The following is a 57,671-nucleotide window of genomic DNA, read 5'->3' on the forward strand; positions in this document are numbered from 1 at the left end:
TGGAAGCCACCGGGCGCACGATCACCCACGCCCGTGACGACATGCACGCCCGCCCCGCCGACGCCCGAGAGGCCAGCGCCCTGGGGCTGCCGATCGGCTCCCCGATCCTGGCCGGCGCCCACCGATGGTCGGACGCGGAGGGGGTCATCGAGTACGGGGAGTGGTGCCTGCCGCCCCGGTTCACCATCGGCTACGAGTACCAGCCCTGACCGATCCACGCGAAGCGTCCCCGAATGCCAGCCTGCGGCCTTCGGGGATGCTGTCGTTCACGTGTCCGCCTCAGTCCGCGTCGCGGCCTTCGAGGCGTTCGACACGCTCCTCCAGCTCCTCGATCCGCTCCAGGGCTCGTTCCAGCTTGTAGGCCAGATCCGCCACTCCGGCAGCCGGGAACGCCTTCTGCGGGGCAGCCGACGCTTCGTCCGACTCGGCCACCGGCTGCACCGCGACCGGCACCTCTGTGCCGAACTCGCCCCCCACGACGACGTACGCTATCGACCCGTTCCGCTGGTGGGCCTTCTTCATCCTGCCCTCCAGGGCGAGGAAGGTCAGGGCCTGGTCTGCGGATTCCGGGTCGCCGCCGATCGTATCGACCACCTCGTCCACGGTGACCGTGGCGCCCCTGGCCAGTGATCCGTCCCTGATCTTGCGGACCAGGCGGCCGTGGATGAGCTGGGTGGCGAAGCCGTGGTCGTCCCAGTCGCGTACGTAGACCTCGTCGCCGGGCAGCTCGCCGGGGTAGCGCAGGAGGAAGTTGCCCGCCAGCAGAGAGATGGCGTTGGTGACCACGTTGAGCGGCACCGCGTAGTGCTCCGCCAAGACCTCGCGGGCGGGCAGCCTGGCCCCGGGTGCCAGAGTGCCGGTATAGATCTGCTGCTGGAGGTCGCCGGCGACCTTCTCGAAGGCGTCCTCGAAGTCGGCTGAGCGCGTGACGAAAGTGCCGCGCCCCTGGCGGGCGATGACCCAGCCCTCGTTCCTGAGGAGCCGGATGGCCTTCTGCACGGTCAGGCTGGATGCCTTGTAGGTCTGCATGAGCTGGCTCTGCGTCGGCAGGAGCTGGCCTGGACGTAGTTCGCCGTCCCGGATCTGCTGCCGCAGGTCGTCCGCGATGCGTTCGAACGTCAAGCGCGCTTCGTCAGCAGCAGCCATGTCCATCCCCGGTCCGATTCCGATTCCATCCGCCGCGGGCCGCCCGCTGCCTGTCGTGTTTCACCAGCTCAGCGGCCTCACGGGGTCAGGGTAACCGCCGGATGGATGGACCATGGCGAGAACGGATGGAACTCAATAGGGATGGACTTCGGATGGAATGAATGTATGGTTGCGGCACGCGATCACCCACACGGGTGGCTCGCACCCCTCTACCTGGAGGTTTGCCGTGAAGACCATGCCCATCGACCAGTCCCAGGCCCTGGTGATCCTGGCCTCCGAGTCCCGGCCGCACTTCAAGGACCGCGAAGGCCAGCAGCCCGCGATCGACCGGGGCACCGGCGCGCACCTGCACCTGGTGGACGTGATGTTCGCCTTCAACGGCCGCGCCGAAGTGATCACCGTGAAGGTCCCGGAGCCGGGTCTCGGCAAGGGCCTGAAGGTCGGCCTGCCGGTCGTCTTCACCGGGCTTGTCGCGTCGGCCTGGGAGAACGAGATCCACGGGAAGGACCGGCACGGCATCTCCCTGCGCGCCGACGCCGTCACCGCCAAGGCGGGCGCCTGATGAGCGGCAACCCCCTCGGGCTCGCGCTCCTGGCCGTGGTTTGTCTCGGCGTGCTCGGACTGCTGGGCTGGGCCGGGTACTGCGTCGCCCGCTGGTACCGGGCCGACGCCGAGACCCGGATCAGCCTGCGGCAGGCGCGGCGGCTGCGGTGGGGCTGGAAGCGGCTCGCCCCGATGCTCGGCCTGGCAGTCAAGGACGCCACTCCCACCGTGCTCCAGCAGTTCGGGCCGCAGGAGCAACAGCCGAAGCCGCAGGTGCTGGTGCCGCGTTTGCGCACCCGTGCCGACGCCTTCGGCGTCACCGTCACCGCCGATGCCCTGCCGCAGGTCGGGCTGAGCGCCTGGCAGGACGCCAGCGAGGGCCTGTGCGACGCCTGGGGAATGCGCCGCATCCGGATCAGCCAGCCCAAGCCCGGAGTGATCGTCGCGCGTGGGTTCCGGCGTGAGCCGCTGGAGGCGGTGATCCGCTCACCGCTGCTCGGTCCTGATGGCTCCCCGGTGTGCCGACCGGGTCAGTTCGTCTCCACCGATGACGTGCTGCTCGGCTGGGACGAGGACGGCACCCCTATCGTGCTCAACCTCGCATACTCCGCGCACGCCCTGGTCGCCGGCCCCACCCGCTCCGGCAAGTCGATCACCGTCAACACCCTGCTCGCCTACGCCTCGCTCATGCGGGATGTGCGTCTGATCGTGATCGACCCCAACCTCGGAGCTGTCGCGCCCTGGTGGCGTACTGCCTACAAGGTTTCCGATGCCGTCCACCCCGAGGTGCCGACCGAGATCCTGCGCTGGGTGCGCGAGGAGATGCAGCGCCGTGAGCGGCTGTTCTGGTCCGGTCGCACTGACCGCATCACCGAGTTCAGCCCGGAGCTGCCGCTGCTGCTCGTGGTGATCGACGAGGTGGCGAACTACACCCGGCACCCGGACCGCAAGGCCCGCGAACGCTTCGAGGCCGAGCTGCTCGCCATCGCCAGCCAGGGCGCCAAGTTCGGCATCCGGCTGTGGCTCCTCACCCAGAAACCCTCCGCCGACGTGCTCACCACCGCCGTCCGCACCAACCTGTCCGCCCGGATCTGCCACCGCGTCGACACCGTCGAGGACTTCCTGCACCTCTTCCCCGACGGCCGGGAACTGGACATCACCGCCGCCGACCGCACCATGCCCCAGGGCGTCTCCATCGCCTCCGTCGGCGACATGCGCACCCCCGTCCGGCTGCGCTCGGTCTACCTGCCCACCGAAGCCTGCTGGCAGATCAACGACCTCATGTGCGCCGAAGGGCTCAAGGTCCGCGACCTGCCCAACCACATCGACCTGGACAAGGCCGCGTGACCGCCGCCTCCTGGTCCTGCTTCGCAGTGATCCCCGGCAAGGGCGTGTAGTCGCCAAACCCTCGCCCCTGCCGGGGCCTCCCTCCCCATCCATCCACGGCACACGCGTGTGCCGCAGCGCAGAGAGGTCCCGCCAGCATGCCACCGCACAACCCCACCACCACAATCCCCCGCCCCGAACCCGCCAAGGCCGCGCTACCTACATTCACCGGGTACCGGAACCTACTCGGCGTGGTACGGCAACTATCCTCGCTCGGTGGCTGCGCCCAGCCGATCCGGCTCGAAGGTCAGCGCACCGAGATCGACGCGTTCACGGGCGAGATACTGCGCGAACTGAAGTCCAAGGAGCTGCCCGCCGGGCACCTGCTGGTCCGCTGCGGCAACCGCCGCACCACCCGCTGCCCCTCCTGCGCCGAGCTCTACCGCCAGGACACCTACCACCTCATCGCCGCCGGCCTGCGCGGCGGCAAGAACATCCCCGACCAGGTCGCCACCCACCCCCGCGTCTTCGCCACCCTCACGGCGCCCTCGTACGGGCCGGTCCACGGGCGACGCACCAGCGGCTCCGCCCGCTGCCGCTGCGGACGCACCCACACCAAAGGCGACCCACTGCTCGGCACCCCGCTCGACCCCGAGCGGTACGACTACACCGGCGCCGTGCTCTGGAACGCCCACGCCCCCGCCCTGTGGGCCCGCTTCATGCTCCACCTGCGCCGCACCATCGCCGCCGCAGCCGGACTCCCGCAACGACTGCTCTCCAAGGTCGTCCGGGTGTCGTATGCCAAGGTCGCCGAGTACCAGCAGCGCGGAATGATCCACTTCCACGCCGTGATCCGCCTCGACGGCCCCACAGGCAGCCGCACCCCGCCACCCGCCTGGGCCACGCCCGTACTTCTGGCCGATGCCATCCGGCTCGCGGCCACCCGCGCCCGCATCGACGGATCAGAGGTCAACGGTCGCACCCGCTCCTTCGCCTTCGGCGAGCAGATCGACATCAGGATCATCCAGTCCTCCGCCTTCCAGGGCGGGACCACGATCACCGAGGGCAAGGTCGCCGGATACGTCGCCAAGTACGCCACCAAGGGCACCGAAGCCGCCACCGGCACCCTCGACCACCGGCTGAAGAAGATCACCGACCTCTGGTTCGAGTCCGTACCCGAGCACGCCGCCCGCATGATCCGCACCGCCTGGGCCCTCGGCGCCCACGACGACCTCAAGCACCTGAACCTGCGCAAGTGGGCCCACATGCTCGGCTTCCGCGGCCACTTCTCCACCAAGACCCGCGCCTACTCCACCACCCTCAGCGCCCTCCGAGCCGCACGCGCCGCCTGGCACCGCCGACACACCCCTCCGCCCTCACCAACCACCCTCGTCCTCGCCCACTGGGCCTACGACGGCACCGGCCTCACCCCCGACCTCGAACGCCTCGCCACCCTCATCGGCGGCGGCCCGACACGAGCAGAGGCGGTGACAGCCGATGCGTGACGACGAACTCCTCACCGTCCCCGAGGCCATGGCTCGCCTCAAGATCGGCCGCTCCGCCCTCTACGACCTCCTGCGCACCCGCCGCCTGGCCTCCCTGACCATCGGACGCGCCCGCCGCATCCCCACCCACGCCCTCGCTGACTACGTCCAGCGCCACCTGGAAGAGGCCGCCCGATGACCGCCCCCAAGCGCAAGAAGGCCCGCGCCAACGGCGAAGGCACCATCTACCAGCGCAAAGACGGCCGCTGGGAAGCCGCCGGCTACGTCCTCGCCGCCGACGCCACCCGCAAACGCGTCCGCGTCTACGGCGCCACGCGGAGGGAAGCCGCAGACAAACTCGCCGAGAAGATCGCTGACAGCAACCGCGGCCTCCCCGTCGCCACTGCCGACAGCACCGTCGGCGAGTACCTCACCTACTGGCTCGGCAGCGTCGCCATCCACCGACTCCGCGAGAACACCCACACCCGCTACGCCGCCTGCGTCCGCCTCCACCTCATCCCCAGCCTCGGCACCAAGAAGATCGCCCGCCTCACCGCCAAGGACGTACGCACCTTCCTCGACCGACTCCGCACCACCTGCCAGTGCTGCGCCCAGGGCCTGGACACCGAACGGAAGGAGTGCTGCGCCGTCAGCGAGTGCTGCCAGAAGCAGCTGTCCGCCTTGACCGTGACCTACGTGCACTCGGTGCTCAAGTCGGCACTGGAACACGCCGTCCGCGAAGACGAACTACCCCGCAACGTCGCCCGCAACGTCAAGGCCACCACGCACCAGCCCAGGCGCTTCCGTCCGCTCACCGCAGCGGAGGCCCGCCAGTTCCTCGACGCGGCCCGCGCCGACCGGCTCCACGCGCTGTACGAACTCGCCCTCCGCACCGGACTCCGCAGAGGCGAACTCCTCGGCCTCCATTGGGAAGACCTCGACCTCAACAGCGGGACCGCCAGCATCCGGCGCTCGCTCCAGCGCACCCGCACCGGCGGCCTCACCCACCTGCCCACCAAGACCCGAGCATCCGAACGCAGCATCGCCCTCCCGACCGAATGCATCCACTTCCTCAAGGAGCACAAGCAGCAACAGGACATGGACCGCAAGGCCGCAGACTCAGCCTGGCAAGACAGCGGCCTCGTCTTCACCACGCCCACCGGCCGACCTCTCGACCCAGCCAACCTCACACGCCGCTTCCGTAGCTTCCTCGACCGCGCCGGACTCAGACGCATCCGCTTCCACGACCTCCGCCACTCAACCGCCACCCTGCTTCTAGAACAAGGCGTCGACCTCGTCGTCATCAAGGAACTCCTCGGCCACGCCCACATAGGCGTCACCGCCGGCGTCTACGCCCACGTCCGCCTTCGCATCCAACGCCAAGCCATCGACGCCCTTGGCAACGCCTTCAGCCCGACGGACAACGACTCCGACGACCCACCCGCCGCGACCATCGTCCACTGACGTTGCCGTCACCGTTGCCGTCAAACACGGCAGAGGCCCCGCCGGAAATTCATTCCGGCGGGGCCTCTCAATGCACCTACGAATACAACTCCAGCCATCCCCAATCACCGGGACACGTGCTCAGCTCTCGAAGGCAGTACTTCAGGCAATTCTGAAGAGTGGGTGCGTCCGTACGGATCAATTCGCGCCCACCCAGTCCTGGACCTGACATCACCATCGTCCAGGGCTTGTGTCCTGTTTGCATGCGCTCATGGTCAACCTTGAGGAGGACGCTGACACCAGCCCTCCCCAGCTGATCCATTAGTAGCTCAATATCCACCATCACTACTCCCCTCAATACCCTCGCAACATCGAGGCAATCTCCCCAACATCCATGCTGTGGCCTGCCTTTTTGGGAGTGGCGACTCTGGATATAACACTCCACAGCTCATCCGAGGTTGGCCCGCTGGTGATGCCGTTGCGATCCATTAGCTGGGATACAACAGCATGAGCAGTTCGCTTATTTCCATTGTCGAACATGTGACTACCGGCAATGTCTCGAATCACCACGGCCGACTTCTCCCAGAAGCTACCATAGCGACTCGCGTTGATCATTACGTTCTCGGGAGTTCCACGCTCCGCGACCATCCCGCCGAATCCGCGGTTGAGCTCAGTTATCTCATCCGGCGAGACGGGGTTCTTGAAGCCGCCGCCACCGCAATTGTGGACGAGTACCGGCGTGGCCCCCGCCAGCACATAGTACGTGTGGAGGTCGGCGACCGTGAGGTTGTGCGTGGTGACCGCGTAGGGGTAGTTGCGGACCGCGGTGATGTTGAGGGTCGTGCCGTCGGGCTGGCGGAGCTTTTCGCCCGGCTTGAGTTCGCCCGCGTCGACCCACTGGTGGCGGGATTCGCTCCAGTAGGGGTGGTGGTGGGTGGAAGTGATCGTTGCCGGCGGGCCGCGGGGAGCGGCGTCGTCGGTCAGGGTGAGGTCGGTGAAGTCCTTGTCGTCGGGCGTGGTGATGGTCGTGACGACGGTCTTGGCAGCGCTTTCACCCGTCTGCGGGTCGGTCGCCATCACACGGTCGCCGTCATGGACATCGGCGATCGACTTCGTGGAGCCGTCCGCCATCAGGACCTGGACCTCGGCGGGGAAGCTGTTGTGCTTGAGACAGGCGTCCCCGGCCTCGGACTCGGCGGAGCCGCTGCTCCTGTTGGCCGATTCCGCCTCGCTCTTCGCGGCGTCGGCCTCGCCCTTGCCGGCTTTCGCCTCGGTGCCGGCGGCATCGCTCGCCGATTCCTTGGCTGCGGCTCCTTCGCCTGATTTGGCTGCCTTCGTCGCTGCGGCGGCCGCCTCCTCCTCCGCCTTCTTGGCCTTGGAGAATGCCTGCATGGCCTTCGCGGCCCTGCCCTCGGCGACGTGGATGGCGTCGTAGGCCTTGTTCATCTCCTTGTAGATCTTGTAGGCCTTGATGCCTATCTTGACCGCTTTGAAGATCTTTCCCCACGGAACCGAGTTGAGGGCCGTGTTGATGCAGGCCATCACATCGCCCTTGGTGAAGCAGTCCCGGGCGTCGTTGAAGCCGATCAGGTCCATGACGACGTCGATGATCGCGTGCTGCAGCTCATCGCGGCGCTTCTTGGCCTTCGCCACCTCGCCATTGGCGCTGTCAAGGGAATCTTGGGCGGCATGCGACCCCGACGATGTATGGCGGGGCGGCGTGGATCCTACGTGGACCTCCACCGGAGCCGGCGATGGGTCCATGTCGTAGGCGACCTGATCCTCATGCGTGCGCATGAGACCGCTGGGGTCCGAGCCGTTGACCGGGTCGTTGTTCGAGTACCCGTACGCGTTCCACTGCTGCGGGTCGCCCGCGTCGATGAGCGGGTCCGGGCTGATGAAGCGGGCCGTCGTCGGGTCGTACTCGCGGGCTCCCAGGAGGGTGAGGCCGGTGGCCTTCTCCTTCGTGCCGCCGACGAAGCCCTTGTCGCCCGCCCAGGCGCCCGGCGCCGGCTGCGTGCCGCGGTCGTTGCCGAACGGGTCGGTCGGGCGGCGGACCTGGGAGAGGTCCGAGGCGTTGAACTGCACGCCGTTGGTGCCGTGGTGGTCCGACGCCTGGTAGGCGAGGGTGGACGTGCCGCCCGTCGTGGTGCGGGTGACCGCCATGCCGCCCGGGGCGCCGTAGGTGCGGACGTCGGAGACCTTGCCCGTCGCCGTGTCCACGGTGATCTGGTCCGCGCCCAGGTTCAGCGTGGTGCTGGTCGGGTCGCGGCGGATGAGCTGGTTGCCGCCCGTGTCGTACACGTAGCTGGTGCCGGCGCTCTGGCCGGTGCCGGTGATCTTGTCGAGCTTGCCCTGGTCGTTCCACGTCAGGGTCTTGGTGCCCGCCGTATTGGTGATCGAGGCGGTGTTGCCGGTGGCGTCATAGGTGTACGAGGTCACCTTCGTGCCCGCCGTGCTGGTCTCCGTGGAGGCCATCAGCGCGTGCGGACCACCCGTGCCGCCGCCCGTCTTCGGGTCGGTGGAGGGAGTGTTGGGACCGGTGCCGAAGGTCTGGGTGACCGTCGTGTCCTTGGTCGCGTTACCGGTGATGTCCTTCTTGACCAGCTTGGTGCGGTTGCCGAGCTTGTCGTACTCGTACTGCTGCCAGTACGGCGCCGGACCGCCCACGCTCGGCTTGCCCGTACCGTCCACCGCAGGGCCGCCGCTGTTGGCGCAGCCACCGATCCCGCGCACGCTCGGCTGGGGAGCCGTGCCGGTGGCGCCGGTGTCGGTCCAGGCCTGCGTCATCCGGCCCAGGTAGTCGTACGTGAAGCACTGCAGGTCACGGGCCGTCCCGTCCTGCGTGTTCCCGACCGACGTGAGCTTGCCCGCCTGGTTGTAGGTGTAGTCGACGACATCGACGCTCGCCGTGGTCGCCGTCTGCTTGTCCAGCGTCGAGCGCACCGGGCGTCCGGTGGACAGGTCGTAGTCGAGCGTCGAGACGATCTGCTTGCCGCTCTTGCCGACCGTGCCGCGGATGGGCCGGCCGAAGGCGTCGTAGCGCACGTCGACGACGTACGGCGTGAGCGTGGTGCCGATCATGCCGTCCAGCGCCAGCAGGTTGCCGGCGTTGTCGACGTTGAAGGTGAGCGTCTCCGCCTTCAGACCGGCTTCGGGAACCGCCGGCAGGGTGGTCGTCTCCAGCTGACCGTAGGGGCTGTAGGTGTTGGTGGTCTCGTAGATGCCCTGGAGTTTGTTCTCGCTCGCAGGGACCGTGATCCTGCTGCCGAGCGGACGGTAGCCGCCGTCGTAGCCGGTGACCTCCGAGCGGTACGCGGCACCCGCGGCTCCTCCGACGTAGCGCGTGGTGCTGTCGGGCTTGCCGAGCACCTTGCTGTCGTAGGTGAAGGCGCCCACCTGCTTGGCCGGATCGACGGCCGTGCCCTCGTACGTGGCGATCGTGCGGCCGAGGAGGTCGCTGACCGTCGTGGCGCTCTTGCCGCGGGCGTCGGTGGCCGTGACGAGGCTCTTGGCGTCGTCGTAGACGGTCGTGCTGGTGCCCGCGTCGGGGTCGGTGGTCTTCACCGTGCGGCCGAGGAGGTCGTACGCGAAGGTCCACTCGTTGCCGGCGCCGTCCTTGCGCGACAGTTCCTGCCCCTGGGTGTTGCTCACGTACGTGGTCTCGTCGTACGCGCCCGTAGGGGTGTTGCTCTTGTACTGGCGCAGGACCGAGGTCAGGCCGTTGGTGATGGTCGCCGTCGCGAAGCCGCCGTTCGGCGGGGTCGAACGGACCTCGTCGGCGCCCGGGTACTCCGTCTTCGAGCGCCACTGCTCGACGCCGAAGGACTGGAACACCGAGGCGGTCTGGCGGCCGAGACCGTCCAGGACCGAGACCGTCTGCGCCGGGATCTTGCTGTCCGGGTTGACACCGCCGTTGGGCAGGAACAGCGCCCCCGACGGGTCCTTCTCGTCGTTGTAGTAGGGCGCGCTGGTCTTGACCTGGTGACCCTGCGAGTCGAACAGCGCGTCCGTGACCAGGCGGCCCGTGACGCCCGAGCCGGGGGTGGCCTGCGTCTGGCGGACGCGGCCCAGGCCGTCGTAGATGGTGTAGCTGGAGGTGTAGGTCTGGCCGTCCTTCATGAGCGCCTGGCTCAGCACGGTGGACGGCGCGTTCGTGCCGTTCATCGCGTAGGAGAACTTGCGGACCGGGAGGAAGGAGTTCGCCCGCTCCTGCCCCGGCTGCCAGATGGCCAGGACCCGGCCGAAGGCGTCGTAGTCGCGCTCGGCGACGTGCCCGTTCTCGTCCTTGGTGATCAACGGCAGCGAGCGGCCGATGTCCAGGGTGTTCGAGGACTTCCAGCCCAGCGGGTTGGTGTGCACGACCTCGGAGGGCAGTACGCCGGTGGCCGGCTTGTACTCCGTGGACGTGACCGCGCCACCGGGGTGGGCGGCATCCTTGCGCACCTTGTTGGTGTTGCTGGTGACACGGCCGTACGCGTCGTATGTGGACGTGGAGTTGAGGCGGTAGACCGGCTTCCCGGCCCCGTCGTACGTCTCCAGGACCTCGGTGCCGGTCTGGTCGGCGGTCGCGGCGGACTGCCCGAGGGGCAGGCCGTCGAAGTAGGCACGCGTGTCGCCGACCGTGTTGGCGGCCGTCGGCGCCTGACCGCAGGCGGCCGACAGGACGAGCGTCCGAGAGGCGATCTGCGTCAGGGCTCCGCCCGGACCGGTCGCGTACTCGAAGGTGGTGCAGAGGCGCTCGGTGGGACGGGAGACATCGCTCACGTCGTCGACCTGGAGCGGACGCGAGAACAGGGTGGTGTCGTACGTGGACGTCCGCTGGCTGGTGCGCCAGGTACCGTTCGCGAGCTTGGCCCGCGAGGTGACCTTGGCCGTGTTCATCGCCCGGGCCGTGATGGCGGGCATGCCGCCGGACTGCGCGCGCGTCGCGGTGACCGCACCGATCCACGGGTCGGAGACCTCGTCGCCGACGACCGTTCCGCCGTCACGGTCGTAGGTCTCGGTCTGACGGACGAAACCGGAGAGGACGTCCTCGTCCTTGATGGTGCCGCCCTGCGCGTCCCCGATCGTGACGCTGCGCTTGCTGCCGTTGGCGAGGACGTCGCCGTCCATGCCCCGCAGGTACGTCGTCACGCTCTTGCTGCGCGGGGCCTCGGCGCTGTTGCCGTTGCCCGTCCGGGTCGTGACCGTCGCGAAGCCGCGGAACTGGTCCCACGTACGGGTCTTCGGGTCGGCGGACTCGGAGTCGTTGCGGTGCCAGGCTATGCCGCCGCCGTACTCGTAGTCCGTCACCGAGGTGACCTGGCCGGCGACCATGTCCTGCTGGGTGACCGACTGGATGACGATCTTGTTGAACCAGTCGTTGACCGGGTCGGGGTAGGACTGACCCGGCAGGTACCACTTGACCGGCATGCAGGCCATGGTGTTGCCGTCCTCGGAGGACGGCATGGTGCCCTTGAGGCGCGAGCACTCGGGGGCCTTGTAGACCACGTTGATCCGGCCACCGGTCTCGGTGGTGATGGTCTGGATGCGCGGGCGGTTGTACGGCGGCGCCGATGCGTCCGTACCGTCCGGCCGCTTGACGACGCCGTCGACGCGGTTGGCCATCTGGAGCGGCTGGAAGGACACCGCGGGCAGCGTGATGGCCGTCTTGCCGTTGGAGCCGGTGCGCTGGATCGAGTCGAGCCACAGCGTGGGTGCGGTGCCGTCACCCGGGTCCTGGAACGACTGGTTGAAGGCGAAGGAATCGACCTTGCGCCAGGCGGTACCGGTCCACACCTCGGTGTACAGCTGGGTGAACTTCTTCGTCGTGAAGTACGTCGGGGAGAGGTTCAGGCACTGCCCGGTGGCGGGGCACTCCTGGTCGACCGGGGTGTCGGGCCAGGACTTGGCATTCGCTTTGGTGCGCTGGGCGGGGTCGGTGCAGGTGACCGTCCCGATGACGACGCAACGCTCGGCGTTCTTGATGACGACCTGGGCTGCCGGCTTGGCCGCGCCCTTCGCCGCGATCTGATCGGGCAGACGCTGGCCGTAGCCGATCCAGGTCGGGTAGGAGGCGCGCTGGTACTTGGTCGAGGTGCCGGTGCCGTTGTTCTGGCCGCCGCCGCGTCCGTAGTAGTTGTCCTCCTGCTCGTAGCGGTAGGAGATCAGGTTCTGGTGCGGGTCCACGACGTAGTCGAGGTTCCACTGCCAGCCCATCTGCACGAACGAGCCGTTGGCCGGGGTCTGGGCGCCCAGGCACTTGTCCTGGCCGCTGTTGAAGTACACCGGGACGGTGGAGACGGACTTGGCCTCCGGGTCGGTGCCGTCGCCGCCGGGGAGCCGGTTGGAGCCGAAGTAGTACTGGGTGCCGTCGGTGGTGGTGACCTTGAAGCCCTCACCCTTCCAAGCCGCGTTGCGCTGGCCCGTCAGGCGCTCGATCTTCGTGCCGTCCTCGCCCTGGAGGCGGTAGACACAGGTGGTGTCGTCACGCACGATCTGGCCGGCATGGCCCGCCAGCGACAGGGACAGGATGTCGCCGGCCCAGCACTCGTCACCCGAGTCCTTGATCCCGGCGTCCTTGCAGCTCTTGTAGGAGCGGGAGATGGAACCGGGGCTCCACTCCCATCCCTCGCCGAAGCCGCTCGCCTGCGCGTTGGTCGACGCAGTGCGGCCGTCGATCGAGGAGGAGTCGTAGCCCAGTGACACGTCGGGCGCCGCGCCGGCGATCGACGACGGCACCTCGACGGTGTACCCGTAGGTGAAGTTCGCGGCGTTGGAGCCGGCCTGCCAGGAGGCGGACGGCAGCAGCGGAGTCGCGGAGTAGTCACCGCTCGCACCGGCCGGACCCGGCTCCACGGCAAGGGCCACGCCCTGGGCGGCCAGCACCTGCGGGGCGGCTGCCGGAGCGGACTTCGCCCCGGGCTGCGTCTTCAGCAGAGCGGAATTCGCCGGGGCGGAGGCCGCCTCGGCGCTCTTGGGGGCCTCGACCTCCGCGACGAGTCGCCCGGAGGCGTCCCGGTGGGAGGCGACGGGTGTACGGGTCGTACAGCCGGCGGCACCAGGGGTGATCAGGGCACAGGTGGGCAACTGCACCAGCCGCGCGCGGTCGGCCCAGTTGGCGCCTGCCGTCTTGGCCCAGGCCCGCACGTCGAAGCCGACTTGCACCGTGCCGGACGCAGTGGCGCCCGACGGCTCGGTGAGGGCGACGAGGGCGCCGTTCACACCGGCGGCCCGTGCCTTGGTCTCGTCCTTGACCTCGACCTTGAGCGTTCCGCTCCCGCCGCCGGAAGCGTCGGGGGCGCCCTGCGGGGTACTCGCGGAGGGCTTCGCCGCCGCCTTTCCCGGCCCCAGCCAGACGGGCAATGCGCCTGCCTGTACCGAGGCAACTCCGGTTGCACCGGCGGCAGTTCCCGGACGGCTCAGTTCAACGACTGCCGCGCCGACGGGGTTTGTGGCCTTCGCATCCGGAACCCACGTGCGGCCGTGGTCGGTTCGCTTGCCCGATGGCTTCGCATCCGCACCCTTGACGGGTTTGGCGTTGGGCAAGGGAGTTTTCGGTGGCACCCACACCTTCGGCGGCTTGTCAGCCGCCTCGGCCAGGGGAAGCCCCAGGCCGGATACGAGCACCGCGAGCACCGAGACGACCGCGACACGCGACCGTCCCGCGCGCGAGCGCTCAAAAAAAGCACGCCGAGACAAGCGATTCCCCCCACAGGACCATAAAAGAGATGTTTCCCCGGGCCTGGTCAGCCCAGATCGAACGCACCCTATGGAATGCACGTTCGACACGCACAGGGATTCCTTAAAAGATGCCTACATGATCCATATCACCTGCCAGACAAGCCGGTATTTCCCGTAGCCAAGCGGACACCCGCACCGATTTTCGTTTTGACAGAATTGCAGACGTGAAGACAGGGTGCGGCTGACTTCTGTCCGTCTCACAGCTCAGGGGGGCCGTCTCACGTGAGGCAGTCATTCTTTCTTTCACGGACGCCGAGACCGGGGGGCCTCAGACGACGCGCTCCCCGCGGCTCGGCGCTTCCCGTTGCCGGAGCCGCGTTGCTGTCTCTCGGGGCGGGTCTGTTCGCAGGACCGCCCGCCCAGGCCGCCGTGCCCGGTGACACCACGCGTGCGCACGGTCCCGCCGACGCCAACTGGCCCTCGCCCAAGGGCAAGCCGGCACCGAGCGCCGAAGCGCAGGCCGTGGAGGACGCCCGGGCCCAGGCGAAGCGCACCGGCAAGGCGGTGTCCATCGGGCACCTCACCACCGGCAACTCGCAGACCTTCGCCAATGCCGACGGCACCCTGACCACCGACTCCACCCCGGTACCGGAACGGGTCAAGAGGCCCGATGGCACGTGGCAGCCGCTCGACGCCACTTTGCGCCGGAACCCGGACGGAACCGTCTCCCCCGTCGCCGTGGCGTCCAAGCTGTCCTTCTCCGGCGGCGGCAGCGGCCCCATGGCCACGATGACTTCGGCCGACGGCAAGAAGCTGTCCCTCAAGGCCCCCTTCCCCCTTCCCGAGCCGGTACTTGACGGAGCCGGCGCGCTCTATCGCGGCGTCCTGCCCGACGTCGACCTGGAACTGACCGCCACCCCGGTGGGCGGCTGGCGCCAGGTGCTGATCGTCCGTACCGCCGAAGCCGCGGCCGACCCCGCCGTGAAGAAGCTGCAACTCGCCGTCGAGTCCGACGGACTCACCGTGAGCGCGGACGGCGCCGGCAACCTCAAGGCCACCGACGGCCAGGGCCGGACCCGCTTCTCCGCTCCTTCCCCGCTGCTCTGGGACTCGGCCGCCGAGACGGCGAACAGCCCTGCCGGTGTCCAGGCGCCGGCCGCCAAGTCCGCTGTCAGCGGCCTTCGGGCGGCCCCGGTCGCCGGGCAGCCGGCCACCGGCCCGAGCGGAACCGAAGCACCGCCCCTTTCGAGCGCGAAGGGACCGGGCCGGGGCGCGGCGGTCGCCCCGATCGCCACGACGACCGACTCCAGGACCATCCAGCTCGTTCCGGACGCCACCGTCCTGGGCAAGGGAACCGGCCCCTGGTACATCGACCCGGGTTGGAACCCGGACGTCGACAACGGCACCCAGGCCTGGTCCCAGGTCCAGGAGGCCTACCCCGACACGAACGAGTACAACGCCACCGGTGACGGCAAGGACACACCCGCCACCGGCTACTGCGGCTACTCGACCTGCACGCGCAAGGGCCGGGAGCGCGCGTACTTCCAGGTCGGGATCAACCCGGTCCTCCAGGGCGCCGTCATCCTCGACGCCCGCCTGTACGCGAACGTGGTCTCCTCCTCCAGCCCCAGCACCCCCACTCCCATGGGGCTGTACCTGACCGGCTACATCTCCAACCCCACCATGTGGACCCACCAGCCCTGTGGCACCGGTTCGGTCATGCAGGGCTGCGCCAAGATCGGCTCCGTCACCATGTCGGGGTCCGGCGAGATCTCCTTCGACGTCAAGTCCCAGATGGTGACCGCCGCCCGGGACAAGTGGCCCACCTTCTCGTTCGGCCTCGCGCCCGACAACGAGAACAACATGTACTACCGGCAGCAGTTCGCCAACACCGCTCACGTCAAGGTCACGTACGACATCCAGCCCACCGTCTGGTGGCCGCGCAGCGCTCCGACCCCCGGCTTCGCGGACACCGCCTCCTACGCGGACTGCCGTACGCCGGGTACGGCCAACCCCTGGGACAACCCGGGCTGGATCGGCGCGAACAACAACATCACCCTGACCACCTCCACCTACTCGGCCACCGGCCGCCAGCTCCAGACGACGTTCCAGTACTGGGACGACGACAACGCCGGCAAGACCGCGTACGCGACGACGGGGTGGAACAGCAGCTACGGCGCCGTCACCGTCGACATCGGCCGGCTGACCGAAGGCCACCAGTACGGCTGGACCTCACGCACCACCGACGAGACGCTCACCAGCACCGATTCCGACTGGTGCTACTTCCGCGTCGACCGCACCGCGCCGACCGCGTCGGTCAGCTCCACGGACTTCCCCGAGTCCGGCACCATCGGCGCCCACCCCAAGCTCGCCGGCCAGGAGGGCACCTTCACCCTCACCGGTGACGACAAGGCCCCGGCCGCCGGCGGCCGTAGCTCCGGCCTCGCCTGCGCCCGCTGGACCACCGACCCGGTCAAGGCCGCTGCCACGGGCTGGAAGTGCACCGACACGGACCCCGGCGTCACCAAGCTGACCGGCGGCCAGGCCACCATCAAGGTCACCCCCTCCCGCTGGGGCACCAACTTCGTCTACCTCCAGACCCAGGACATCGCGGGGAACCTCTCGCAGCCCGTCGCGTACAGCTACTACGCGCCGTCCAACCCCAACAGTGCGGCCCCTCTCCTCGGGGACGTCGACGGTGACAAGAAGGCCGACATCCTGCTGCCCGACACGGCGGGCAACCTCCGCCAGATCGGCGGCGGCACCGACCCCGCCGCGGCGCCCAACGCCCGGATCCGTCCCGCTCCCGGCGGCAACGGCTGGAACACGATCCAGATCGCCCACCGCGGCAGCCTCGGCTTCAAGGACATCGACGACCTGATCGCCCACCAGCCGGGCAACGCCAGCCTGCACCTCTACACGAACAACGGCATCGGCGGACAGTTCGACACCCAGGCCCCGACCACCGTCGGCAAGCCCGCCGGCTGCACCAACCCGGCCGGTACGGCCATCGACTGCGCGGCGAACGGATACGGCGCCAACTGGGCCAACGTGACCCAGATCGCGGCCTTCGGTTCCCCGGCCGGCGACACCCTGGACGGGGACGGGGCGCTCCCGCGCACCTCCCTCCTCTTCGTCGAGAGCGGCCGCCTGTGGCTGGCCACCGCCGGCTCCACCAATCAGTTGGGGGCCAAGGCGGTCCTGCTCTCCGCCAACGACCAGCGCTGGGACGGCTACGAGCTGATCGCCCCGGGCCGGGCCCAGGGCACCGCGTTCCCGACCCTGTGGGCCCGCTCCAAGAGCGACGGGAGCCTGCACGCCTTCTCGGTCAAGGGCACAACGGACAACCCGGACCTGACCGGCTTCACCGACCCGGCGGCAGGTCCGCTGACCGGCAGGATCGACCCGGCGGCCTACCCCCGCGTGGGCTCGAACGGCGACCTCAACGGTGACGGGCTGCCGGACCTGTGGGCGGTCGACGCCAACCAGCAGCTCGTCGCGTTCAACGGCGCGGGCACGGCCGGCACCAACCCGACCGTCACGGGCGTCGACACGACACCCATCACCCTGGGCAACCTCAACATGCCCAAGGCCCAGTGGAAGCTGACCGGCCAGACCGGAACGACCACCCCCAGCTCGGTCGGCACGTTCCCGGCGACCACCTCCGGCGTCACCTTCCCCTCGGAGAAGGTCGGCGACCGCACCACGGCCTACGCGGCCTTCGGCGGCGCCGGTTCCGCGATCACGACCACCGGTCCGGTGGTCGACACCCGCAAGAGCTTCACCCTCAGCACCTGGGCCAAACCGGGCGCCCAGGGCGGCCTCATCGCCAGCCAGGACGGCACCAAGAACAGCGCCTTCGTCCTCTACGCGGACCCGGCCGAGGGCAACTGGCGTTTCGGACTCGCCACGGCCGATGACGGAAGCTGGCCGTACGACCGGTCCGACGCCCTCAACACGACGGCCCGGTACACCCCGGGTACCTGGCAGCGTCTGACGGCCGTCTACAACGCCGCGACCGGCCTGATGAGCCTGTACGTCAACGGCACCCTCGCGGCCTCCGGCAACCACCTGGCCGCGAGCAGCCCGGCGGCGACCGGCCCGCTGGCGATGGGCCGGTACCAGGTCGCCGGCAAGCCTGACTTCTTCGGTGGTTTCACCGGCGGTGTCAGCAACTTCGCCGTCTATCCCTACGCGGCGCCGCCCGTGACGCCGGGAGCGACGACGAAGGTCTCCTACACCCTCACCGGCACCAGCTGCGCGGACCTGGCGCAGGACGCCACGAAGATCCAGATCTGGGACTGCAACGAGATCAGCGGCGGCTTGGCCCAGAAGTTCGAGGTCCGGGCCGACGGAACCATCGGCATCCAGGGCAAGTGCCTGGACGCCAAGGACGCCGGCACCGCCCCCGGGACGCTGCTCCAGGCCATGACCTGCCACGGCCACCCGGCACAGCAGTTCCTGCCGCGAGCCGACGGCAGTCTCTACAACCCCGTCTCCGGTCGCTGCGTCGACCTGAACCAGGGCAACACGGCCAACGGGGGACAGCTCCAGCTCTGGGACTGCAACCAGAGCAACGCACAGCGCTGGACCCTGCCGGCGCTGGGCACCGCCCCGCTGCCGGTGCCCAGTACCGCGTAACGCGCCCGGGCAGCGCGTGCGGCAGCGCAGTGCGCGCACCGCTCAGAGGAGGCCGTCTTCCCGCTGTGGGAAGGCGGCCTCCGCGGCGTTCGGGGCCGCCATCCCACGTCCGGCGGTCCCGCGCCGGGGAACGGGGGATCCGTCACCTGATGCGGTGAACCGGGCCATGGGGTGGGGGCGGGCTGGGTAGGGCAGTGCTGATCTCGTGCGGGGGGCCGGGTCTGGAGGGCCCTCCGCCGCCCCGGACGGAAAGGCCCCACCCGCCGTGACACAGCCGTTTCAACTGCCGGACTTCTACGTGCCCTATCCGGCGCGACTGAGCCCGCACCTGGAGTCCGCCAGAACCCACGCCAGGCAGTGGGCCCGGGACTTCGGGATGCTGGAGGGGTCCGGTGTCTGGGAGGAGCGGGACCTCGACGCGCACGACTACGCGCTGCTGTGCTCGTACACCCATCCGGACTGCGACAGCGACGCGCTGAACCTGGTCACCGACTGGTACGTGTGGGTGTTCTTCTTCGACGACCACTTCCTGGAGACGTACAAGCGCTCCCAGGACCGTGCCGGCGCCAAGAAGTACCTCGACGGTCTGGCCGCCTTCATGCCCATGGACCTGGCCGACGGCTTCCCCGAGCCGGCCAACCCCGTCGAGGCGGGACTGCGGGAGCTGTGGCTGCGGACCGTGCCGGCCATGTCGATGGCCTGGCGGGAACGATTCTCCCGGTCGACGAAGAACCTCCTCGACGAGTCGATGTGGGAGCTCGCCAACATCGACATCGGCCGGGTGGCGAACCCCCTCGAATACATCGAGATGCGCCGCAAGGTCGGCGGCGCCCCCTGGTCGGCCGGACTGATCGAGTACGTCTGTGCCGAAGTCCCGGCACGGGTGGCGCACTCGCGTCCGCTCGGCGTGCTGCGGGACGCCTTCTCCGACGCCGTGCACATCAGGAACGACATCTTCTCCTACGAGCGCGAGGTCGGTGACGAGGGCGAACTGTCCAACGCGATCCTGGTGTGGGAGAAGTTCCTCGGCTGCAGCACCCAGGAGGCCGCCGAATCCGCGAACGACCTCCTCACCTCCCGCCTCCAGCAGTTCGAGCAGACCGCGCTCGCCGAACTCCCCCAGCTCTTCGCCGACCACGCCATGGACCCCGCCGAGATCGCGGCCGTACTGGCCTACACCAAGGGCCTCCAGGACTGGCAGTCCGGCGGACACGAATGGCACATGGTCTCCAGCCGCTACATGAACAAGGAGGCCCGACCCACCGCCCCGCTCTCCCTGCCGTTCCTCCCCAGCGGCCTCGGCACCACCGCACTCGACGTCCGCTCGATCCTGGAACCCCGCGCGATGGAGCAGCGCCGGCGCAGCTTCACCCACGTCCCGTACGAACGGACCGGGCCGTCCGTCATCCCGGACGTCTACATGCCGCACCGGCTCAGTCTCAGCCCCCACCTGCCGCACGCCCGCGAGGAGTCGGTGGCCTGGGCGCGACGCATGGGGATGCTGGACCCGCAGCCGGGCGATCCCGGCTCGGCGATCTGGACCGAGGAGAAGCTGCGCGGCTACGACTTCGCGCTCTGCTCGGCCGGCCTCGACCCCGACGCCACGCCCGGGGAACTGGCGCTGAACGCCTCGTGGCTGACCTGGGGCACTTACGGCGACGACTACTACCCGGTGGTGTTCGGGCTGGGCAGGAACCTGACCGCCGCCAAGGCGACGACCGCCCGCCTGATCTCCATGGTCCCCGTCGACCACGCCGAACTGCCCGCGCCGGTCACCGTGATGGAGCGCGGCCTCGCCGACCTGTGGGTGCGCACCACCGCCGGCATGTCGAGCGGGCAGCGCACCGAGTTCCGGGCCACGCTCGTGGACATGCTGGAGAGCTGGCTGTGGGAGGTGGACAACCAGGTCCACAACCGCGTCCCGGACCCGGTGGACTACGCCGAGATGCGCCGGCGCACCTTCGGCTCGCACCTCACCATGTACCTGTGCCGCCTCGGCCACGAGGGCCGGGGCATCCCGGAGGAGATCTACTCCTCGGGCACCATCAGGTCGCTGGAGAACGCCGTCGCCGACGCCGCGTGCCTGATCAACGACATCTTCTCGTACCAGAAGGAAGTGGAGTTCGAGGGCGAGTTCCACAACTATATTGTGATCACTCGCAACTTCTTCGGCATCGGCTATCCGGAGGCGCTGCACATCTGCCACCAGCTGATGACCCAGCGCACGGAGGAGTTCGAGCACATCGTCGCCCACCAACTGCCGCTGCTCTACGACGACTGGAAGCTGAGCCGTGAGGCCCGGACCGCCCTGGACGCCTACGTGGGTGAACTGCAGGACTGGCACGCCGGCGTCCTGCACTGGCACCGGGAGGTCCGCCGTTACCGCTCGCAGGACCTTCACCGGCTGCCGGACGGGCTGTCCACCGGGGTCTTGGACTCCGCCTTCGGCATGTCCGCGGCACGGCTCTCCCTGCCCGCCTGACCCCCGCGGCGCGGGGGCGGTCCGCTCGGCCGCCCCCGCTCCCCGGGCCCCTCAGGACTCCGCCCCTTCCACCGGGGCGGCGGCCCGCGCCCCGGCCGGTCGGCGCCCGGCCGGTCAGCGCGCCGCCGGCCCGCTCCAGTCGGCCGGGACGTGGCCGAGCCTGACCCGCTGCGGGTGGTCGCCGACGGGGACGGAGACGCGCTTGGTGCCGGTCGCGAAGTCAATGGCGGTGACCCGGTCGGCTCCGCTCTCGGAGATCACGCAGGCGCTTCCGTCGCCGTCCACGGTGGCCCAGTACGGCTTCACGGCGGGCACGGGCGGGGCTTCGGCGAGCGTGGCCCGGTCCACGATCGTCGCGTAGTCGTCCATGGTGCCGGCGACGCAGAGCTTCGCGCCGTCGGGGCTCATCGACAGGCCGTGGTGGCGCGAGTCGTTGACCCAGGTGGTGCGGTCGGTGCTGGTGGCGGGGTTGCCGGGCAGTTCCTTGATCCGGGTGATCCGGTCGGTGGCCACGTCGTACTCGACCACGCCGTTGAAGAAGGACACCTGGAAGTAGACCTTCGACTCGTCCGGGCTGAACGACATGGGCCGCACGGCGTCCGAGAGGTCCGGGCGGCCGAAGGCGTCCAGGCGTTCGCGCATGTCGATCACCCGGACGGTGCGGAAGGTCCGGGTGTCCACGACCGTGATCTTCCGGTCGCCCTTCGTCCAGTCCAGCCAGGGCGCGTCCAGGGCGGAGGTCACGTCGCCGATGGAGCTGTTCCACAGGTAACGGCCGCCCTGCGTGAAGACGTTCTCGTGCGGCTTGTCCCCGGTGGTGAAGGACCCGACCTGCCGCCCGGTGGCGATGTCGAGCACGTGCACGGTGTTGGCGGTCGAGGCGGAGACGGCGACCCGGGTGCCGTCCGGGGACAGCGCCATGTGGTCGGCACGGTAACCGGCCACGGGGAAGCGCCAGTTGATCCGCCCGGTGCGGACGTCGATGGAGACCACGTCGGCGAAGCTGGGGCGGGAGGCGACCACCGCGGAGCCGTCGGGGGTGGTGTACATGTCGTCCACGAACTGGTCGTGGCCTTCGCCCGCCGTGGCACGGATCCCGAGGAAGAAGCCGAGCTTCACCGGGTTGAGGTAGATCTCCCGCAAGCGCTCGTCCTTGTCGGGGATCACGTTGATCCGGCCGACCTTGGCGAGATCGCCGGTGGAGGCGAGCACGTCGGCGGTGCCTTCCCAGTTGTTCCCGACGAACAGCACCTCGCGTGGCGCGGAGGAGCCGGGCTGCGGTGCGGGCGCCGCGCCGAGCGTGGCCGCGGCCAGTACGCAGGCGGCGAGCAGGGTACGTGCGGGGAACCGGGACATTCGCTCAACTCCGTTACGGGGAGGCGCTGTTACCGGCCGGTAAAAATAGGTGCAACACCGGAAGGGCGCAACCCCCGCGCAGCGCCCGTCTCACACCCGCCGCGGCATGCTCCCGGCACCTGTCAGGCGACGGAGCCGATCCGACCGGCCACCGCCTGCGCCCCCTCGCGGTGGATCGGTATCCCCCCGCCCGTGAGGGACGCACCGGAGCCGCCGCGGCGGTTGGCGACGATCTCGGAGGCGATGGACAGCGCGGTCTCCTCCGGGGAGCGGGCGCCGAGGTCCAGGCCGATCGGGGAGCGGAGCCGCGCGAGCTCCAGTTCGGTGACGCCCACCTCGCGCAGGCGCGCGTTGCGGTCCTCGTGTGTGCGGCGCGAGCCCATGGCCCCGACGTACGCGACGGGCAGCCTCAGGGCCGTCTCCAGCAACGGGACGTCGAACTTGGCGTCGTGGGTCAGCACGCACAGGACGGTCCGGGAGTCGATGGTCCCGCTGTCGACCTGGGCCTCCAGGTAGCGGTGCGGCCAGTCGACCGCGATCTCGTCCGCGTCGGGGAAACGGTTCTTCGTGGTGAACACCGGCCGGGCGTCGCACAGGGTCACGTGGTAGCCGAGGAACTTCCCGATCCGCACCAGGGCGGACGCGAAGTCGATGGCCCCGAAGACGATCATCCGCGGGGGCGGGACGCTGGACTCGACGAGCACCTTGAGCGGCTCTCCGCAGAGCCGCCCGTCGGCGCCGATCTCCAGGACGCCGGTCCTCCCGGCGTCCAGCATGGCGCGGGTCTCCTCGGCGACGGTGCGGTCCAGCTCCGGGTGCGCGCCGAAGCCTCCTTCGTACGAGCCGTCGCCGCGGACGGCCACCACCCGGCCCATGAGCTGCGCCGGGCCTTCGGCGACGCGGGCGAGCGCCGCCGCCTCCCCACGGGCGGCGGCGGCCAGCGCGACCGCGAGCACCTTCCGAACGGGAGAGCCCACGGGGACCGGGGTGACGAGGATGTCGATGACTCCGCCGCAGGTCAGACCCACGGCGTAGGCGTCGTCGTCGCTGTAGCCGAAGCGCTCGGTGACGCTCTCGCCGTCCTCCAGGGACTGCCGGCACAGCTCGTACACCGCGCCCTCCACGCATCCACCGGACACCGAGCCGATCACCGTTCCCTCGCCGTCGACGGCGAGGGCGGCACCGGGCTGCCGGGGGGCGCTGCCGCCGACCGCCACGACCGTGGCGACGGCGAAAGCACGGCCCTGCTCGACCCACCGGTTGAGCTCTTCGGCGATGTCCAGCATGTTCGGCCTCCTCGGAGGGGTTCGGTTCCAGTATCGGATGCGTGGAGGTCAGGTGCCGATCAGGGTCACGGCTACTTCACGCCGAGCCACCCCTCGATCGGGTGGAGCGAGAAGAAGACGACGAAGATGACGGTCAGCGCCCACATGAAGGCACCGATCTCCCGCGCCTTGCCCTGCGCGACCTTGATGGCCACGTAGGAGATCACACCGGCGGCGACACCGGCCGTGATCGAGTAGGTGAACGGCATGAGCACCACGGTCAGGAAGACCGGGATGGCGGTCGAGCTGTCGGCCCAGTCCACGTGGCGGGCGTTCTGCATCATCATCGCGCCGATGACGACCAGGGCCGCGGAGGCGACCTCACCCGGGACGATCTGGGTGATCGGGGTGAAGAACAGGCAGGCGGCGAAGAAGAGGCCGGTCACGACGGAGGCGAGACCCGTACGGGCCCCCTCGCCGACACCGGTCGCCGACTCGACGAACACGGTCTGGCCGGAGCCGCCGGCGATGCCGCCGATGGCGCCACCGGCACCGTCGATGAACAGCGCCTTGGACAGGCCCGGCATGCGGCCCTGGTCGTCGGCGAGCTTCGCCTCGGTGCCGACGCCGATGATGGTGGCCATCGCGTCGAAGAAGCCCGCGAGGACGAGGGTGAAGACGATCATGCCGACCGTCATGACGCCGACGTCGCCCCAGCCGCCGAACTCGACCTTGCCGAAGAGCGAGAAGTCGGGCATGGAGATCGCCGAGCCGGAGAGCTCGGGCGCGCCGTTCTTCCAGGCCTTCGGGTCGACGTGGGCGACGGCGTTGATGATCGCCGCGACGACGGTTCCGCCGACGATGCCGATCAGGATGGCGCCGCGGATCTTGCGGGCCTGGAGCATGAAGATGGCCAGCAGGGTCAGGCAGAAGACGAAGACGGGCCAGCCGGAGAGCTGCCCGGCGGCGCCGAGGGTGACGGGAGGAGCGAACTCCGCACCGTTCCCGACGAAGCCCGCCTTGTAGAGGCCGATCAGGGCGACGAACAGGCCGATGCCCATCGTGATGCCGTGCTTGAGCGCGAGCGGGATCGCGTTCATGATCATCTCTCGGAGGCCGGTGACGACCAGGAGACAGATCACGACGCCGTACATCACGCACATGCCCATGGCCTGCGGCCAGGTCATCTGCGGAGCGACCTGCGAGGACAGCACGCCCGAGACGGACAGGCCGGCCGCGAGGGCGAGCGGCACCTTGCCGACGAAGCCCATGAGGAGCGTGGTCAGGGCGGCGGCGAAGGCCGTGGCCGTGATCAGGGCCTTCTGGCTCATGGTGTCTCCGGCAGCGTCCTTGCCGGAGAGGATGAGCGGGTTGAGCAGGAGGATGTACGCCATGGCCATGAAGGTCGTGACGCCGCCACGAATCTCATTGCCGATGTTGGACCCTCTGTGGGTTATGTGAAAGTACCGGTCGAGCCAAGAACGCCCGGCGGGGGTACGAGTGCCGTCGCCGGCCTCTTCCGCGGTGGTCTTGGGCTCCACAGACGACTGGGTCATGGTGCCTAACTCCCAAGGTTCATAGGGGCACCCGCATGGGGATTGAAGATCGCGGGATTTGGGATGGTGCGTTTGGCTGCACGACCCGGGGTGACGGCCCGAGGCGACGCGATGGTTACTGCGGTGATGCGGGTACTGCGGTGATGCGGGTACTGCGTGGGGGTGCCGGAGGGACGGGCCGCGAGCGGTGCGGTCGGTCCCGCGTGTTCCGGACTTCGTACTCCGGGCGGTGCGGCTGGAAGTGTGACGTCCCGGTGTCACACCGCCCGGAGGATCCGTGGGGGTCGGTCCGGGGCCTCGCGGCCCGGACCACGCCGTCCTAGAGGGTGCCGGTGAGGGCCTCCGGACGGATCGGCGTCTTGTTGAGCTCCAGACCCGTCGCCTGCCGGATCGCGGCGAGGACGGCGGGAGTGGACGACAGGGTGGGCGCCTCGCCCATACCGCGAAGGCCGTACGGCGCGTTCGGGTCGGCGAGCTCCAGGACGTCGACCGGGAGGGTCGGCGTGTCGAGGATGGTCGGGATCAGGTAGTCCGTGAAGGAGGGGTTGCGCACCTTCGCGGTCTTCGGGTCGACGATGATCTCTTCCATGATCGCCACGCCCAGTCCCTGGATGGTGCCACCCTGGATCTGGCCGACCACGGAGAGCATGTTCAGCGCCTTGCCGACGTCCTGGGCGGTGGCCAGCTCGACGACCTTGACGAGGCCGAGCTCGGTGTCCACCTCCACCACCGCGCGGTGCGCGGCGAAGCTGTACTGGACGTGGCCGTTGCCCTGACCGGTCTTGAGGTCGAAGGGCACGGTCGGCCGGTGCCGGAACTCCAGCTCCAGGTCGATCGCGTCCTCGCCCTCCAGGATCTCGGCGATGTCCGCGAGGACCTCGCCGCCGTCGGTGACGACCTTGCCGCCCTCCAGGAGCAGCTCGGCGGTCGCCCACGCCGGGTGGTAGGACCCGTTCTTGCGGCGGCCGATCTCCAGGACGGCCTCGCGCACGGCCTCGCAGGTGTTCTTCACCGCGCCGCCGGTCATGTACGTCTGCCGCGAGGCGGACGTCGAACCGGCGGAGCCGACCTGTGTGTCGGCCGGGTGGATGGTGACCTGCGTGACGCCCAGCTCGGTGCGGGCGATCTGCGCGTGGACGGTGACACCGCCCTGGCCGACCTCCGCCATGGCCGTGTGGACCATCGCGACGGGCTCGCCGTTGATGACCTCCAGCCGCACGCGGGCGGTGGAGTAGTCGTCGAAGCCCTCGGAGAAGCCGACGTTCTTGATCCCGACGGCGTAGCCGACGCCGCGTACGACGCCCTCGCCGTGGGTGGTGTTCGACAGGCCGCCGGGCAGCGCGCGGACGTCCGCGCCCTCGCCGGCGGTCTCCCACTGGCGCTCGGGCGGCAGCGGGCGGGCCTTGACCCGGCGCAGCAGCTCGGCGACGGGCGCCGGGGAGTCCACGACCTGCCCCGTGGGCATGACCGTGCCCATCTCCATGGCGTTGAGCTGGCGGAACTCGACCGGGTCCATGCCCAGCTTCGCCGCGAGCTTGTCCATCTGGGCCTCGTAGGCGAAGCAGGCCTGGACGGCGCCGAAGCCGCGCATCGCGCCGCAGGGCGGGTTGTTCGTGTAGAGGGCGATCGCCTCGATGTCCACGTCGTCGATGACGTACGGGCCGACCGACAGCGAGGAGGCGTTGCCCACGACCGCGGGGGAAGCGGACGCGTACGCGCCGCCGTCCAGGACGATCCTGCACTTCATGTGCGTGAGCTTGCCGTCCTTGGTGGCCCCGTGCTCGTAGTACAGCTTCGCCGGGTGGCGGTGCACGTGGCCGAAGAAGGACTCGAAGCGGTTGTAGACCATCTTGACCGGCTTGTTCGTGGCCAGGGCCAGCAGGCAGGCGTGGATCTGCATCGAGATGTCCTCGCGGCCGCCGAAGGCACCGCCGACGCCGGAGAGCGTCATGCGGACCTTCTCCTCGGGCAGGCCGAGGACCGGGGCGATCTGCCTCAGGTCCGAGTGCAGCCACTGGGTGGCGACGTAGAGGTCGACGCCGCCGTCCTCGGCGGGTACGGCGAGGCCGGACTCGGGGCCGAGGAACGCCTGGTCCTGCATGCCGAAGGTGTACTCGCCCTCGACGATGACGTCGGCGCGCTCGCGGGCCTCCGCCACGTTGCCGCGGACGATCGGCTGCCGGTGCACGATGTTGGGGTGCGGGACGTGTCCGGCGTGGTGGTCGTCGCGGCCCTCGTGGATCAGCGGCGCGCCCTCGGCGAGGGCGGAGGCCTCGTCCGTGACGAGCGGCAGCTCACGGTAGTCGATCTTGATCTTGGCGGCCGCGCGACGGGCGGCCTCCGGGTGGTCGGCGGCCACGAGTGCCACCGGCTCGCCGTGGTGACGCACCCGGCCGTCGGCGAGGACCGGGGTGTCCCGGATCTCCAGGCCGTAGTTCTTGATCGCGGCCGGCAGGTCGTCGTAGGTCAGCACCGAGTAGACGCCGGGCATGGCGAGCGCCTCGGAGATGTCGATCGAGGTGATCTCGGCGTGGGCGACGGTGCTGCGCAGGGTCTGGCCCCACAGCATGTCCTCGTGCCACATGTCCGAGGAGTACGCGAACTCGCCGGTGACCTTGAGGGTGCCGTCCGGACGCAGCGTGGACTCGCCGATGCCGCCCTGGTGGTGCTTCTGGGTGACGTTGGTCGGCGTACCCGCCGGAACCGTACGCGTCTTCTGCGCCATGGTCAGACCGCCTCTCCCTGACGGGCGGCCGCCAGGCGGACCGCGTCGAGGATCTTCTCGTAGCCGGTGCAGCGGCAGAGGTTGCCGGACAGGGCCTCACGGATGTCCTGGTCGGAGGGCGAGCTGTTCTGCTCCAGCAGCGCATCGGCCTGCACCAGCAGACCCGGGGTGCAGAAGCCGCACTGCACGGCGCCCGCGTCGAGGAACGCCTGCTGGACGGTGGAGAGCTCCACGCCCTCGCCGGTCTGGGAGTCGGCGCCCGTGGCGGACCACTGCTTGGCCTCGTCCAGGGTGACGCCGCCCTTGCCGCCGCACGCGCCGCCGGTGCCGCAGGCACCGCCGTGGCCGTGCGCCTCGCGCTGCTTGGCGAACTCCGCCAGGCCCTCGACGGTCACCACGTCGCGGCCCTCGACCTGGCCGGCGGCGACCAGACAGGCACAGACCGGCACGCCGTCGAGACGGACGGTGCAGGAACCGCACTCGCCCTGCTCACAGGCGTTCTTCGAACCCGGCAGGCCCAGGCGCTCGCGCAGGACGTACAGGAGGGACTCGCCCTCCCAGACGTCGTCCGCTTCCTGCTGCCGGCCGTTGACGGTGAAATTGACGCGCATGATCACGCAGCCCCTTCGAGCGAGCGGCCGTCGCCGGCCCCGCGGTACTGCTCCCAGGCCCAGACGAGCTGGCGGCGAGCCATGATGCCGACCGCGTGACGGCGGTACTTCGCCGTGCCGCGGACGTCGTCGATCGGGTTGGCCGCGCCGGAGGCGAGGTCACCGAACTGCTTGGCGATCGAGGGCGTGATGACCTTGCCCGAATCCCAGAAGCCGCCCTCTTCGAGCGCGGCGGTCAAGAACTCCTCGGCGGTCTTCGCGCGGATCGGGGTCGGCGCGGCCGACCCGATGCCGGTACGGACCGTGCGGGTCCCGGGGTGCAGGGCGAGGCCGAAGGCGCAGACGGCGATGACCATCGCGTTGCGGGAGCCGACCTTGGAGTACTGCTGGGGGCCGTCCGCCTTCTTGATGTGAACGCTCTTGATGAGCTCGTCGGCGGCCAGCGCGTTGCGCTTGACGCCCGTGTAGAACTCGTCGATCGGGATCATCCGCGAGCCGCGTACGGATTCCACCTCGACCTGCGCCCCGGCCGCGAGCAGCGCGGGGTGGGAGTCACCGGCGGGCGAGGCGCAGCCCAGGTTGCCGCCGACACCGCCGCGGTTGCGGATCTGCGGGGACGCGACCGTGTGCGAGGCGAGCGCGAGGCCGGGCAGCTCCGTGCGGAGGTTCTCCATGATCTGCGTGTACGTCACCGTCGCGCCCAGGCGCACCACGTCCTCGCCGACCTCCCACTCCTGGAGCGGGGCGATGCGGTTCAGGTCGAGGAGGTACTCCGGCCGGCGGTGGTCGAAGTTGATCTCGACCATCACGTCGGTACCACCGGCGATCGGCACGGCAGAGGGGAACTCGGCCTTGGCGGCGAGCGCCTCCTCCCAGCTCGCGGGGCGAAGGAAGTCCATGAGCGGCTCTCTTCCTCTTCGTCGTGTCGTTCACTTCAAGCCAGGCGGCTCGGAGCCCCTCGACCGGTCGTTCATGTGCTGTTAACGCGGTGTGGAGCCAGTACACAAGCCACGCGTCCCCCGGGTGCAGTCACCGAAACCATGAAGGAGTTGGCTGACGGCCTCCCTCGTCTTGTAGATTCGTATGAAAGGCAGGATGCGACGACCTGCCCGTTTTCCAACGGCAACATCGAGACAGATCGGCGGCGACATCATGCGGCTGCGCGCACTGCTGGAAACCGAGGCGCTGGGGCTGCGGCTGCTGGGCGGCGAGGAAGAACTCGACCGGACGGTCCGCGGGGTCATGACGACCGACCTGAGGGATCCCAGCCGATACCTCTCCGGAGGCGAACTTGTCCTGACCGGCCTGGCATGGCGAAAGAATCCGGCCGACTCCGAGCCATTCGTACGAATCCTCGCGAGCGCGGGGGTCGCCGGCCTCGCGGCGGGCGAGGCGGAGCTGGGGGACATCCCCGACGACCTGGTATCGGCCTGTCTGCGCAACCGGCTGCCGCTGTTCGCCGTGAACGAAGACGTCGCCTTCGCCACCATCACCGAGTACGTGGTGCGGCAGGTCTCCGGAGAGCGCGCGGGGGACCTGGCGGCCGTCGTGGACCGGCACCGCCGCTTGATGACATCGGGTCCCGCCGGTGGCGGCCCCGACGTGGTGCTGGATCTGCTCACCACGGACCTCGATCTCCGGGCCTGGGTGCTCTCGCCGACGGGCCGGCAGATCGCCGGGGCGGGCGAGCCGCTGGCACCGGGCGTCTGCGCGGCACTGGCGAGCGAGCACCTCGCGGCGGTCCGGACGGGCCGCAGGGGGCCCCACCGGATCTCGCTCCAGGGTATTACCTACTCCCTGTTCCCGATCAGGGGACACGGGCGCGGTCCGGGCACCGTCAGCCGTGACGTGCGCGAGAGCGTGCTGTCCGACTGGCTGCTGGCCGTCGAGGCCGACGCGGGCGACTGGCCCGCCGAACGGCTCGACCTGCTGCAGGGCGTCACCCAGCTGATCGCCGTCGAGCGGGACCGGCGGGACGCGGCGCGCACCGTACGCCGCCGGCTGGCCCAGGAGGTGCTGGAGCTGGTCCAGACGGGCGCGCCGCCCGCGGAGATCGCGGCCCGTCTGCGGGTGGCCGCGCCGGTGCTGCTGCCCGGGCTTTCGGCCGCCCCGCACTGGCAGGTCGTCGTGGCCCGGGTGGACTGGGACAACGGGGACATCCCCGGCGGCCCGGTGGCCCAGTCGCTGCTGGAGGAGATCCTGGTCGACCCGTCGCTCTCGGGGCCGGAACCGTCCGACCGGATCGCGGTGGCCCATGCGGGTGACGAGGCCATCGCGCTCGTGCCGCTGCCCGCGCTTCCCGGGGAGCCCGGGGAGGACAAGGGCCCCGACCGGGCGCTGCACGCCGACGAGCTGCTGGCGTCCGTACGGGATCCCCTGGCCGCCGGTCTGGCCGACGACGGGCGGCTCACGCTGGGCGTCAGTGCGGCCGTGCACTCCGCCGAGGGGCTGCGCGGGGCGCTGGAGGAGGCCCGGCACGCCCGCCGGGTCGCCGCCGCCCGGCCGGGCCGGGTGTGCGCCGCCGGACACCACGAGCTCGCCTCGCACGTCCTGCTGCTGCCGTTCGTCCCGGACGACGTCCGGCGTGCCTTCACGGCCCGGCTGCTGGACCCGCTGCGGGACTACGACCGCCGCCACCGGGCCGAGCTGATCCCGACCCTGGAGGCGTTCTTGGACTGCGACGGCTCCTGGACCCGGTGCGCGACCCGGCTGCACCTGCACGTCAACACCCTGCGCTACCGGGTCGGGCGAATCGAGCAGTTGACCTCGCGTGACCTCTCCCGGCTGGAGGACAAGCTCGACTTCTTCCTGGCCCTGCGCATGAGCTGAGCCGTGGCGCCCGCCCGGCCGGTGAACCACCGGCCGGCCACCGAACGAATCGCGCCAGGGGCCCGGGGCGACGGCTGACGAGCCGTCCGGACTTTGTGAAAGAGTTCACCCGACCCCTTGGCCGGAGCCGTCGATCCGTGCTCTCATTTCGCCCCAGGGCTCAACGACGTGCTGCTCGATTGCTTCGGGGAGGGCAATGTGGCGGATACCGCCATGTCCGGTGCGGGATCGACGGGGGGCGACGACCCCCTCCAGCGGGCGATATGGCGGCTGCGCTCGCGCGGCTGTTGGACCGACGCGGCGGCCCTGCTGACGCCGCACGCGGGCAATGCGCGGGCCGCCGTGCAGCGGACCGCGCTGCTGGTCGAGCGGTGCCTGTTCACGGGGCAGGGCTGGGCGGAGGCGGAGGACGCCCTGCGCATCGCGGAGGCGGTGGCGCAGGAGGACGACGAGCGGGGCGCGGCGGCGTGCGAGCGGGGCCAATTGGCCTACGCGGCCACGGTGCTCGGGGTCCGGGACCGCTCGGACGAGGCGCGGTCGGCGCTGGGGCGGGCGGCGGCGCTGCTGTCTCCCGGGTCCCGGACCAGGCCGCTGCTGGACTTCCGGCGCGGCCTGGTCGCCGAGCACCTCGCGGAGGCCCCGGAGGCGGCCCGGCCGGCGTACCACCGGGCGCACGCGGGCGCGCTCGCCCACGGGGACACGCTGCTCCTGTCGTTCACGTGGCGGCACTTGGCCGCGCTGGCCCTGCGGGACGGCGAGGTGGCCGAGGCCCGCGACGGCTTCGCGGAGTCCCTGCGCATCCGTGAGGAACTCGGCTTCCTGATCGGCACGGCCCCGGCGCTGGCGGCCCTGGCCGAAGCCGAACCGGAACCGGAGGCCGCCCGTCTCCGCGCGGAAGCCCGCCGCCTGTTCCACCTCCTGGGCGGCGTCCCGACCTGGCTGGCGGACCAACTGACCCCCACCCCGGCCTGACCCCTGGCCGGGGCTTCCCTGGGCCCCGGCCCCGACCTCCTGGACCTCCGCCCCAGCCCCCGCGTCTCAATCGCCGGCGAGGCTTGAGCCACCCGCCCCGCCGACGGCAAACCCGGCCCCGCCCCGCGGCAAACCCCGCCGCGCCGGCACAACCCAGCCCCGCCGGCGATTGAGGCGCGGGGTACCGGGGCGGAGCCCCGGGGAGCCCGGCGCAGCCGGTGCGGGCAAACCTGGCCCCGCCGACGGCAAACCCGGCCCCGCCCCGCGGTAAACCCCGCCGCGCCGGCACAACCCAGCCCCGCCGGCACAACCCAGCCCCGCCGGCGATTGAGGCGCGGGGTACCGGGGCGGAGCCCCGGGGACCCCGGCGCAGCCGGGGGCGCTTCGCGCAGCGGCGCCGCACCCGGACGGGCTCCGCGAGGGGCGTCAGGCGTCGGCGCCGGCGAAGTGGTCCCGGACCAGCGCCTCGACCACCCCGACCTCGCCCGCGATCAACGCGTCCAGCAGCGCCGCGTGCTCCGCCGCATCCGCCACCAGCTCCGCCCGCCGAACCCGCGGAGCGCCCGGCAGCGGCAGCATCGCCCGCCGGTGCAGCTCCTCCGTCAACCGCACCAGCTGGTCGTTCCCCGCCAGCGACAGCACCGCCCGGTGGAACGCCCGGTCCGCCTCCCCGTACGCCGCGAGGTCACCGGCCCGCGCCGCCTCCCCCGTCGCCGCGGCCGCCGGCCGGAGCTCCGCCCACGCCGACGCCGGTACGTCCCGCGCCAGCCTCAGCATCACGGGCACCTCCAGCAGCGCCCGTACCTCCGCCAGCTCCGCCAGCGCCTGCGGGCTGCGCCCCAGCACCCGGAACCCGCGGTTCGGCAGACATTCCACCGCCCCCTCCAGCGCCAGCTGCTGCATCGCCTCGCGCACGGGCGTCGCGGAGACCCCGAACCGCTCCCCCAAGGCGGGGCCCGAGTAGATCTCCCCGGGTACCAGCTCGCCGTCGACCAGCGCCGCCCGCAGCGCGTCCAGCACCTGCCCGCGCACCGAATGCCGCCGCACCCGCCGCGCCTGCCGCGCCTTCTGCGCGGGAACCGCCTGGATCGTCGTCTCCTCGGCCGGCACCCGGTCGTGGGCCGTTCCGTGCACTCGGTCCTCCTCCGGGTTTCGACCTGCTCCGAGAATAGGCGACACGCCCGGCCCGGCCCCCGACACGCGTTCCGCACCGATCGAGTAAGGTAAGGCTTACCTAGTAACGATCAGCGATCGGTGTGCCCCCATGCCCCTCCAGACCCAGGCCGTCACAGACGCCTACCGACGCCTGGCCGAGGTCTACCCCGCCCTGGAGATCACCGAGGTCGGCGCCGGCGAACCCCTCCCCCGCGGCGCGGGATGGACCGGCGCCGACGAGCTCGCGGCCGGCGGCCCGGCCCTCGACGCCTACCTCGCCTGGGACACCGCCCAGGTGCTCCGGGACTACGGCCGCCCCGGCCGGCCCGACGTCGTCGCCGGGTTCGGGTTCCACCGCTACGCCTGGCCCGCCTGTCTGCTGATCACCGTCCCGTGGTTCTCCCACCGCCGGGTCCCGCGTCCGGCCGAAGTGGCGTTCCACCGGACCCTCGGCCGCCTCGCCGTCCGGTTCGACGGTTTCGCCTGCCTGCCCGGCGATCCCGCGGTCGCCCTCCCCGGAGCCCGGGTCGTTGCCGACGAGGACGCCCTGCGGCGGGAGGTGCGCGACGCGGTGGCCGAGCACCTCGGGCCCGTGCTGGAAGGTTTCGGCCCCCGCATGCGGCGCGGCCGCCGGGCCCTGTGGGCCATGGTGACCGACGAGGTCGTCGAGGGCCTGTGGTACGTCGGCGGGTTGCTGGGCGAGGAGGAACGGGCCAGGGCGGAGCTGGAGGCACTGCTGCCCCCGTCGGCCGCGCCCTACCCCACCGGCACGGGTTTCCGCACCCTCAGGGGCCACGACGACACCCCGCTGCCCACGCGTGACCGGGCCGGCTGCTGCCTCTTCTACACGATCCACCCCGAGGACACCTGCCTGACCTGCCCCCGCACCTGCGACGCGGACCGCGCCACCCGCCTCGCGGCAGCGGCCGACGGCGCCCTCGCCTCGTAACCCCTGGCGACACCGCGGACCCCGCAGGTGTGCCCCCGTCCCACCAACCCACCCCTGCGGGTGATGTCGATTCGAACACAACTGACCTCTTTGGCTTGCCAGTTCGAATCACAACACCCTATCCGGCGCGCGCCACCCCCCGAACGCGTCCTCTTGCCGGGAAACCCGCATGCACCGCCGGCCGGCTGCGCCACTATGGCGCCGGAACGCCGCATACGCGAGGCAAGGACATCCGCATGAGACTGACCGACATATCGCTGGACTGGCTGCTGCCCGGCGGCCTGTTGATCCTGGGCGTACTTGCGGCAGTGGCGGTACTGGCCCGCGGCAAGCGCGAGAGCGAGAAGGCCGCGGCCGAGGACACCTGGGAGCGCAGCGAGGAGCGGCGCCGGCGCAAGGAAGCCGTCTACGGCACGGCCTCGTACGTCCTGCTGTTCTGCTGTGCGGCCGTCGCCGCCGCGCTCTCCTTCCACGGACTGGTCGGCTTCGGCCGGCAGAACCTGAACCTGTCCGGGGGCTGGGAGTACCTCGTCCCCTTCGGCCTCGACGGCGCCGCCATGTTCTGCTCGGTGCTCGCGGTGCGCGAGGCGAGCCACGGCGACGCGGCGCTCGGCTCGCGCATGCTGGTCTGGCTGTTCGCCGGCGCGGCGGCCTGGTTCAACTGGGTGCACGCGCCCCGCGGGAGCGGCCACGACGGCGCCCCGCAGTTCTTCGCCGGGATGTCCCTCTCGGCGGCCGTCCTGTTCGACCGCGCCCTCAAGCAGACCCGCCGGGCCGCGCTGCGCGAACAGGGCCTGATCCCCCGGCCGTTGCCGCAAATCCGGATGGTCCGCTGGATGCGGGCGCCCCGGGAGACATTCGGCGCGTGGTCCCTGATGCTCCTGGAAGGCGTACGCACCCTCGACGAGGCCGTGGACGAGGTGCGCGAGGACAAGCGCGAGAAGGAGCAGGACCGGCACCGCAGGCGCGACCAGAACCGGCTCGACCGGGCGCGCATCAAGGCGCTGGGCCGGCAGAACAGGGCGTTCGGGCGTTCGCGCGGCCGCCAGGTCGAACTGCCGGGGCTGGCCCCCGGGTCGGGCTCCGCGCCGGTCGGCGCGGAGCCGGCCATATCGGAAGCGGAGCAGCTGCCCCTGCGACGCCGGCCCTCCCTGCAGGCCGTGAACGGAACCGAATCCGCTGAACCGGCCGGTCCCCGCACGGTCGACCTCACCGCCGAGGACGACACCCAGACGATCCCCCGGCTCGACTCACTGGAGCGCAAACTCAAGGACCTCGAACAGCAATTCGGCTGATCGGGCACGGCTGATCGGACGCGATCGCGGGGCCGGTCCGGACGCGTGTGAGCGCGCCCGGACCGGCCCTCACGCGTCGAGTTCGAACCAGACCACCTTGCCCGCACCCGGGGCCAGCGCGTCCACGCCCCAGTCGTCGGCCAGTGTCTCCACCAGGACCAGCCCCCTGCCGTGCGTACCGTCGTCGGCGGTCGGTACGTGCGGTCGGGGCCGGCGGGAGGCGTAGTCGCGGACCTCGACCCGCAGCCGGGTGTCCGCGATGCAGGCGGACACCTCCGCGCCCTGTTCGGTGTGGACGAGGGCGTTGGTGACGAGTTCGGTGATCAGCAGCTCGGCCACCTCGGTGGCCTCCGCTCGGCACCGGTGGCGCATCAGCTCCCTCAGGGACCTCCGGACCTCCCCCACGGCTTTCAGGTCCGCCCGGCGAACGCTGTGGACGATCTCCGGCGCGTCCACCGCTGCGCCGCCCTCGACGGACGGCTCGCGCGGCACCGGCCGCCCTCTCCTCCACTGCTTTCCGGTCTTCGCCCCCACCCGCACGGCGATGTACCTCCCCCGTGTCGCCTTTCCGAATCGACCCGTACTCTCGAACAGGTCTACGGGATGCATGCCCGCCGGGGCAATCCGCACTCCTGCGGGCTCAGGGGCGCGGCACGTTGCGCAGGTTGGATCGCGCCATCTGAACCATCCTGCCGACTCCTCCGTCCAGCACGATCTTGCTGGCGGAAAGCGCGAAACCGGTCACCATCTCGGCCTTGATCCTGGGTGGGATCGACAGGGCGTTGGGGTCGGTCACGACGTCCACCAGAGCAGGCCCCTTGTGCCGGAACGCGTCCTTCAAGGCTCCCGCGAGCTGCTTGGGTTTCTCGACGCGCACCCCGTAGGCGCCGGCTGCCCGGGCGATGGCGGAGAAATCCGGGTTGTGGTTCGCGGTCCCGTAGGCGGGCAGGCCGGAAACCATCATTTCCAGCTCGACCATTCCGAGGGACGAGTTGTTGAACAGGACTACTTTGACGGGCAGCCCGTACTGCACCAGGGTGAGGAAATCTCCCATCAGCATCGAGAACCCGCCGTCACCCGACATCGACACCACTTGACGACCGCGGTCGGTGAACTGGGCGCCGATGGCCTGCGGAAGGGCGTTGGCCATGGAGCCGTGGCTGAAGGAGCCGATGATGCGGCGCTTGCCGTTCGGGGAAAGATAGCGTGCCGCCCACACGTTGCACATGCCCGTGTCCACGGTGAAGACGGCGTCGTCGTCGGCCAGTTCGTCGAGGACGGCGGCGACGTACTCGGGGTGGACGGGGGTGTGCTTCTCCACCTTGCGCGTGTACGCCCGCACGACGCCCTCCAGCGCGTCCGCGTGCTTCTTGAGCATCCGGTCCAGGAAGCGGCGGTCGGTCTTGGTGCGCACCCGGGTGTTCAGCACGCGCAGGGTCTCCCGTACGTCACCCCAGACGGCGAGGTCCAACTGCGAGCGCCGACCGAGGTGTTCGGGGCGGATGTCGACCTGGACGATCTTCACGTCGTCGGGCAGGAAGGCGTTGTATGGGAAGTCGGTGCCGAGCAGGATCAGCAGGTCGCACTCGTGGGTGGCCTCGTAGGCGGCGCCGTAGCCGAGCAGCCCGCTCATGCCGACGTCGAACTTGTTCTCGTACTGGATCCACTCCTTGCCGCGCAGGGCGTGCCCCACCGGTGCCTTGACCCTCTCGGCGAACTCCATGACCTCGGCGTGCGCCCCGGCGGTGCCGCTGCCGCAGAACAGGGTGACCCGGTCCGCCCCGTCGATCAGCCGGACCAGTTTCTCGATCTCGCCGTCCCCGGGCCGTACCGTCGGCCGCGCGGTGACCAGGGCGTGCTCCACCGTCTTCTCCGGGGCGGGGAGGGAGGCGATGTCGCCGGGCAGCGAGACGACGCCGACACCGCTGCGGCCGATGGCGTGCTGGATGGCGCTCTGCAGCACCCGGGGCATCTGCTTGGGATTCGAGATCAGCTCGCTGTAGTGGCTGCACTCGGTGAACAGCCGGTCGGGATGGGTCTCCTGGAAGTAGCCGAGCCCGATCTCGCCGGAGGGGATGTGCGAGGCCAGCGCGAGCACCGGGGCCATCGAGCGGTGGGCGTCGTACAGACCGTTGATCAGGTGCAGGTTTCCGGGGCCGCAGGAGCCCGCGCAGGCGGCGAGGCGGCCGGTGATCTGGGCCTCGGCTCCGGCCGCGAAGGCGGCTGTCTCCTCGTGGCGGACCTGGATCCACTCGATGCCGTCGGTCCGGCGGATCGCGTCCACGACCGGGTTGAGGCTGTCGCCCACGACCCCGTACATCCGCTGCACGCCCGCGCGCACGAGGATGTCGACGAACTGCTCCGCCACGTTCTGCTTGGCCATGGAAGGGGCGCCCTCTCCGGTTCGGCTCTGCCGGGTGCGCCTTCCATCCACGCACGAACCGCCCCGTTACGCCTCCCAGACCGCGGCCGCCGTGCGGTCGTCGGCGTAGCCCTTGAGGCGGAGCTGGGCGTCCGCGAGGAACGCCGCGAGGCCGGGCGGCTCCGCCTGCGACCAGCGGGCGGCGAGTTCGGCCGGGAGCAGGCCCTCCTCGCGCATGGGCGCCGCGAGACCACCCGAGCAGAGCAGCAGGGTGTCCCCGGGCCGGGCCACGGAGGCGCGGAAGCGGAAGCCCCCGGCCGCGTCCACGGGAGGGTGCGCGGTGTCCTCCGGTTCCAGGTCCTGCCACTGGCCGGCCCGCAGCCGGAAGAAGCCGCCCGCGCCCGCGCCGAAGCACACCCGGGTGCGGCACTGCGGATCCACCGGGAGCAGCAGCCCCCGCAGCCCGGCGGTGTAGCCCTCCTCGTCCAGCCCCAGCTCCGCCGCGTGGGCGCGCAGCCGGCCGTAGCCCCGGTCGGTGAGCCGCTGGAGCCCGGAGCGCAGGGCCTCGCGGCTGCCGGCCCGGATGTCCTCGGCCAGCCGCTGCCGGCTCCGCCCGACGGCGGCCGCGACGGAGTGGCACAGCTCCGCCGCGGCCTCCCGGGCCCCGGGCGCGGCCCGGTCGCCGCCCGCCAGGGCCACCAGGACCAGGGCGTCGTCGCCGCTGCCGAAGCGGGCGGTCAGCAGGAAGTCCCGGCGGGCTTCCCCGCGGAAGCGGGCGGAGTCCCCGCGCAGCGAGGCTGCGCGCAGGGTGTAGGTGCCGTAGCGGGCCCCCTCCAGGACGGTGTCGGGGGTGATGTCGCCCAGCCCGGCCGGGTCGGCCTCGGGCAGCGCGCCCGGCTCGGCCGCGTAGGTCGGGGCCCGGTCGCCGAGGTGGCGCACGTCGGGGCGGCCGGCGGGGTCGTGGCCCGGCGGTGCGGCGACGGGGGCGGCCGGCTCCTGGGCAGCGGCGGGCCCGGCCGGCGCCGGCTCCGCAGCGACGGCGGCGGCCGGCGGCCTGCGGCGCCGCAGCGGCAGCCCCGTGGCGGGCGGTTCCGGCGGGACGGGGGGCACGGTGACCCCGCCGAGGGCGTATCCGGTCGGCCCGGGCCGGCGCGGGTCGGGCGGCTGCTCCCCGGCCGGTGGCACCGGCTCCGCCTCCCGGCGCTGTCCAGGCAGCAGCGGGCCCGGCGGGTCCGGCGGGTCCGCCGCCGCGACGGGGGCCGCGCCGTCCTCCACCAGCACCGCCGCCGACTGGAAGCGGTGGTCCAGCGTGTCCTCCGGATCGGGCTCGGGTCCCGCGCCCTGGTCCTCGTAGAGCTTCTGCCACCAGTCGTCCGCGCGCCGCTGACTCATGCCGCTATTCTCGGCCGCCCGCGGGGGCGGAAAACGCCGAATGCACGAAAGAGGCCCACCGGGCCGCCGCCCGGTGGGCCCCTCGCGTTCCCGTCGTACACAACGGCGAATTCCGCCGTTCCGTTCGACCGTCCGGGGGGTGCGGGCGCCGCCACGACCGTGGTTCCGCCTCGGTGGCGACGGCGGGCTCCCGCTCGGCGTGGGCTCGTGGCCTGCGGATGTTCTACTTCGGTGCCCTCACCTTGGCAGAGGGCCCGGGGATGCGGCGATGATGTCGGCGGCGGGTTCGCGCCGTGGCCGCTTCCCGCCAGGAACGGTACGAAGGGGTGGGTGGAAGGGTTGCTGGGTGCGATAGGCCTGGACGAGGGCCAGGAGTCGGCGTACCGCGCGCTGGTGGCGCTGGGCGCGGCGGAGGTGCCCGACCTGGCGCACCGGCTGTCGCTCCCCGTACGGCAGACCGAGGGGGCGCTGCGGCACCTGGAACGCCACGGCCTGGCGGCGCAGTCCTCGGCCCGGCCCGGGCGCTGGGTGGCGGCCCCGCCCGGGGTGGCGCTGGGCGCGCTGCTGACCCAGCAGCGGCACGAGCTGGAGCGGGCGGAACTGGCGGCGACGCTGCTGGCGCAGGAGTACCGGGCGGAGGCCGCCGAGCCGTCGGTGCACGACCTGGTGGAGGTGGTGACGGGCGCGAGCGCGGTCGCCCACCGCTTCGTGCAGCTCCAGCTGGGGGCGGTGGAAGAGGTGTGCGCGCTGGTCGACAGCCGCCCGGAGGTGGTGACGGGGGCGGAGAACGAGGCGGAGGAGCGGGCCGTCGTACGGGGCGTCGCCTACCGGGTCGTCATCGAACGGGAGGTGCTGACCCAGCCGACGGGGATCCGTGAGGCGACGACGGCGCTGGCGCGCGGCGAGCACGTCCGGGTCACGGCGAGGGTGCCGACGAAACTGGTGATCGCGGACCGGAGTCTGGCGATGGTGCCGCTGACCGCGCCGGGCGCGGAGCCGACGGCCCTCGTGGTGCACGCGTCGGGGCTGCTGGAGTCCCTGTCGGGGCTGTTCGAGGCGGTGTGGCGGGAGTCCCTGCCGCTGCGGCTGGGCGCGACGGGCTCGGCGGAGCAGTCCCTGGACACCCCGGACGCCACCGACCTGGAGATCCTGAGCCTGTTGCTGGCGGGGATGACGGACGCGAGCGTGGCCAAGCACCTGGAGCTGGGGCTGCGGACGGTGCAGCGCCGGGTCAAGGGGCTGATGGAACTGGCCGGGGTCACGACTCGGCTGCAGCTGGGGTGGTACGCGTACGAGCGGGGCTGGGTGGCCCGGTAGGGGCCGTTCGGCCCCGCTGAGCAGATGGATCTGCCTCAGCTGCTCCTGGTGGGGCTGGTGTTGCTGCTCGGGCTGCTGGGGGTGATGGTGCCGGGTGTGCCCGGGGCGTGGCTGGTGTGGGCCGGGGTGCTGTGGTGGGCGCTGCACGAGCGCTCGGCGGCGGCGTGGATCCTGCTGGTCGCGTCGACGGGGCTGCTGCTGCTGGTGCAGGTGGTGATCTGGCTGCTGCCGCCGCGCCGGCTGCGGGGGGTGGGGATCCACCGCCGGATGGTCGTCTGCGCGGGCGCGGGCGCGGTGCTGGGCTTCGTACTGGTCCCGGTGGTGGGGGCCGTCCCGGGCTTCGTGGGCGGCGTCTGTCTGAGCGAACGCCTGCGCCTGGGCTCGTCCGGGGAGGCCCGACGTCGGCGCGGGTCGTGATGCGGGCGGTGGGGACGAGCGTGCTGGTGGAACTGCTGGCGTGCCTGACGGTGACGGCGGCGTGGGCGGGCGTGGTCGTCGGGGCGTAGACCTGGACGCCGGCTCCGTCCCGCTGCGGGGTCCCGGCCGGGGTGCGAGGCTGCCGGTATGACGACAACGGGGTTCAAGGGTTTCAGCGAGGCGGAACTGGCGTACCTGCGGTCCCAGCGTCTGGGCAGGCTGGCGACGGTGGACCGGGACGGGCAGCCGCAGGCGAATCCGGTGGGGTTCTTCCCGCAGGAGGACGGCACGGTCCTCGTCGGCGGGTCGGCGATGGGCAAGACGAAGAAGTGGCGCAACCTCAAGGCGAACCCGAGGCTGTCGCTGGTCGTCGACGACCTGGTGAGCACCCGACCGTGGCGCGTGCGCGGCATCGAGATCCGCGGCCACGCCACCTTGGAGGTCGGCACCCACGCCCTGGGCCCCCATTTCAGCCCCGAGGTCATCCGGATCCACCCGGACCGCGTCCTCACCTGGGGCCTGGACCCCGCCGACGCCTGAACGCCGCCCCAAACCGGCGGGGCGGAGCGGGGCAGCGGCGCCTGAACCGGTGCGGGCCGGGCCGGGCCGGCGGCGCGGGCCAGCGCCCGATCGGCCGACCCCGGCCCGCAGGGACGGCTGCCCCGGGGGGCGACAGAAAGCAGGCCCGGCCGCCCCGGTCGCAGGGGCGGCGGCACCGCGGCGGAACCGCCGGAACCGAGGCAGGCCGGGGCAGCGCCTGACCGGCTGCCTCCGACCCGCAGGGACGGCGTCACCCCCCGGGTCGGCAGGGTCGGCTGCCCCGGGGGTCCACAGTCAGTCAGGCCCGGCCTCCCGGCCGCAGGGGCGGCGGCACCGCGGACGAGCCGCCCCACCTGTGCGACCGGGGCAGCATTTGGTCGGCCACCCCGGCCCGCAGGGACGGCGTCACCCTCCGGCCCGGCCGCGGGCGAGGAGGGCCAGGGCCCGGTCGGCGTCGAGAGGAAACCGCCCGACCTCTGCGGCCGGGCCCACCTCCCGGACGAACCACCCGAACCGGTGCAGGCCGGGTCCGCGAGCCCCAACGGGGCGCGCCGGGCCCGCAGGGACAGGCGTCACCGCCCGAGCCCGCAGGGTCGGCTGCCCCGCGGGCGACAGACAGTCAGACCTGGCCGCCCCGTGCCCGGCGGCGGCGCCGCGGCGGAACCGCCCGACCCGTGCGGCCGGGGCGGCCTCGCGGACGAACCGCGCCCCAACCGCTGCGGCCGGGGCAGCGCCTAACCGGCTGCCCCGGCCCGCAGGGGCGGCGTCAGGCACGGGCCGCAGGGGCGGGTGGCGGTCAGGCGCGGCCGCCCCGTTTCGCGGAGTGGTTGGCCCGGCCCTCGGCCGCCTTCAACCGCCAGTCCCGCCGGAGCTCCGACCGCAGCCGCGCGTCCGTCTTGGCGACGATCCGCTGGTTCTCCCGCAGCAGCTTGCGGTAGCTCTCCAGCCGCCGCTGCGCCAGCGCCCCGGACTCCACCGCCGCGAGCACCGCGCACCCCGGCTCCGCGACGTGCGCGCAGTCGTGGAAACGGCAGTCGGCGGCGTAGTCCTCGATCTCCGAGAACACCTGCCCGACCCCCGACTCGGCGTCCCAGAGCCCGACGCCCCGCAGCCCCGGGGTGTCGATCAGCACGCCCCCGCCCGGCAGCGCCAGCAGGTTGCGGGTCGTGGTGGTGTGGCGGCCCTTGCCGTCGACCTCCCGGGCCTCCTGGACCTCCATCACCTCGGCGCCGAGCAGCGCGTTGGCCAGGGTCGACTTCCCGGCCCCGGAGACGCCCAGCAGCACGCTCGTGCCGCCGGACACGACCGCGGCCAGGACGTCCGTGCCCTCGCCCGTCAGGGAGGACACCGTCAGCACCTGCACGCCCGGGGCGGTGGTCTCCACGTCCTGGACCAGGTGGGCGAGCACCACCGGGTCCGCTACGAGGTCCGCCTTGGTCAGGACGACCAGCGGCTGCGCCCCCGACTCCCAGGCGAGCGCCAGGAAGCGCTCGATCCGGCCCAGGTCGAGGTCCACCGCGAGCGAGACGGCGATGACGGCGTGGTCGACGTTCGCGGCGAGGATCTGCCCCTCGGAGCGCTGCGAGGAGGTGGACCGCACGAAAGCGGTCCGGCGCGGCAGGTACGCCTTCACGTAGCGGGGGTTGCCGGCCGGCTCGACGGCGGCCCAGTCACCCGTACAGATGACCCGCAGCGGGTCGTGGGGGGTGACGAAAGCGGTGTCGGCGCGGACGGTGCCGTCCGCGGTGATGACGTCGCACTGGCCCCGGTCGACGCGTACGACGCGCCCCGGCAGCAGGCCCTGGGCCTCGTACGGGGCGAATTCGGCCGCCCAGGCGTCGTCCCAGCCGAAGGCGGTGAGGGTGAGCGCGCGGGCGTCGGAAACAGAAGAAGACAAGGGGAACCCTTCACAGGGGTGGCCCCGGCGGCGCACGCCCGGTGGCGCGCGCGGAGGTGTGGGGTCAGCCGGAGGCCACGGAGGTGGCATTGACGGTCTTGTGGGTGCGGGCAGCGCCCTGCGTCACGACAGTCATCAATGGACTCACCTCCGGGTCATGCACGAACTGGCCGTCCCCCGACCGGCACAACGCGTGGCGGCGGCCGGGAACCGGATCACCGTAACAACGCCGCCGCGGCCAACGCCAACGCTTTTCCCGCCCGTTCGGAAAGGCGGCGCCCGCACCGCCCTAGCAGGCGCCCCCACCGCCCGCGCGAGGCGGCCTTGACAGGCCGCCCCGGCGCAGTCAGTGCTTGCGCAGCCGCGCGGAATAGTCGTCGGGCGGCAGGAAGTTCGACCAGCGTTCGGGGAACTCCGAGGGCATTCCGGCGTCCTCGTCGTCCTCGGACTCCCCCTCGGCCAGGGCCCGCCAGGCCGCCGCCCGCGCGATCAGCTGGGCGGCCTCCGCCTCCCGCACCCGCTCGTTCGCCTCGCGCGCCGCCGCAGTCGCCAGCGAGGGCCAGACCCGGTCGATGGCGGCGTTCACGGCCGCGCCGACGAGCACGGCGAACGCCGAGACGCCGATCCACAGCAGCACGGCCACGGGCGCGGCCAGGGACCCGTAGATCGTCGGTCCCTCGACGGTGTTGGTCAGGTAGATCCGCAGCAGGAACGAGCCGAGCACCCACATCGCCAGGGCCACGAGCGCGCCCGGCACGTCCTCGATCCACGGGGATCGAACGGGGACGGAGACGTGGTAGAGCGTCGTCAGGAAGACGATCGAGAGCAGTGTGACGGTCGGCCAGTACAGCACGGCGATCACTTCGGTGCTCCAGGGCACCCACCGCACCACGGCGTCGGGGCCCGCGACCATCAGGGGCAGGACGATCGCGCCGACCACGAGGGCGACGACGTACAGCAGGAACGCCAGCAGCCGGGTCTTGACGATGCCGCGCTGCCCGTCGAGGCCGTACATCACCGTGATGGTGTCGATGAAGACGTTGACCGCCCGCGATCCCGACCACAGTGCGAAGGCGAAGCCGATCGAGATGAGGTCGGGGCGGCCGCCCCGGGTCACGTCGTCCAGCATCGGTCTCGCGATCTCGTTGACGCCCCGGTCGGAGAGGACGGTGCCGACCGCCCGCAGGATGTTCTCCTCGATGCTGGCGACGAACGTGCCGCCCGTCCAGCCGTCCACGTACCCGAGGAGGCCGAGGAGGCCGACGAACAGCGGGGGGAGCGAGAGGAGGGTGAAGAAGGCCGCTTCGGCGGCCAGGCCGAGGATGCGGTACTCGACGCACGAGTTGACGGTGTCCTTGAGCAGCAGCCAGCCCATCTTGCGCTTGGACACGTTGCGGTAGAGCGCGCGGGCCCGGTGGAGCCGTCCCGGCCGCCCTGGGATCCGCTCGGGTGTTTCTTTTGCTGGCTGCACGTCCTTACGGTATCCGCATGGCAGCCACCACCCACACAGTGACCAATCAGGCTCCGCCCCTCGTGGGCTACGACGCCTACTCCGGCGACCGTGCCCTGTCCGAGGGCGTCGAGCGGCACCTGGCCGACGCGCCCCCCGCGCTCGTGGCGGAGGTACGGGAGGAGCTCATCTCCCTGGGTCGTGCGACCGGCTCGGAGCAGGCGCAGCTCTGGGGGGTGCAGGCGAACGCGAACCCACCCGAGCTGCGCACGCACGACCGGTACGGGAACCGGATCGACGAGGTCGAGTTCCACCCGGCGTGGCACCGGCTGCTGGGGCACGCGGTGACCTCCGGGCTGACCGACGCGTGGGGCCGCCCGGCCGGGCACCTGCGCCGCGCGGCGGGGTTCTTCCTGTGGTCGCAGGCCGAGTCGGGGCACGGCTGCCCGGTCTCGATGACGCACGCGGCGGTCCCGGCGCTGCGGACGGACCCGGTCCTGGCCGCCGAGTGGGAGCCGCGGCTGACCTCGCACGTGTACGAGGAGGGGTTGCGGCCGCCGGGGCAGAAGGCCGGCGTGCTCTTCGGCATGGGCATGACGGAGAAGCAGGGCGGCAGCGACGTACGGGCGAACACGACGGTGGCGAAGCCGCTGGACGCGTCCGGCGAATACGTGCTGACCGGGCACAAGTGGTTCTGCTCCGCGCCGATGTCCGACGGCTTCCTGGTGCTGGCTCAGGCCCCCGGAGGCCTGAGCTGCTTCCTGGTGCCGCGCGTGCTGCCGGACGGCACCCGCAACGCCTTCGCGATCCAGCGGCTCAAGGACAAGCTGGGCAACAAGTCGAACGCGTCGAGCGAGGTGGAGTTCGACGGGACGTGGGGGCAGCGGGTCGGCGAGGAGGGGCGGGGCGTACGGACCATCATCGAGATGGTCGCCGCGACCCGGCTGGACTGTGTGATCGGTTCGGCCTCCCTGATGCGCCAGGCGCTGACCCAGGCCGTCCACCACGCCGAGCACCGCTCCGCCTTCGGGGCGCGGCTCATCGAGCAGCCGCTGATGCGCAACGTCCTGGCCGACCTGGCCCTGGAGTCGGAGGCCGCGACGGTGCTGACCCTGCGCCTGGCGGCCGCGTACGACGCCGGTACGGAGCAGGAGCGGGCGTTCCTGCGCCTCGCGGTGCCGGCGGCCAAGTACTGGGTGACCAAGCGGTGTACGCCGATGGTGGCGGAGGCCCTGGAGTGTCTGGGCGGCAACGGCTACGTCGAGGAGTCCGGGCTGCCGCGCCTGCTGCGCGAGTCCCCGCTCAACTCGATCTGGGAGGGGTCGGGCAACGTCCAGGCCCTGGACGTGCTGCGCGCCCTCTGGGGGTCCCCCCACGCCGCCGGGCGTAGGGGGAGGGAGCCGCAGGCGCTGAACGCGTTCCTCCAGGAGGTGGGGCTGGCCCGGGGCGCCGATCACCGGCTGGATGCGGCCGTCAAGGACCTGCTGACGGACCTCGCGGACCTGGAGGGCATCGAAGCGCGTGCCCGGCGGGTGGTGGAGCGCATGGCGCTGGTGCTGCAGGGGTCGCTGCTGGTGCGGTGGGCCCCGCCGGAGGTGGCGGACGCGTTCTGCGCCTCGCGCCTGGGCGGTGACTGGGGGGCGGCCTTCGGGACGCTGCCGCACAGCCTGGGCCTGGGAGCGGTGGTGGAACGGGCGCGGATCACCGGCTGAGAGCGGGCGCGTACGGGTCCGGCCGCCGACTGGAGCGGCGGGTGGTGCACGGGCCCGGATCGCTGGCCGGTAGCGGTCCCCAAACCGTTCCGCGCCGGGATCCGTGCCCGCTGACCCGAGACCGGGGGCGGCGCCGCGCCGACTCGGCGCCGCCCCTGGTCCGAGAAGCCCCGAGGAAGGAGCTGTCACGCCGCTCGGCGGCGTGCCGATAGTTTCGGTCGGGCGACCGGAGGTTGGCGAGGGTTGCATACGGTTGCAACCCGGGTTGCAACCCTTCGCCTCTGGAACCAGTCGAACCAGTAACCGGTCGAACGAGTCACGCAGTCAGCTCCTTGACTGTCCACGGGGAGGTTCCGGTGGCCGACACCGCAGGCAGCACGGTCGATGTGGCGCGCATCTCCGCCATGGACGCGCGGGAGGCGGCGCGTCTGCTCAAGGGCGTACGGGCGGCCGCGCTGGCCGGTGACCGCCTGCCGGTGGCCCCGCGCCCGGAGATCGCCGAGTCCTGGCGGCGGATGATGGCCGGCGGGGTGCACCCGGACCGCGACGCGCGCTCGCGGCTGCTGTCGGCGGCCGAGACCGAGGAGCGCCGGCAGGTCTCGCCGCTGCGGGAGATCCTCCCGGTGCTGCGCGAGGGCCTGCTGCCCGAGCTGGACGAGGCCCTGCACATCATGGTCGTCGCCGACGCGGACGGGCGGCTGCTGTGGCGGGAGGGGCACTCCTCGATCCTGCGCCGCGCCGACCGGCTGGGCTTCGCGGTGGGCGCCGACTGGGCGGAGGCCGTCGTCGGCACCAACGGCGTCGGCACCTCCCTGGTGACCCGCAGGCCGGTCCAGGTGTTCTCGGCGGAGCACTTCGTCTCCAGCCACCACGACTGGACCTGCGCCGGGGCCCCCGTACGCGACCCGAGGGACGGCCGACTGCTGGGGGTCGTCGACGTCAGCGGCCCGCTGGCCACCATGCACCCGGCGACGCTGGCCTGGGTGACCTCGGTGGCCCGGCTCGCCGAGCGCGAGTTGCGGATCCGGCACCTGGAGTCCCTGGAGCGGCTGCGGACGGTCGCGGCGCCGCTGCTGGCGCGGTTGCCGGGGCGTGCGGTGGCGGTGGACCCGCAGGGCTGGACGGCGGCGGCGACGGGTCTGGCCCCGGCGGACCGGATCCCGCTGCCGAAGGGGTTCGGGCCCGGGCGGGTGTGGGTGCCGCAGCTGGGCCACTGCGCGGTGGAGCCGCTGCCGGGCGGCTGGCTGCTGCGGATCGAGGAGTCGCGTGCCGGCAGCGGGGCGGCGAGCCGGGTGGTCCTGGACCTGAGCCGGGCCGGGTCGTGGTCGGCGACCGTGTACGGGGCCGCGGGCAGCTGGTCGCTGGAACTGAGTCCGCGCCACGCCGAGCTGCTGTTCCTGCTGGCGGAGAGCCCGCGGGGGCGCTCGGCGGCCGAGCTGGCCGCCGAGCTGTTCGGGGACCCGAGCCGCACGGTGACGGTCCGCGCGGAGATGTCCCGGGTGCGCCGCAACCTCGCCGGGGTGCTGGCGCACCGGCCGTACCGCTTCGCGCAGGACGTGGAGGTGGAACTGATCCGCCCGGCGGTCCCGGCGCAGCTGCTGCCCCATTCCACGGCGCCCGCGGTGGTGCGGGCCCGCCTGGGCCGGGACGGGTGGCTGGGGGCCCCGCGAGGTCATGTGATTCCCTGACCTGCATGAGCACCATCACGCTGACCACCTGGTCGCTGGAAATGACCTCGTCGGAAGACCTCGTACCGGCGGCCGTCCCCGGCCCGGAGATCACGATCGCCCGGGCGGAGGTCCCCTCGCCCGAGTTCAGCCGGTTCCTCTACGCCTCGGTGGGCGGGGACATCCACTGGACGGACCGGCTGTCGCTGACCCGCGCCGAGTGGGTGGAGCAGCTGGAGCGGCCGGGGGTGGAGACGTGGGTGGCGTATGACCGCGGTACGCCGGCGGGCTACGTGGAACTCGACCCGCAGCCCGGCGGTGTGGTGGAGATCGTCTACTTCGGTCTCCTGCCGGACTTCCGCGGCCGCCGCATCGGGGGCCACCTGCTGTCGGTCGGCACGGCCCGGGCGTGGGACCTCGCCCGGCGGTGGCCGGATCTGACTCCCACCCGCCGCGTGTGGCTGCACACCTGCAGCCAGGACGGTCCGACGGCGATGGACAACTACCTGCGCCGGGGCTTCAAGGTGTTCAAGACGGAGACGGAGGCCAAGCCCCTGACCCCGACGCCGGGTCCCTGGCCGGGCGCCTGAGCGCCGGCCCGCGGGCGGCGGGCGAAACGCGCGGCAGGGGTGACCTGGATCACGCCATCCCATCATGCGAGACCAGTTCGTCCGAATCCTGGACACTAGTGGACTCCTCCAATCGGCCCGTGCCACGCTTCCGCCATGAATGGAGCTGGAATTGCCTTGGTGAGTCGGCGGCACGTCGACCTCGGCCGCATGTCCAGCGCCATCTGTCCGGCGCGCTGACGGAACCAGCAACCGCCGCACATCGCCGCTGTCCCCGCTGCCGCGGACGCGTCGACCCCGGGGCCGTACGGCCTCCACCAGCCCCCTGACGGCTGAAATCCGCCCTGCCCGCCGGCACAACCGGCCTTGGCGCGGCCATCAGCCACACCTGCTCAGCGTGCGGGGGTCACGCCGCCGCTCCCCCTGCCCTTGCCCTGAGCCGCCGAAGAAGGACGTACCGCCATGGCCGCCACCCCCGAAACGCCCGCAGCCGCAGCCGCGCGCCGCAAGACCGGCCGTCACCGCGGTGAGGGCCAGTGGGCCGTCGGACACCACACCCCCCTCAACGGCAACGAGCAGTTCAAAAAGGACGACGACGGTCTCAACGTGCGGACACGCATCGAGACGATCTACTCCAAGACCGGCTTCGACTCGATCGACCCCAACGACCTGCGCGGCCGTATGCGGTGGTGGGGCCTCTACACGCAGCGCAAGCCCGGGATCGACGGCGGCAAGACCGCGGTCCTGGAGCCGGAGGAGCTGGACGACAAGTACTTCATGCTGCGCGTCCGCATCGACGGCGGCCGGCTGACCACAGAGCAGCTGCGCGTCATCGGCGAGATCTCCGAGGAGTTCGCCCGCGGCACCGCCGACCTCACGGACCGGCAGAACGTGCAGTACCACTGGATCCGGATCGAGGACGTCCCGGAGATCTGGCGCCGTCTGGAGGCCGTGGGCCTGTCGACCACCGAGGCCTGCGGTGACACCCCCCGCGTCATCCTCGGCTCGCCCGTCGCCGGCATCGCCGAGGACGAGATCATCGACGGCACGCCCGCCATCGATGAGATCCAGCGCCGCATCGTGGGCAACCCGGCCTTCTCCAACCTGCCCCGCAAGTTCAAGTCCGCCGTCTCCGGCTCTCCGCTGCTCGACGTGGCCCACGAGATCAACGACGTCGCGTTCGTCGGCGTGAACCACCCCGAGCACGGCCCGGGCTTCGACGTGTGGGTCGGCGGCGGCCTCTCGACCAACCCCAAGCTCGGCGTCCGCCTGGGCGCCTGGGTCTCGCTCGACGAGGTCCCGGACGTCTACGAGGGCGTCATCTCGGTCTTCCGCGACTACGGCTACCGGCGGCTGCGCACCCGCGCCCGCTTGAAGTTCCTCGTCGCCGACTGGGGCGCGGCCAAGTTCCGCCAGGTGCTGGAGGACGAGTACCTCAAGCGGCAGCTCACCGACGGCCCGGCGCCCGAGCAGCCCTCCGGCCAGTGGCGCGACCACGTCGGCGTACACCGGCAGCAGGACGGCCGGTTCTACGTGGGCTTCGCGCCCCGGGTCGGCCGCGTCGACGGGGCCACCCTGACCAAGATCGCGGACGTGGCCGAGCAGCACGGCTCCGGCCGCCTGCGCACCACCGCCGAGCAGAAGATGATCGTGCTGGACATCGACGCCGACCGAGTCGACTCCGTGGTCGAGGCCCTTGAGGCGCTGGACCTGCGGGTCAAGCCGTCCCCGTTCCGCCGCGGCACGATGGCCTGCACCGGCATCGAGTTCTGCAAGCTGGCCATCGTCGAGACCAAGGCGCGCGGCGCCTCGCTCATCGACGAACTCGAACGCCGGCTGCCGGACTTCGCCGAGCCGCTCACCATCAACATCAACGGCTGCCCGAACGCCTGCGCGCGTATCCAGGTGGCGGACATCGGTCTCAAGGGGCAGCTGGTCCTGGACGAGAACGGCAACCAGGTGGAGGGCTACCAGGTCCACCTCGGCGGCGCGCTCGGCCTGGAGGCCGGCTTCGGCCGCAAGGTCCGCGGCCTCAAGGTCACCTCGGCGGGCCTGCCGGACTACGTGGAGCGGGTCGTCACGCGCTTCCAGGAGCAGCGCGAGGACGGCGAGCGCTTCGCCGCCTGGGTCGGCCGTGCGAGCGACGAGAGCCTGTCGTGAGCGAGCGCGCCGCACCGTTCTACTGCCCGTACTGCGGCGACGAGGACCTGTTTCCCCACGAAACGGGTCACGGCGCCTGGGAATGCAGGGCCTGCAACCGAGCCTTCCAGCTGAGGTACCTCGGGCTGCTGGCCCGGGGCGTTCGGTCCGAACAGCCTGGAGGGGAAGCGATATGACGACGACTCGGGAAACGGCGACGCAGGACACCAGGGACCTCAAGGCACTGGCCGAGCAGGCGGGCCGCGACCTCGAGGACGCCTCCGCGCTGGAGATCCTCACCTGGGCCGCCGAGACCTTCGGGAAGAAGTTCGCCGTCACCTCCTCGATGGAGGACGCGGTCGTCGCACACCTGGCGTCCCGCGCCTTCCCCGGCGTGGACGTGGTCTTCCTCGACACCGGCTACCACTTCGAGGAGACCATCGGCACCCGTGACGCGGTCGAGGCGGTGATGGACGTCAACGTCATCACCCTCACCCCGCGCCAGAGCGTCGCCGAGCAGGACGCCCAGTACGGCCCGAAGCTGCACGACCGGGACCCGGACCTGTGCTGCGCGCTGCGCAAGGTCAAGCCGCTGGAGGAGGGCCTGACCGCCTACGAGGCGTGGGCGACGGGCCTGCGCCGCGACGAGTCCCCGACCCGGGCGAACACCCCCGTGGTCGGCTGGGACGAGAAGCGGCAGAAGGTCAAGATCTCGCCGATCGCCCGCTGGACGCAGGACCAGGTGGACGCGTACGTCGCGGAGCACGGCGTGCTGACCAACCCGCTGCTGATGGACGGCTACGCCTCCGTCGGCTGCGCCCCCTGCACCCGCCGCGTGGCGGAGGGCGAGGACGCGCGGGCCGGCCGCTGGGCCGGGCGGGCGAAGACCGAGTGCGGACTGCACGGCTGATGACCGACATCGAAGAACCGACGGAGACGAGAACGATGAGCGTGAGCGACCAGGGCGCCACCGTGTGGCTGACCGGGCTGCCGAGCGCGGGCAAGACCACCATCGCGTACGCGCTGGCCGAGCGGCTGCGGGCCGAGGGCCACCGCGTGGAGGTCCTCGACGGCGACGAGATCCGCGAGTTCCTCTCCGCCGGCCTGGGTTTCAGCCGGGAGGACCGGCACACGAACGTGCAGCGGATCGGCTTCGTCGCCGAACTGCTGGCCAGCAACGGCGTCAAGACGCTGGTGCCGGTGATCGCGCCGTTCGCCGACAGCCGCGAGGCCGTCGCCAAGCGGCACGCCGCCGCGGGCACCGCCTACCTGGAGGTCCACGTGGCCACCCCGGTCGAGGTCTGCTCCGAGCGCGACGTGAAGGGCCTGTACGCCAAGCAGGCGGCGGGCGAGATCTCCGGTCTGACCGGGGTCGACGACCCGTACGAGGCTCCGGACTCCCCGGACCTTCGGATCGAGTCGCACACGCAGTCCGTGCAGGAGTCGGCTTCGGCCCTGTACGCGCTGCTCACCGAGAGGGGTCTGGCATGACGACCGTCGCCCACCTGCACGAGGGGACCGACGCTCCCTACGCGCTGTCCCACCTCGACGCCCTCGAATCCGAGGCCGTGCACATCTTCCGCGAGGTGGCCGGCGAGTTCGAGAAGCCGGTGATCCTCTTCTCCGGCGGCAAGGACTCCATCGTCATGCTGCACCTGGCGCTCAAGGCGTTCGCGCCCGCGCCGGTGCCCTTCACGCTGCTGCACGTCGACACGGGGCACAACTTCCCCGAGGTGCTGGAGTACCGCGACCGCACGGTCGAGAAGCACGGCCTGCGCCTGCACGTGGCCTCCGTCCAGGAGTACATCGACGCCGGCAAGCTGCGCGAGCGCCCGGACGGCACCCGCAACCCGCTCCAGACCGTTCCGCTGACCGAGGCGATCCAGAAGCTCAGGTTCGACGCGGTCTTCGGCGGCGGCCGTCGCGACGAGGAGAAGGCCCGCGCCAAGGAGCGCGTCTTCTCCCTGCGCGACGAGTTCTCCCAGTGGGACCCGCGCCGCCAGCGCCCCGAGCTGTGGCAGCTCTACAACGGCCGCCACGCACCGGGCGAGCACGTGCGCGTGTTCCCGCTGTCGAACTGGACCGAGCTGGACGTGTGGCAGTACATCGCCCGCGAGGGCATCGAGCTGCCGCAGATCTACTTCGCACACGAGCGCGAGGTGTTCAAGCGGAACGGCATGTGGCTGACGGCCGGCGAATGGGGCGGCCCCAAGGAGGACGAGACGACGCAGAAGCGTCTCATCCGCTACCGCACCGTCGGTGACATGTCCTGCACCGGTGCCGTCGACTCCGACGCCACCACGCTGGACGCCGTGATCACCGAGATCGCCGCCTCCCGCCTCACCGAACGGGGCGCCACCCGCGCCGACGACAAGATGTCCGAGGCCGCGATGGAAGACCGCAAGCGCGAAGGGTACTTCTAGAAATGACCTCCACCACCGATCAGGTCGCCGGGCTCGACGACCTGGCAGCGACCACGCTGCTGCGCTTCGCGACCGCCGGTTCCGTCGACGACGGCAAGTCCACGCTGGTGGGACGGCTGCTGCACGACTCCAAGTCGGTGCTGACCGACCAGCTGGAGGCCGTCGAGGCCGTCTCCGCCCAGCGCGGGCAGGACGCCCCCGACCTCGCGCTGCTCACCGACGGCCTGCGGGCCGAGCGGGAGCAGGGCATCACCATCGACGTGGCGTACCGCTACTTCGCCACCGCCCGGCGCCGGTTCATCCTGGCCGACACCCCGGGGCACGTGCAGTACACCCGCAACATGGTCACCGGCGCCTCCACCGCCGACCTGGCCGTGGTTCTCGTCGACGCCCGCAACGGCGTCATCGAGCAGACCCGCCGCCACGCGGCCGTCGCGGCGCTGCTGCGCGTGCCGCACGTGGTCCTCGCCGTCAACAAGATGGACCTCGTCGGCTACGAGGAGGCGGTCTTCGCGAAGATCGCCGAGGAGTTCACCGCGTACGCCTCGGACCTGGGCGTGCCGGAGATCACCGCGATCCCGATCTCGGCCCTCGCCGGTGACAACGTCGTGGAGCCCTCGGCGCACATGGACTGGTACGGCGGGCCGACGGTGCTGGAGCACCTGGAGACCGTGCCGGTCAGCCATGACCTGACCGCCTGCCCCGCGCGCTTCCCGGTGCAGTACGTGATCCGGCCGCAGACCGCCGAGCACCCCGACTACCGCGGCTACGCGGGCCAGATCGCCTCCGGCGTGCTGCGCGTCGGCGAGGCCGTCACCGTCCTGCCGTCGGGCCGTACCTCGGTCATCGAGGGCATCGACGCGCTCGGTCAGTCCGTCGACATCGCCTGGGCGCCGCAGTCGGTGACGGTGCGGCTGAGGGACGACATCGACATCTCGCGCGGGGACCTGATCGCCCCGTCCGCGAGCGCCCCGGCCACCACGCAGGACGTCGAGGCGACGGTGTGCCACGTCGCGGACCAGCCGCTGGCCGTCGGCGCGCGCGTGCTGCTCAAGCACACGACCCGCACCGTCAAGGCGATCGTCAAGGACATCCCCTCGCGGCTGACCCTGGACGACCTGTCCCAGCACCCGGACCCCGGGCAACTGGTCGCCAACGACATCGGCCGCGTCGTCGTCCGTACCGCGGAGCCGCTCGCGCTCGACGCGTACGCCGACTCGCGCCGCACCGGGTCCTTCCTGCTGATCGACCCGGCGGACGGGACCACCCTGGCGGCCGGCATGGCGGGCGAGGCCTTCGCGGCCCACGCCCACGACGCCGAAACCGAGGCCGTCCAGGCCGACGACGAGGGATGGGACTTCTAAGCCATGACCGTCGACATCTACTCGACCTTCGCCAAGGAGGGCGGCCGCGTAGGCAGCGGCCACCTCGGCAGCGGCCAGGGAGGGGTGGGGCGATGTGCGCGATGACGTACGCGCACCGCATGCGCGCCCACACCCCCCACCAGCCCTGCCCGCCCTCGCTGCGAAGACGAAGACCCGCGCCGTGACCCCACGGCGCTCCGAGAGGAATCCCTCGCGTGCCTGCCACCGCCACCACCGCCCGTAAGACCCTTCGCCGCGGCGCCGCCGCCGCCCTGCCCCTGCTGATCGGCGCCCTCGCCTCCTGCGGCTACGGCTCCCAGGCGACGAAGGACGACGCGAAGACGGCCGCCGTCCCCGCCGCCGACGCCAAGAAGCTCTCCGCCCCCGAGGTCCGCATCGGGTACTTCCCGAACCTGACGCACGCCACCGCCCTGGTCGGCCTCCAGGAGGGCCTGATCGCCAAGGAACTCGGCGGCACCACGATCAAGCCGCAGACCTTCAACGCCGGTCCGTCCGAGATCGAGGCCCTCAACGGCGGCTCCCTCGACATCGGCTTCATCGGCCCCTCGCCGTCGATCAACGGCTACGTGAAGTCCAAGGGCCAGAACCTGCGGATCATCTCCGGATCCGCCTCAGGCGGCGTCAAGCTGGTCGTGAACCCGGACAAGATCAAGACCCTGGACGACCTCAAGGGCAAGAAGATCGCCACCCCGCAGAAGGGGAACACGCAGGACGTCGCGTTCCTCAACTGGATCTCCGAGAAGGGCTGGTCGGTCGACCCCGAGTCGGGCAAGGGTGACGTCTCCGTCGTCCGCACCGACAACAAGGTCACCCCCGACGCCTTCAAGCAGGGTTCCATCGACGGCGCCTGGGTGCCGGAGCCCACGGCCTCCAAGCTCGTCTCCGACGGCGGCTCCGTGCTCCTCGACGAGACGTCCCTGTGGCCCGACAAGAAGTTCGTGATCACCAACGTCATCGTGTCGCAGAAGTTCCTCAAGGAGCACGCGGACGTGGTCGAGGCCGTGCTCAGGGGCACGGTCAAGACGAACGAGTGGATCAACGCCAACCCGGACAAGGCGAAGGCCTCCGCCAACGCGAAGCTCGCGGCGGACGGCGGCAAGCCGCTCGACGCGAAGATCATCGACCCGGCGTGGCCGAGCATCCTCGTCACCGACGACCCGCTGGCGGGCACCCTCAAGACGGAGTCCGACTGGGCGGTCAAGGCCAAGCTCATCGAGCAGCCCGACCTGACCGGCATCTACGACCTGACGCTCCTGAACAAGGTGCTCAAGGCCGCCGGCAAGCCCGAGGTCTCCGACGCCGGTCTCGGCGTCAAGTAAGCCCGTAACCCGAATCCCCCAGGAGGTGACGACCATGGCCACCACGCTCGCCAAGGCTGCCGAGGGCGCGGTAGCGGAGCGGACGCACGCCGCGCGCATCGAGCACGTCTCGAAGTCCTTCCCCGGCCCGGCCGGATCGCAGCTCGTCCTGGACGACATCAGCCTCGATGTCGCCCCGGGAGAGTTCGTCACCCTCCTGGGGGCCTCGGGGTGCGGCAAGTCCACCCTGCTCAACCTGGTCGCCGGACTCGACGAGCCCAGCGCGGGCAGCATCGAGACCGCCGGCCGCCCCGCCCTGATGTTCCAGGAGCACGCCCTGTTCCCCTGGCTCACGGCGGGCAAGAACATCGAACTGGCACTGCGGTTGCGCGGGGTCGCCAAGGCCGACCGCAAGCCGGAGGCGGAGCGGCTGCTGGAGCTGGTCCGGCTCGGCGGGGCGTACGGCAAGCGCGTCCACGAACTGTCGGGCGGCATGCGCCAGCGCGTGGCACTGGCCCGCGCCCTGGCCCAGGACAGCCGGCTGCTGCTGATGGACGAGCCGTTCGCCGCGCTGGACGCCATCACCCGGGACGTGCTGCACGGCGAGCTGACCCGGATCTGGGAAGAGACGGGCCTGTCCGTCCTGTTCGTCACGCACAACGTCCGGGAAGCCGTGCGCCTCGCCCAGCGCGTCGTCCTGCTGTCCTCGCGGCCCGGCCGGGTCGCCAAGGAATGGACCGTGGACATCCCGCAGCCGCGCCGCATCGAGGACGCGGACGTCGCGGAACTGTCCCTGGAGATCACTGAACACCTGCGTGGGGAGATCCGCCGCCATGGCCAGCACTGACACCGCCCCCAAGGCCAAGAGCGACGACCTGGCGGGCCTTGAGGCCGGCCTGGACGCGCTCGACGCGGTCCAGACCCATCGCACCCCGGTCCGTGAGGTCCTCCTCAAGAAGGTCCTGCCGCCCGCGGTCGCCGTCGGTCTGGTCCTCGTGGTCTGGCAGGTCCTCGTCGCGGCCCACGTCGCCGACGAGACCAAGCTGCCCTCGCCGTCCGCGGTGTGGGACGGCCTGACCGGCATGTGGCTCAAGGGCACCCTGCTCGACGTCGTCTGGACCAGCGTCTCGCGCGGTCTGCTCGGCTTCCTGCTGGCCCTGGCCATCGGCACCCCGCTCGGCCTGCTGGTCTCGCGGGTGAAATTCGTCCGCGCCGCGATCGGCCCGATCCTGTCCGGCCTCCAGTCGCTGCCCTCGGTGGCATGGGTGCCGCCGGCGGTGATCTGGCTCGGCCTGAACGACGCGATGATGTACGCCGTCATCCTGCTCGGTGCGGTGCCGTCCATCGCCAACGGCCTGGTGTCGGGCGTCGACCAGGTCCCGCCGCTGTTCCTGCGGGCCGGCCGCACGCTGGGCGCCACGGGGCTCAAGGGCACCTGGCACGTGGTCATGCCGGCCGCGCTGCCCGGCTACCTCGCCGGCCTCAAGCAGGGCTGGGCCTTCTCCTGGCGCTCGCTGATGGCCGCCGAGATCATCGCGTCCTCCCCCGACCTGGGTCTGGGGCTGGGCCAGTTGCTGGAGAACGGCCGGAACAACATCGACATGCCGGGCGTGTTCCTCGCGATCCTCCTGATCCTCATCGTCGGCATCGCCATCGACCT

At 71.3% G+C, this 57,671-nt stretch carries 41 protein-coding genes and 1 pseudogene (2 of these 42 cut by a window edge); 28 read left to right on the forward strand and 14 right to left on the reverse strand.

The genetic code is table 11. The annotated features are described in order from the left end of the window. Window positions 1–209, forward strand: the end of a protein-coding gene (locus tag ACIA6C_RS26800; RefSeq protein WP_399279591.1) for a GntR family transcriptional regulator. Its footprint begins 514 nt before the window's first position; 209 of the gene's 723 nt are visible here — the last part of the coding sequence; its start codon lies beyond the left edge, outside the window; it ends in the stop codon at window positions 207–209. A 70-nt stretch (window positions 210–279) separates the two neighbouring features. On the opposite strand, the gene ACIA6C_RS26805 is transcribed toward ACIA6C_RS26800, so the two are convergent. Further along, window positions 280–1,122 carry a GntR family transcriptional regulator gene (locus ACIA6C_RS26805; RefSeq protein ID WP_399279593.1) on the reverse strand — a complete coding sequence of 281 codons (843 nt, stop codon included), beginning with the start codon at window positions 1,120–1,122 and terminating at the stop codon, window positions 280–282. A 259-nt stretch (window positions 1,123–1,381) separates the two neighbouring features. Here ACIA6C_RS26805 and ACIA6C_RS26810 point away from each other — a divergent pair, with 259 nt between their 5' ends. From ACIA6C_RS26810 to ACIA6C_RS26830, 5 genes are all read left to right on the forward strand, one after another. After that, window positions 1,382–1,708: a hypothetical protein gene (locus ACIA6C_RS26810; protein WP_399279816.1), complete on the forward strand. Its 327-nt coding sequence runs from the start codon at window positions 1,382–1,384 to the stop codon at window positions 1,706–1,708. Then, window positions 1,708–3,036: an FtsK/SpoIIIE domain-containing protein gene (locus tag ACIA6C_RS26815; protein WP_399279595.1), complete on the forward strand. Its 1,329-nt coding sequence runs from the start codon at window positions 1,708–1,710 to the stop codon at window positions 3,034–3,036. Before ACIA6C_RS26810 ends, ACIA6C_RS26815 begins: the two co-directional genes overlap by 1 nt. A gap of 137 nt (window positions 3,037–3,173) precedes the next feature. Next, window positions 3,174–4,520: a replication initiator gene (locus ACIA6C_RS26820; protein ID WP_399279597.1), complete on the forward strand. Its 1,347-nt coding sequence runs from the start codon at window positions 3,174–3,176 to the stop codon at window positions 4,518–4,520. Continuing rightward, complete coding sequence (locus ACIA6C_RS26825; RefSeq protein WP_257849041.1) at window positions 4,513–4,698, forward strand: helix-turn-helix domain-containing protein; 186 nt, start codon at window positions 4,513–4,515, stop codon at window positions 4,696–4,698. The genes ACIA6C_RS26820 and ACIA6C_RS26825 overlap by 8 nt, the downstream gene beginning before the upstream one ends. Then, the gene (locus ACIA6C_RS26830) at window positions 4,695–5,963 is read left to right on the forward strand and encodes a tyrosine-type recombinase/integrase (RefSeq protein ID WP_399279599.1); all 1,269 of its coding nucleotides are present in this window, start codon (window positions 4,695–4,697) and stop codon (window positions 5,961–5,963) included. Before ACIA6C_RS26825 ends, ACIA6C_RS26830 begins: the two co-directional genes overlap by 4 nt. 333 nt (window positions 5,964–6,296) lie before the next feature. Here ACIA6C_RS26830 and ACIA6C_RS26835 read toward each other — a convergent pair whose 3' ends face one another. Beyond that, a complete protein-coding gene (locus tag ACIA6C_RS26835; protein ID WP_399279601.1) occupies window positions 6,297–13,289 on the reverse strand; it encodes a polymorphic toxin-type HINT domain-containing protein in 6,993 nt (2,330 codons plus the stop codon). 696 nt (window positions 13,290–13,985) lie between these two features. Here ACIA6C_RS26835 and ACIA6C_RS26840 point away from each other — a divergent pair. Both ACIA6C_RS26840 and ACIA6C_RS26845 read left to right on the forward strand, forming a co-directional pair. Further along, window positions 13,986–18,248 carry a ricin-type beta-trefoil lectin domain protein gene (locus ACIA6C_RS26840; RefSeq protein ID WP_399279603.1) on the forward strand — a complete coding sequence of 1,421 codons (4,263 nt, stop codon included), beginning with the start codon at window positions 13,986–13,988 and terminating at the stop codon, window positions 18,246–18,248. Between the two features lie 265 nt (window positions 18,249–18,513). Further along, entirely contained in the window at window positions 18,514–20,730 is a 2,217-nt protein-coding gene (locus tag ACIA6C_RS26845; protein WP_399279605.1) for a germacradienol/geosmin synthase, read from the forward strand. Window positions 20,731–20,844: 114 nt separating this feature from the next. Here the strand turns inward: ACIA6C_RS26845 and ACIA6C_RS26850 are convergent, their stop codons facing one another. From ACIA6C_RS26850 to ACIA6C_RS26875, 6 genes are all read right to left on the reverse strand, one after another. Continuing rightward, the gene (locus ACIA6C_RS26850) at window positions 20,845–22,086 is read right to left on the reverse strand and encodes a YncE family protein (RefSeq protein ID WP_399279607.1); all 1,242 of its coding nucleotides are present in this window, start codon (window positions 22,084–22,086) and stop codon (window positions 20,845–20,847) included. Between the two features lie 122 nt (window positions 22,087–22,208). Beyond that, window positions 22,209–23,372 carry an XdhC family protein gene (locus tag ACIA6C_RS26855; protein ID WP_399279609.1) on the reverse strand — a complete coding sequence of 388 codons (1,164 nt, stop codon included), beginning with the start codon at window positions 23,370–23,372 and terminating at the stop codon, window positions 22,209–22,211. Between the two features lie 71 nt (window positions 23,373–23,443). Next, window positions 23,444–24,907, reverse strand: coding sequence for an NCS2 family permease (locus ACIA6C_RS26860; RefSeq protein ID WP_361131938.1), 1,464 nt, complete (start codon window positions 24,905–24,907; stop codon window positions 23,444–23,446). A 319-nt stretch (window positions 24,908–25,226) separates the two neighbouring features. Continuing rightward, complete coding sequence (locus ACIA6C_RS26865; protein WP_399279612.1) at window positions 25,227–27,632, reverse strand: xanthine dehydrogenase family protein molybdopterin-binding subunit; 2,406 nt, start codon at window positions 27,630–27,632, stop codon at window positions 25,227–25,229. Between the two features lie 2 nt (window positions 27,633–27,634). Continuing rightward, entirely contained in the window at window positions 27,635–28,243 is a 609-nt protein-coding gene (locus tag ACIA6C_RS26870) for a (2Fe-2S)-binding protein (RefSeq protein WP_399279614.1), read from the reverse strand. A gap of 2 nt (window positions 28,244–28,245) precedes the next feature. Further along, complete coding sequence (locus ACIA6C_RS26875; protein ID WP_361131929.1) at window positions 28,246–29,142, reverse strand: xanthine dehydrogenase family protein subunit M; 897 nt, start codon at window positions 29,140–29,142, stop codon at window positions 28,246–28,248. A 253-nt stretch (window positions 29,143–29,395) separates the two neighbouring features. Here ACIA6C_RS26875 and ACIA6C_RS26880 point away from each other — a divergent pair, with 253 nt between their 5' ends. Both ACIA6C_RS26880 and ACIA6C_RS26885 read left to right on the forward strand, forming a co-directional pair. Continuing rightward, window positions 29,396–31,072: a PucR family transcriptional regulator ligand-binding domain-containing protein gene (locus tag ACIA6C_RS26880; protein ID WP_366079854.1), complete on the forward strand. Its 1,677-nt coding sequence runs from the start codon at window positions 29,396–29,398 to the stop codon at window positions 31,070–31,072. 198 nt (window positions 31,073–31,270) lie between these two features. Further along, complete coding sequence (locus ACIA6C_RS26885) at window positions 31,271–32,044, forward strand: hypothetical protein (protein WP_399279617.1); 774 nt, start codon at window positions 31,271–31,273, stop codon at window positions 32,042–32,044. Window positions 32,045–32,470: 426 nt separating this feature from the next. On the opposite strand, the gene ACIA6C_RS26890 is transcribed toward ACIA6C_RS26885, so the two are convergent. Next, entirely contained in the window at window positions 32,471–33,178 is a 708-nt protein-coding gene (locus tag ACIA6C_RS26890; protein WP_399279618.1) for a GntR family transcriptional regulator, read from the reverse strand. Between the two features lie 130 nt (window positions 33,179–33,308). On the opposite strand from ACIA6C_RS26890, the gene ACIA6C_RS26895 reads away from it, so the two are divergent. Continuing rightward, a complete protein-coding gene (locus ACIA6C_RS26895; protein WP_399279620.1) occupies window positions 33,309–34,148 on the forward strand; it encodes a (2Fe-2S)-binding protein in 840 nt (279 codons plus the stop codon). A gap of 236 nt (window positions 34,149–34,384) precedes the next feature. Further along, window positions 34,385–35,443: a DUF2637 domain-containing protein gene (locus ACIA6C_RS26900; RefSeq protein WP_399279622.1), complete on the forward strand. Its 1,059-nt coding sequence runs from the start codon at window positions 34,385–34,387 to the stop codon at window positions 35,441–35,443. 69 nt (window positions 35,444–35,512) lie between these two features. Here the strand turns inward: ACIA6C_RS26900 and ACIA6C_RS26905 are convergent, their stop codons facing one another. The 3 genes from ACIA6C_RS26905 to ACIA6C_RS26915 all read right to left on the reverse strand — a co-directional run bounded on the left by ACIA6C_RS26905 (window position 35,513) and on the right by ACIA6C_RS26915 (window position 39,197). Then, a complete protein-coding gene (locus ACIA6C_RS26905; protein ID WP_399279624.1) occupies window positions 35,513–35,935 on the reverse strand; it encodes an ATP-binding protein in 423 nt (140 codons plus the stop codon). 148 nt (window positions 35,936–36,083) lie between these two features. Continuing rightward, on the reverse strand, window positions 36,084–37,826 hold the full coding sequence (locus ACIA6C_RS26910; RefSeq protein ID WP_399279626.1) for a pyruvate dehydrogenase: 1,743 nt from the start codon (window positions 37,824–37,826) through the stop codon (window positions 36,084–36,086). A gap of 66 nt (window positions 37,827–37,892) precedes the next feature. Continuing rightward, window positions 37,893–39,197, reverse strand: coding sequence for a protein phosphatase 2C domain-containing protein (locus ACIA6C_RS26915; RefSeq protein WP_399279628.1), 1,305 nt, complete (start codon window positions 39,195–39,197; stop codon window positions 37,893–37,895). A 339-nt stretch (window positions 39,198–39,536) separates the two neighbouring features. On the opposite strand from ACIA6C_RS26915, the gene ACIA6C_RS26920 reads away from it, so the two are divergent. The 3 genes and pseudogenes from ACIA6C_RS26920 to ACIA6C_RS26930 all read left to right on the forward strand — a co-directional run bounded on the left by ACIA6C_RS26920 (window position 39,537) and on the right by ACIA6C_RS26930 (window position 41,471). After that, window positions 39,537–40,514, forward strand: a complete 978-nt coding sequence (locus ACIA6C_RS26920) for a helix-turn-helix domain-containing protein (protein WP_399279818.1) — start codon at window positions 39,537–39,539, stop codon at window positions 40,512–40,514. Between the two features lie 24 nt (window positions 40,515–40,538). After that, window positions 40,539–41,020, forward strand: a pseudogene (locus tag ACIA6C_RS26925) (DUF456 domain-containing protein). 58 nt (window positions 41,021–41,078) lie between these two features. Then, window positions 41,079–41,471: a PPOX class F420-dependent oxidoreductase gene (locus tag ACIA6C_RS26930; protein ID WP_399279630.1), complete on the forward strand. Its 393-nt coding sequence runs from the start codon at window positions 41,079–41,081 to the stop codon at window positions 41,469–41,471. A gap of 796 nt (window positions 41,472–42,267) precedes the next feature. Here the strand turns inward: ACIA6C_RS26930 and rsgA are convergent. Beyond that, the gene (gene rsgA / locus ACIA6C_RS26935) at window positions 42,268–43,368 is read right to left on the reverse strand and encodes a ribosome small subunit-dependent GTPase A (RefSeq protein ID WP_361131902.1); all 1,101 of its coding nucleotides are present in this window, start codon (window positions 43,366–43,368) and stop codon (window positions 42,268–42,270) included. A 346-nt stretch (window positions 43,369–43,714) separates the two neighbouring features. Next, entirely contained in the window at window positions 43,715–44,839 is a 1,125-nt protein-coding gene (locus ACIA6C_RS26940; RefSeq protein ID WP_329199328.1) for a YihY/virulence factor BrkB family protein, read from the reverse strand. 17 nt (window positions 44,840–44,856) lie between these two features. Here ACIA6C_RS26940 and ACIA6C_RS26945 point away from each other — a divergent pair, with 17 nt between their 5' ends. The 13 genes from ACIA6C_RS26945 to ACIA6C_RS27005 form a co-directional block, all read left to right on the forward strand. Beyond that, window positions 44,857–46,530, forward strand: a complete 1,674-nt coding sequence (locus ACIA6C_RS26945) for an acyl-CoA dehydrogenase family protein (RefSeq protein ID WP_399279632.1) — start codon at window positions 44,857–44,859, stop codon at window positions 46,528–46,530. Window positions 46,531–46,934: 404 nt separating this feature from the next. Continuing rightward, on the forward strand, window positions 46,935–48,218 hold the full coding sequence (locus ACIA6C_RS26950) for a GAF domain-containing protein (RefSeq protein WP_361132049.1): 1,284 nt from the start codon (window positions 46,935–46,937) through the stop codon (window positions 48,216–48,218). 5 nt (window positions 48,219–48,223) lie between these two features. Continuing rightward, complete coding sequence (locus ACIA6C_RS26955) at window positions 48,224–48,787, forward strand: GNAT family N-acetyltransferase (RefSeq protein WP_399279634.1); 564 nt, start codon at window positions 48,224–48,226, stop codon at window positions 48,785–48,787. A 135-nt stretch (window positions 48,788–48,922) separates the two neighbouring features. Then, a complete protein-coding gene (locus ACIA6C_RS26960) occupies window positions 48,923–49,006 on the forward strand; it encodes a putative leader peptide (RefSeq protein WP_312847410.1) in 84 nt (27 codons plus the stop codon). Between the two features lie 222 nt (window positions 49,007–49,228). After that, window positions 49,229–50,926, forward strand: coding sequence for a nitrite/sulfite reductase (locus ACIA6C_RS26965; protein ID WP_361131892.1), 1,698 nt, complete (start codon window positions 49,229–49,231; stop codon window positions 50,924–50,926). Further along, window positions 50,923–51,102, forward strand: a complete 180-nt coding sequence (locus tag ACIA6C_RS26970; protein WP_361131890.1) for a hypothetical protein — start codon at window positions 50,923–50,925, stop codon at window positions 51,100–51,102. The genes ACIA6C_RS26965 and ACIA6C_RS26970 overlap by 4 nt, the downstream gene beginning before the upstream one ends. Next, window positions 51,099–51,815, forward strand: coding sequence for a phosphoadenylyl-sulfate reductase (locus ACIA6C_RS26975; protein ID WP_399279637.1), 717 nt, complete (start codon window positions 51,099–51,101; stop codon window positions 51,813–51,815). Before ACIA6C_RS26970 ends, ACIA6C_RS26975 begins: the two co-directional genes overlap by 4 nt. Window positions 51,816–51,850: 35 nt before the next feature. After that, window positions 51,851–52,396 carry an adenylyl-sulfate kinase gene (cysC, locus tag ACIA6C_RS26980; RefSeq protein WP_399279820.1) on the forward strand — a complete coding sequence of 182 codons (546 nt, stop codon included), beginning with the start codon at window positions 51,851–51,853 and terminating at the stop codon, window positions 52,394–52,396. Next, a complete protein-coding gene (gene cysD / locus ACIA6C_RS26985) occupies window positions 52,393–53,328 on the forward strand; it encodes a sulfate adenylyltransferase subunit CysD (protein ID WP_366082167.1) in 936 nt (311 codons plus the stop codon). Before cysC ends, cysD begins: the two co-directional genes overlap by 4 nt. A 2-nt stretch (window positions 53,329–53,330) precedes the next feature. Continuing rightward, complete coding sequence (locus ACIA6C_RS26990; RefSeq protein WP_399279639.1) at window positions 53,331–54,692, forward strand: sulfate adenylyltransferase subunit 1; 1,362 nt, start codon at window positions 53,331–53,333, stop codon at window positions 54,690–54,692. Window positions 54,693–54,907: 215 nt separating this feature from the next. Then, window positions 54,908–56,032, forward strand: a complete 1,125-nt coding sequence (locus ACIA6C_RS26995) for an aliphatic sulfonate ABC transporter substrate-binding protein (RefSeq protein WP_399279641.1) — start codon at window positions 54,908–54,910, stop codon at window positions 56,030–56,032. A 34-nt stretch (window positions 56,033–56,066) separates the two neighbouring features. After that, window positions 56,067–56,858 (forward strand): ABC transporter ATP-binding protein, encoded by a 792-nt coding sequence (locus ACIA6C_RS27000; protein WP_361131874.1) that lies wholly within the window; start codon window positions 56,067–56,069, stop codon window positions 56,856–56,858. Continuing rightward, a protein-coding gene (locus ACIA6C_RS27005) for an ABC transporter permease (RefSeq protein WP_399279643.1) crosses the window boundary here: on the forward strand, window positions 56,845–57,671 show its 5' portion. It continues 64 nt past the right edge of the window; only the first 827 of its 891 coding nucleotides appear in the window; the start codon lies at window positions 56,845–56,847; its stop codon lies beyond the right edge, outside the window. Before ACIA6C_RS27000 ends, ACIA6C_RS27005 begins: the two co-directional genes overlap by 14 nt.

It is taken from the genome of Streptomyces sp. NPDC051578, assembly GCF_044454045.1.
Classification (GTDB): Bacteria; Actinomycetota; Actinomycetes; order Streptomycetales; family Streptomycetaceae; genus Streptomyces.

Bases quoted from the DNA above. Each gene is read 5' to 3' on its own strand.
- ACIA6C_RS26825 (WP_257849041.1), top strand. From the start codon at position 4,513: ATGCGTGACGACGAACTCCTCACCGTCCCCGAGGCCATGGCTCGCCTC.
- ACIA6C_RS26930 (WP_399279630.1), top strand. From the start codon at position 41,079: ATGACGACAACGGGGTTCAAGGGTTTCAGCGAGGCGGAACTGGCGTAC.
- ACIA6C_RS26820 (WP_399279597.1), top strand. From the start codon at position 3,174: ATGCCACCGCACAACCCCACCACCACAATCCCCCGCCCCGAACCCGCC.
- ACIA6C_RS26950 (WP_361132049.1), top strand. From the start codon at position 46,935: ATGGACGCGCGGGAGGCGGCGCGTCTGCTCAAGGGCGTACGGGCGGCC.
- ACIA6C_RS26880 (WP_366079854.1), top strand. From the start codon at position 29,396: ATGCGGCTGCGCGCACTGCTGGAAACCGAGGCGCTGGGGCTGCGGCTG.
- ACIA6C_RS26875 (WP_361131929.1), bottom strand. From the start codon at position 29,142: ATGGACTTCCTTCGCCCCGCGAGCTGGGAGGAGGCGCTCGCCGCCAAG.
- ACIA6C_RS26990 (WP_399279639.1), top strand. From the start codon at position 53,331: ATGACCTCCACCACCGATCAGGTCGCCGGGCTCGACGACCTGGCAGCG.
- ACIA6C_RS26955 (WP_399279634.1), top strand. From the start codon at position 48,224: ATGAGCACCATCACGCTGACCACCTGGTCGCTGGAAATGACCTCGTCG.
- ACIA6C_RS26855 (WP_399279609.1), bottom strand. From the start codon at position 23,372: ATGCTGGACATCGCCGAAGAGCTCAACCGGTGGGTCGAGCAGGGCCGT.
- cysC (WP_399279820.1), top strand. From the start codon at position 51,851: ATGAGCGTGAGCGACCAGGGCGCCACCGTGTGGCTGACCGGGCTGCCG.
- ACIA6C_RS26910 (WP_399279626.1), bottom strand. From the start codon at position 37,826: ATGGCCAAGCAGAACGTGGCGGAGCAGTTCGTCGACATCCTCGTGCGC.
- ACIA6C_RS26945 (WP_399279632.1), top strand. From the start codon at position 44,857: ATGGCAGCCACCACCCACACAGTGACCAATCAGGCTCCGCCCCTCGTG.
- ACIA6C_RS26965 (WP_361131892.1), top strand. From the start codon at position 49,229: ATGGCCGCCACCCCCGAAACGCCCGCAGCCGCAGCCGCGCGCCGCAAG.
- ACIA6C_RS26865 (WP_399279612.1), bottom strand. From the start codon at position 27,632: ATGGCGCAGAAGACGCGTACGGTTCCGGCGGGTACGCCGACCAACGTC.
- cysD (WP_366082167.1), top strand. From the start codon at position 52,393: ATGACGACCGTCGCCCACCTGCACGAGGGGACCGACGCTCCCTACGCG.
- ACIA6C_RS26900 (WP_399279622.1), top strand. From the start codon at position 34,385: ATGAGACTGACCGACATATCGCTGGACTGGCTGCTGCCCGGCGGCCTG.
- ACIA6C_RS26870 (WP_399279614.1), bottom strand. From the start codon at position 28,243: ATGCGCGTCAATTTCACCGTCAACGGCCGGCAGCAGGAAGCGGACGAC.
- ACIA6C_RS26830 (WP_399279599.1), top strand. From the start codon at position 4,695: ATGACCGCCCCCAAGCGCAAGAAGGCCCGCGCCAACGGCGAAGGCACC.
- ACIA6C_RS26975 (WP_399279637.1), top strand. From the start codon at position 51,099: ATGACGACGACTCGGGAAACGGCGACGCAGGACACCAGGGACCTCAAG.
- ACIA6C_RS26850 (WP_399279607.1), bottom strand. From the start codon at position 22,086: ATGTCCCGGTTCCCCGCACGTACCCTGCTCGCCGCCTGCGTACTGGCC.
- ACIA6C_RS26815 (WP_399279595.1), top strand. From the start codon at position 1,708: ATGAGCGGCAACCCCCTCGGGCTCGCGCTCCTGGCCGTGGTTTGTCTC.
- ACIA6C_RS27000 (WP_361131874.1), top strand. From the start codon at position 56,067: ATGGCCACCACGCTCGCCAAGGCTGCCGAGGGCGCGGTAGCGGAGCGG.
- ACIA6C_RS26810 (WP_399279816.1), top strand. From the start codon at position 1,382: ATGCCCATCGACCAGTCCCAGGCCCTGGTGATCCTGGCCTCCGAGTCC.
- ACIA6C_RS26960 (WP_312847410.1), top strand. From the start codon at position 48,923: ATGAATGGAGCTGGAATTGCCTTGGTGAGTCGGCGGCACGTCGACCTC.
- ACIA6C_RS26895 (WP_399279620.1), top strand. From the start codon at position 33,309: ATGCCCCTCCAGACCCAGGCCGTCACAGACGCCTACCGACGCCTGGCC.
- ACIA6C_RS26860 (WP_361131938.1), bottom strand. From the start codon at position 24,907: ATGACCCAGTCGTCTGTGGAGCCCAAGACCACCGCGGAAGAGGCCGGC.
- ACIA6C_RS26915 (WP_399279628.1), bottom strand. From the start codon at position 39,197: ATGAGTCAGCGGCGCGCGGACGACTGGTGGCAGAAGCTCTACGAGGAC.